Here is a 57,671-nt window from a genome sequence, read left to right on the forward strand (position 1 = left end):
TTGAGCGCATCGTTTCCCACCTGCCCCATCCGTCACCGGGCCGGAGGATATGGGCGTGTGCCCGCCTTTGAGCGACAACGCCGATTACGTCAACCTGTGGCGGCGCCGGCACCGACGCCCGATTCCCACTGCGCGCCTGGGCGGCTGACATAACGTCGCCTGTCGCTCAAAGGCGGGCACACATCACATCCCCCACGACGCCGCAAGACCGCCGCCGCGGGCCTCGAACTCAGCCCGCAGCGACACTCTCATCGCCGAACCGGATACCGATATCGCGCGCGGTCTGAATCGAATCGCAGTCCGGTGGAACGGTTTTCTGCCGACTGGTGGCCTCGGCCAACGGCACATAGTCCACCGTCGGCGGGTTGAGCGCCACCATCACCCCGCTGTGTCCCTCATCGAGGGCACGCACCGCGGCGGCCCCGAACCGCAGGCCCAGCAGCCGGTCCGCCGATGTCGGCGATCCGCCGCGCAGCAGGTGGCCGAGCACCACCGCACGCGATTCGCGCCCGGTCAGCGCCTCGAGTTCGGCGGCCACCTTGGCACCGATACCGCCCAGGCGTTCGGCCTGACCCACCGATGTGGCCGCCACCGTGCGCGTGCCGCCCACCGGCGTGGCACCCTCGGCGACGCACACGATCGAGTACGTCGAACCGCGTTGTGCGCGTTGGTTGATCAGCTCGGCGACCGGTTCCAGGCGGTAGGGAATCTCCGGGAGCAGGATGGCGTGCACGCCGGAGGCCATGCCGGCGTGCAGGGCGATCCAGCCGGAGTAGCGGCCCATCACCTCCACCACGATGATCCGGCTGTGCGAGGTTGCGGTGGAGAACAGCCGGTCAATGCACTCCGAGGCGAACCCGACGGCGCTGTCGAAACCGAACGTCGAGGCGGTGCGGTCCAGGTCGTTGTCGATGGTCTTGGGCACCCCGACCAGCCGCAGCCCGGCCCGGTGCAGGTGATTGCCGATCGTCAAAGAGCCGTCGCCGCCGACGGTGACCAGCGCATCGATCCCGTGTTCGGCGAAACGCCCGAGCAACTCCTCGGTGCGGTCGACCTCGACCCAGCTGCCGTCGGCCTGCTGCACCGGGTAGGCGATCGGGTTGCCCCGGTTGGTACTGCCCAGAATGGTTCCGCCCTGGTGGATGATGCCGCGCACCCGTTCACGGGTCAGGTCGATCAGCCCGCCGTCGGCGTAGCGGTCGCCCAGCAGCATCCCGTTGAAGCCGTCGCGGATCCCGACGACATCCCATCCGCGGTTGCGGGCGGCCAGAGTGGTGGCGTAAATGACCGCGTTGAGGCCGGGAGCATCGCCACCGCCGGTGCTGATCGCGATGCGTTTGATGCCGGACGTCACGAAACCTCCTGCACAGGGCTTTTCGGGTCGATCAGGATCTTGGCGTGCTGAGCCGGGTCGGCCAGCGCATCGAACGCCGCTGCTACCCCGCCCAGACCGACCGTCCCGGTGATCAACGGGGAGACGTCGACTTTACCGTCGGCGATCAGGTGCAAGGTGTCGCGGAATTCCATTGGCGTGTAACCGAACACAAACCGCAGGTCGGTTTCCTTGTTGATCGCGATCGCGGGCCGGATCGTGTCGGGGCTCATGCACACCCCGACCACCACGATCCGGGAGAACAGTGGGGCGCCGGCGATGATGCCGTCGATGACACCCGGGACCCCGACGCACTCGAAGATCACCGGGTGCTTGGGAGTGGCGGCGCCGACCGCTTCGGCGGCCCGCCAGACATGCCACCAGGGCAGTCGCGCCTTGTACAGCTTCTCCACGGTGCCGACCGCCAACCCGAACGCATCCGACGCCTTCTCCAGGTGGCCGTGGCCCGCGGCGGCGGCGTAGGGCGAGTCCTGCGCCGGGTCGACGACGATGTCGGCGCCGCATCGGGTGGCCAGCGCGCGGCGGCCGGGTGAGAAGTCGCTGGCGATCACCGTGCGCACGCCGCGGGCCTTGAGCACGCACACCACCGCCAGGCCGATCGGACCGCAGCCGATCACGATCGCCACGTCGCGCTTGCGCACCTCGCCGCGTCGTACCGCATGCCAGGCCACGGCCATCGGCTCGGTGAGCGCGGCCGCCTCCGTCGACAGTCCGTTGGGCACCGGCAGCGTCATGGACTGCTCGACAACCATCTGCTCGGCGTAGCCGCCCGGCGCTGCCTTCGACAGCCCGACCGGGTGGACGTCTTTGCCGCGGCGCAGCAGCGGCACCGCGACCACCCGGGTGCCGGCGCGCGGCGCGTTGCGGGTGCGGGGGCCATGGTCGAGCACCTCGCCGCAGAATTCGTGGCCGAACACCACCTGCTGATCCGAGCGCATGAACCCGTCGTAGCCGCTCTCGGCCGCGACGTCGGCGACCTCGTCGGCGTGCCGGCGGGCGTGCAGGTCGGAGCCGCAGATGCCGCAGCGCACCACCTCGAGCAGCAGTTGGCCCTTGGCCGGTGACGGGTTGGGCAGGTCGACGAGCTCGAGTTGCGCATTGCTGCAGCTGACCGCTTTCACGTGCACCAGCCTACGAGGCAGTCCCGTCGACGTCGGGGGTTTGTGGTGACCGCGCTGTCATCGGCCGAGCACGCAGCAGCGCACCCAGCGCGACAACGGCCGACACCGCCAGCCACGGCCACGCGCCCTGCTGGTGCACCCACCCGACGAGCGTGCCCTGCACCCGCCCGGCCGCCGCCAGCACCCGATCGCCCCCGCCGGCGCCCAGCTCGAACAACCGCACCTCATAGAAGCCGTAGTAGCCGACGTAGAGCCCGACGGCCACCAGCAGTGCACCGCTGATCCGACTGGCATAGCGCGTGATTCGGCGTAACCGGTCGATCAGCGCCGAACGAGCCAGCGCCACCGACATCGCCAACACCCCGACCAGCAACCCGAACCCGGCCGCATACGCCAGAAAGGCCGTCACCCCGCCCAGGCCACCGCGCAGGGCCGCCCCGGTGACCGCGAGAAACGGGCCGATCGTGCAGCCCAACGACGCGCACGCATAACCCACCCCGTAGCCGAGCATCGAACCGATCCGGGCGGTCGGCCCCCACCGCCCGCCGAATGCGGCGACCGCGAGCCGGCGGCCGGCCAGCAGCCAAACACCAAGCGCCACCAGCACGATGCCGATCACCACCGTGGCATACGGCAGGAAACGCTGCACCCGCGCCGCCACCGTCACGGTCAGCAACCCGAAGGCACCGAACACGGCCAGAAAACCAAGGGTCATCGCGGCGGTGGCCCCCAGCGCACGCCCCACCGCGCTCAACCCGCCGCCGCGCTCACCGCGCACCACCAACGCCAGATAGGCGGGCAGCAACGCGAACCCGCATGGATTCAGCGCCGCCACCAACCCCGCGGCGAACGCCAGTCCGGGCAGGTTGTGGTTCACCTACGTCAGCGCCGCGACCCGGTCGGACAGCTCCTGCTGTGACATCGCCGCAGTCGGGTTGTTCACGAATGTCGAGGTGCCATCGGAGCGCTCGAACACGTAGGCCGGCTGCCAGGGCACCCCGAATCGCGCCCAGATCGAGCCGTCGGCGTCGTTGAGGTTGGTGAAGTTCAGGTGGTACTTGGCCACGAAGTCCCGCATGGCCGCCACATCGGCGCGCCCCGCCACCCCGACGAAGGCCACCCGCGGGTTGGCGGCCGCGACCTGGCTCACCGACGGCGCCTCGGCGTTGCAGAACGGGCAGCTCGGCCTCCAGAACCACAGCACGGCGGGTTTGCCCTGCAGGCTCGCACCGTTGAACGGGGTCCCGTCGATGGTGGTGGTGGTGAACTGCAGCCGCTCGTCGGCGGCCGTGGCGGCCGGTGGGCCGGCCAGCCCGACAACCAGTGCGGCGATAGCGCCCAGTACCAGGGTGTAGATCCTCATGACAGGCACCACGAACCCGACCGGCCGATGGTTCAGCCGGAGCCCGCCGTACCCGCGGGCTCGGCGCCCTCGTCGGGGGCGCGGTTTATGGTGGCCGCGATGGGACTGCACCTGCACCGCGCCGAGCGCACCGACGTCCTCGCCGACGGCCTGGGCGCGCTGTTGGCGACGCCGCCGGCGGATCCGTTCGCGCAGGAGCTGGTGCTGGTGCCGGCGCGCGGGGTGGAACGCTGGCTCTCCCAGCGGCTGGCCCATGTGCTCGGGGCCGGGTCCGGAGGCGACGGGGTCTGCGCCGGGGTCCAGTTTCGCAACCCGGCGTCGCTGATCGCCGAGATCACCGGCGCAGCCGACGACGATCCGTGGTCGCCGGATGCGATGAGCTGGCCGTTGCTGGCGGTGATCGACGCCAGCCTGGATGAGCCCTGGTGTGCCACGCTGGCAACGCATTTGGGCCATTTCCACACCGGTGACGACGCGCAGGTGCGGTGCGGGCGCCGCTATGCCGTGGCCCGGCGGCTGGCCGGGTTGTTCGCCTCCTACGCCCGCCAGCGCCCGCAGCTGCTGGCCGACTGGCTCGACGAGGCGCCGGGCGATCTGGACGCCGATTTGGCCTGGCAGCCGCCGCTGTGGCGGGCCCTGGTCGCCGCCATGGGCATCGCCCCGCCGCACGTCCGCCACCAGCAGACCCTGGCCCGGCTGCGCCAGGCGCCCGCCGAGACGCTGCCACCGCGGCTGTCGCTGTTCGGCCATACCCGATTGGCGTGCACCGACATCGAACTGCTCGGTGCGCTGGCCACCTACCACGAGCTGCACTTGTGGCTGCCGCACCCCTCGGATCGGTTGTGGCAGGCGCTGAGCGGTGTGCACGGGGTGGTTCCGCGCAGCGAGGACACCAGCCGCACGGCGGCCGAGCACCCGCTGCTGCGCACGCTCGGACGTGATCTGCGCGAGCTGCAACGCGGGCTTCCGCAGCCGGATACCGACGAATACCTGCGCAGCTCAACGAATTCCGACACGCTGCTGGGTTGGCTGCAGTCGGATCTGGCCGGCAACGCGATCCGGCCCGAGGGGCGGGTGCTCGCCGAAACCGACCGGTCGGTGCAGGTGCACTCCTGCCACGGCCCGGCCCGGCAGGTCGACGTGCTGCGCGAAGTGCTGCTGGGCCTGCTGGCCGACGACCCGACGCTGCAGCCGCGCGACATCATCGTGATGTGCCCGGACATCGAGACCTACGCGCCGCTGATCGTCGCCGGCTTCGGGCTCGGCGAGCTGGCCGGGGAGAACCACCCGGCGCATCTGCTGCGGGTCCAGTTGGCCGACCGCGCACCGGTGCAGACCAACCCGCTGCTGGGCGTGGCCGCCGCGCTGCTGGACGTCACCGACAGCCGGGTGACCGCCAGTGCCGTGCTCAACCTCGCGCAGGCAGCGCCGGTGCGGGCCCGGTTCGCGTTCACCGACGACGACCTGGAGGTCATCACCGGCTGGGTGCGCAGCGCCAACATCCGGTGGAGCTTCGATGCGGCGCACCGGGAACCATACGGCCTGGCCAAAATTCAGCACAACACTTGGCGGTTCGGGCTGGATCGGATTTTGACCGGTGTCGCGATGTCCGATGACTCGCGGGCCTGGCTGGACACCGCGCTGCCGCTCGATGACGTGGGCAGCAACCAGGTGGAGCTGGCCGGGCGGCTGGCTGAGTTCGTCGACCGATTGCAGACCGCCGCTGACGCGCTCACCGGGGCAGCGCCGCTCAGCGAGTGGATCACCGCCCTGCTCGACGGGGTGGCCGCGATGACCCGGGTCTCCGCCGACGACGGCTGGCAGGCCGGCCAGCTGCACCGGGAATTCACCGACGTGCTGGCCCAGGCCGACACGCGCGCTGAGACCGAGCTGCGGTTGCCCGATGTGCGCGCGCTGCTCGCCGGGCGGCTGGCCGGCCGCCCGACCCGGGCGAACTTCCGCACCGGCGGGCTGACGGTGTGCACCCTGGTTCCGATGCGCTCGGTGCCGCACCGGGTGGTGTGCCTGATCGGGCTGGACGACGGGGTGTTTCCCCGGGTCGCGCACGTCAACGGCGACGACGCCCTGGCCCGGCGGCCGCACACCGGCGAACGCGACCCGCGCGCGCAAGACCGGCAGCTGCTGCTGGATGCGGTGGGTGCGGCTACCGAGACACTGGTCATCACCTACACCGGCGCCGACGAACACTCCGGCAAGGCCCAGCCGCCGGCGGTGCCGCTGGCCGAACTGCTCGACGCGTTGGACGCCACCACCGGCGAGCCGGTGCGGGACCGCATCGTCGTCGAACAACCGTTGCAGCCGTTCGACATTCGCAACGTCACGCCCGGGGCGCTGGGCCGGCCCGGCCCGTTCACCTTCGATCCGACCGCGCGCACCGCCGCCGAAGCCGCCGCCGGCAAACGCAGCGAACCCCCGGAGCAGTTCACCGCGATCCTGACGCCGCCGGCCGGCGATGTGGAACTGGCCGAGTTGCTGGCCTTCTTCAAAGACCCGGTCAAAGGTTTCTTCCGCGCGCTGGACTACACGCTGCCGTGGGAGGTCGAGGGGGTCGACGACGCCATGCCCGTCGAGATCGACGGCTTGGCCACCTGGGGCGTCGGCGACCGGATGCTCACCGACATGCTCAGCGGTATGCACCCCGACGAGGCGGCCAACGCCGAGTGGCGCCGCGGCACGCTGCCACCGGGCCGGCTCGGGATGCGAACCGCCTGCGAGATCCGCGATCTGGCCCGCACCCTGGCCGAGGCCGCGATCGGCCACCGCCGCGGCGACCCGGCCGCCCACGACGTCGACATCGATCTGGGCGGCGGGCGGCGGCTGTCCGGGACCGTCCCGGGGGTGTACGGCACCCGCACGGTGTCGGTCACCTATTCCAAACTGGCGGCCAAACACGTGCTGCAGGACTGGATTACGCTGCAGGCGTTGGCCGCCCAGCATCCCGACCGGGGGTGGTCGGCGCTGTGCATCGGCCGCGGCGGGCGCAGCCCGATCAGCCAGCGGTTGTTCGGCCCGGGGTCGGATCCGCGGGCGGTGCTGAGCCAGCTGGTGGCGATCTACGACGCGGGCCGCCGCGAACCGATCCCGCTGCCGCTGGCGACGTCATGCGCCTGGGCGGAGGCTCGGCGCGACGGCGATGATCCGCTGTGGAAGACCCGCTTCATCTGGGGCGGCACCTACGGCGATTGCACCGACAAGGCGGTCGCCAAGGTGTGGGGTGCTAATGCCCCGCTGAGCCGGCTGCTCGGTCCCCCGCGGCCCGGTGAGGAGATCGACGGGGAGAGCACCCGTTTGGGTGCACTGGCGGTGCGGCTGTGGGCGCCGCTGCTGGCCGCGGAGGGACAGCTATGACGCGCAGCTTCGACCTTTCGGGGCCGCTGCCGGAAGCCGGCTCGACGGTGGTGCTGGAGGCCAGCGCGGGCACCGGCAAAACCTTTGCCCTGGCCGGTCTGACCACCCGCTATCTCGCCGACGGGCTGGCCCGCCCGGACGAGCTGCTGCTGATCACCTTCGGCCGGCTGGCCAGCCGCGAGCTGCGGGACCGGGTGCGCACCCTGGTCGCCGGGGCGCTGGCGGTGCTCGGCGGGGCGCGGGCCGCCGACAATGACCTGGAGCGCTACCTGCTCGACGGCCCCGCCGACCTGCGCAGCGCCCGGCACGACCGGTTGCGCGACGCGCTGGCCGATTTCGACGCCGCCACCATCGTCACCATCCACCAGTTCTGTTCGCTGGTACTGAAATCCCTCGGGGTGGCCGGTGACACCGACGAGACCCTGACGCTGCTGGAGAGCCTGGCCGATCTGGTCGGTGAGATCGTCGACGACCGCTACCTGGCGCACTTCGGTCACGCCGAGGGTCCCCCACCGTTCAGCCGTGACGAGGCGCTGGCGCTGGCCTCCAAGGTGGTCGAGGAGCCCGCCGCACAGCTGCGCCCGGCGAACCCCGACCCCGGCTCGGCGGCCGCCGCACGACTGGACTTCGCCGCGGATGTGCTGGCCGAACTGGCGCACCGCAAACGCCGCCACGGCATCCTCGGCTACACCGACCTGCTTACCCTGCTGCGAGATGCGCTGCGGCGCAGTGATTCCGATGCGGCCGAGCGGATGCGGCGGCGCTGGCCGATCGTGATGGTCGATGAATTCCAGGACACCGACCCGGTGCAGTGGGAGGTAATCGACGCCGGCTTCCGCGGGCATTCGACGCTGGTGTTGATCGGCGATCCCAAGCAGGCCATCTACGGTTTCCGCGGCGGCGACATCTACACCTACCTGGCTGCCGCCCGCAACGCCGACGACCATCGCACCCTCGACACCAACTGGCGCAGCGACTCCGACCTGGTCGACGCCCTGCAGGTGGTGCTGGGCGGGGTGCAGCTGGGCCATCCGGAGATCGTGGTGCCCGCCGTGCAGGCCCACCATCGCGGGCAGCGGCTGGCCGGGGCGCCGCACAACGCGCCGTTTCGGCTTCGGGTGGTCGACCGGCCCACCGTGGGCTGCTCGGCCGTCAAGGATATCCCGATACCCATACTGCGCGAATACATCCCCGGTGATCTGGCCGCCGACGTCGCCGCCCTGCTCGGTTCGGCGGCGACATACGACGGGCGACCGATCACCGCCGGGGATGTCGCGATCCTGGTCGAGCGGCACGAGGACGCCGCGCTGTGCCGGGATGCGTTGACCGCGCTGGACATTCCGGTGGTCTACACCGGCGATGCGGACGTGTTCGTCTCCGGTGCGGCCGGGGACTGGCTGTGCCTGCTGGAGGCGTTCGACGCCCCGCACCGCAGCGGCCTGGTGCGGGCCGCGGCGTGCACGATGTTCTTCGGCGAGACCGCCGAGACCCTGGCCGCCGGCGGGGACGACCTCACCGACCGGGTGGCGCAGACGCTGCGCGAGTGGATCGACCACGCCCGGCTGCGCGGCATCGCCGCGGTGTTCGAGGCGGCCAAACTGGCCGGGATGGGCCGGCGGGTGCTCAGTCAGCGCGGTGGCGAGCGGCAACTGACCGACTGCGCCCACATCGGGCAGCTGTTGCACGAGACCGCGCACGCCGACCGGCTCGGGCTGCCCGGCCTGCGCGATTGGCTGCGCAAGCAGTGCGAGGACCGCACCAGTCGCGCCACCGAACGCAGTCGCCGGCTGGACAGCGATGCCGGGGCCGTGCAGATCATGACGGTGTTCGCCGCCAAGGGGCTGCAATTCCCGGTGGTGTACCTGCCGTTCTTGTTCAACCGGTTCATCGGCGATAAGGGCGACCTGCTCTATCACGAGCCCGCTGTCGACGGCTCCGAGACGCGCTGCCTCTACATCGGCGGCGACGACGGACCCGACCGGTACCTGGCCGCAGATCTGCACCAGACCGAGGAGGCCCTGGATCACCTGCGCAACACCTACGTCGCCCTGACCCGGGCGCAATCGCAGGTGGTGGCGTGGTGGGGGCCCAGCCGCGACGAGGCCAACAGCGGGCTGTCCCGGCTGCTGCGTGGCCGCTCGTTCGGCGAGGTGCAGGTGCCGATCTCGTGCCGGCCGCGGATCAGCGACGCCGAGGCGTGGGCGGTGTTCGAGAGCTGGCAGGCCGCCGGCGGACCGGTGGCCGAGCACTCCGAGGTGGTGCAACCGACGCCGCTGCCGAGGCCGGTGACCCCGAAAGACTTGGCGGTACGGCACTTTCACCGAACCATCGACACCGGCTGGCGGCGCACCTCCTATTCGGCGCTGATCCGCGGCGCCCAGGCCGAAGCCGAAAGCGGGGTGCACAGCGAGCCGGAGACCCACGCCCGCGACGACGAGTCCGAGGACGTCACCGTCACCGAGGCGGCCCCGCCCACCGGCGCGGAGGTGCGCTCCCCCATGGCGGATCTGCCCGGCGGCACGACGTTCGGGTCGCTGGTGCACGCGGTGCTGGAGACCGCCGACCCGTTCGCGGCGGATCTGGCGGCCGAGCTGGCTGCGCAGGTGCGCGACCACGAGCCGTGGTGGCCGATCGGTGTCGAGGCCGACGAGCTCGCCGCGGCCCTGGTGCCGATGCACGACACCTGGCTGGGGCCGCTGGCCGAAGGGGTGACGTTGCGCCAGATCGGGCTGGGGGACCGGTTGCGGGAGTTGGAGTTCGAGATCCCGCTGGCCGGCGGCGATGTCCCCGGCGCGGCGCCGCAGGTCCGGGTCGCCGACGTGGGCGCGCTGCTGCGCGAACACCTGGCCCCCGAGGACCCGTTCGCGGTCTACGCCGACCGGCTGCTCTCCGACACACTGGGTGGCCAGTCGCTGCGCGGCTACCTGTCCGGTTCGCTGGATGTGGTGCTGCGCCTGCCCGATCAGCGCTATCTGGTGGTCGACTACAAGACCAATCAGCTCGGTGAGACCGCCGCCGACTACAGCTTCGGCCGGATGACCGAGGCCATGCTGCACTCGGACTATCCGCTGCAGGCGCTGCTGTATACCGCGGTGCTGCACCGGTTCTTGCGGTGGCGCCAGCCGGGTTACGACCCGGAGCAGCACCTGGGTGGGGTGCTGTATCTGTTCGTGCGCGGCATGTGCGGGCCGGACACCCCGATTCTCGACGGGCATCCGGCCGGGGTGTTCAGCTGGCGCCCGCCGGCCGCACTGGTGATCGCCTTGTCGGATCTGCTGCACCAGGGGGTGACCGCGTGAGCATCGATGACCCGCTGTCGTGGCGGGTGGCGCAGTCGGCCACCGGAATCCTGCGGGAGTTCAACGACGCCGGCGTGCTGGAGGCGGCGGACGTGCATACCGCCCAACGGATCTGCGCGCTGGGCGGCGAAGCCGACGAATCGGTGGCGCTGGCAGTCGCTTTGGCGGTGCGGGCGCTGCGCACCGGGTCGGTCTGCGTGGAGCTGGCCACCGTGGCGGCCAGCACCGAGCTGCCGGAGTTGGCCTGGCCGGAACCGGAGGCGTGGCTGGCCGCGGTGCGCGCCAGTGCACTGGTCACCAAGCAGGTGTTGCGCCTGTACGCCGATCGACTGCTCTACCTGGACCGCTACTGGCGCGAGGAGGAGCAGGTCTGCGCCGATCTGCTGGCACTGTCCACCCCGCACGCCGGGGCGGCCGAGCCGGCGGCGCTCGAGCGGCTGTTCCCGCCGGACTACCACGAGCAGCGCAGCGCCGCCGAGATCGCGCTGACCCAGGCCGTCACTGTGCTCACCGGCGGGCCGGGCACCGGCAAGACCACCACGGTCGCCCGGCTGCTGGCGCTGCTGGCCGAGCAGGCCGAGGGGTCGGGCCGCCCGGGTCTGCGGATCGCGCTGGCCGCACCGACCGGCAAGGCCGCGGCCCGGCTGACCGAGGCGGTCGCCGGTCAGGTCGCGGATTTGGATCCGGTGGATCAGACCCGGCTGGCCGGGTTGCAGGCCCGCACGCTGCACGCGCTGCTGGGGTCACGGCCGGGGAATTCGTCGCGGTTCAAGCACAATCGGGCCAACCGGCTGCCGCACGACGTGATCGTGGTCGATGAGACGTCGATGGTGTCGCTGACGTTGATGGCCCGGCTGCTCGAGGCGGTGCGGCCGACCGCCCGGCTGATCCTGGTGGGTGATTCCGACCAGTTGGCGTCGGTGGAGGCTGGGGCGGTGCTGGCCGACCTGGTGGAGGGGTTGGCGGCGCGGCCGGGCACCCGCGTGGCGACGTTGCGGACCGCGCACCGCTACAAGAAGCCGATCGGTGAGCTGGCCGCGGCGATCCGCGAGGGCGACGGTGACACCGTGATCGCGCTGCTGGGCTCCGATGATGAGCACCGGGAATGGATCGACGTGGCCGGCCCGGCCGCCCTGGCCGACAAGTTGGCGCAGATCGCGGTGCCGCACGCGCTGCGGGTGCGCCAGGCGGCGTTGTTGGGTGACGCCGGTGAGGCGTTGCGCAATCTCGACGAGCACCGGCTGCTGTGTGCGCACCGCGACGGCCGGCACGGGGCGAACCACTGGAACCGTCAGGTGCGGCGCTGGGTGTCGGAGCAGACCGGGGACCCGGCGTGGGCGGACTGGTATGCCGGGCGGCCGCTGCTGATCACCGCCAATGACTACGGGCTGGGGGTGCGCAACGGCGACACCGGGGTGGTCACGGCACGCGCCGACGGGCTGCGCGCCGTGATCGCCACCGCGGCGGGCCCGGTGGATTTCGCCACCGGCCGGCTCTCCGATGTGGAGAGCATGTATGCGATGACCATCCACAAGAGCCAGGGCAGCGAGGCCGACGTGGTGACGGTGCTGATGCCGCCGGTCGAGTCGCGCCTTTTGACCCGGGAGCTGTTCTATACCGCGGTGACCCGCGCCAAGCACAAGGTGCGGGTGGTCGGTTCCGAGGAGGAGATCCGTGCCGCGCTGGATCGGCGGGCGGTGCGGGCGTCGGGGCTGGCGTTGCGGCTGCGCGAGGCATGATTTCCGTCGTGTACTACAAATTGGTAGTACGATACGAGGATGTCTCAGGTGCCCGTCCGTGAGCTGAACCAGAACACCGCCGGTGTACTGGCTCGGGTCAAGCGTGGCGAGCATCTCGAGATCACCGAGCGGGGCACGGTTGTCGCCCGGCTCGTCCCAGCCCAGGACAGTCCACTAGCCGACATGATCAATGCTGGGCTACTTCAGCCGGCGACCGTCAGCGGGCCGGTGCCTCGCCCAACGGGTCCTATTCGTACCGATCACGAGGCCGGGGAACTGCTCCGCGAGATGCGGGACGACGAGCGCTACTGATGCTGTACCTGGACACGTCGGCTCTGGTAAAGCTCATCCGTCGTGAACCGGAAAGTGATGCACTCGCCGATTGGCTTGGCACGCAAGAATCCACACCATGGGTGTCCTCAACATTGATCGAGGTGGAACTACCTCGCGCTATCCGACGGGCGGAGCCATCATTGCTTGCCGATGTCCCAGCCATGGTGGCACGGGTCTCCCGCTATGAGGTGAACGATGTGGTTCGAGCCGCCGCCGCGGCATATCCCGATCCGACATTACGGTCCTTGGATGCCATTCATCTGGCTACCGGCCACGCGGTTTTCGGCGCCAGGTTGACGGCGTTTGTTGGCTATGACCAACGCTTGCTCGACGCCGCCGGCGCCCTCGGCCTGCCGACCGCTTCCCCGGGCCGGTAGACGACCAAGACCTGTCACACCCCCGGATTACCGTCGTGACCATGGGAAAGCGCAAGCAGTCGAGCAGCGACGGAACGGGCTTCGCCATCCTGGTGTTCATCGGGCTGCTGTGGTGGCTGCGCTGGGTCATTCTGGCCGCAGTGGTGATCGCCCTGGCGGTGATCGTCACCCGATGGCTGACCCGCCGCTACGCCGCGCACCGCGCCGCCGAACAAGCCCGCCTCCGCGAGATCCGGCAGCGCGCCGAATTGCAGAACGCCCAGGTCCTGCGGGGTGATCCGCACGGGTTCTACGGGCAGTACCCGCTGCCGGATCGGGAGTTGATCCCGCGGTGGTACCGGCCCGGGTAGGCACGTCGCCGACGGCCGACCACAGGGATAGTTGCCCGCCTTTGAGCGACAAGCCGCCACGGCCGAGAGCGGTGTGCGTGCCACACTGGCATCCATGACGGACTCCGGCGATACCCGGGTCGCGGTGTACCTCGACTTCGACAACATCGTGATCTCGCGCTACGACCAGGTCAACGGACGCAGCTCCTTTCAGAAGGACAAGGCCAAGGGCCTGACCAAGCATCCGGATCGGCTCGCGCGTGCCACAGTCGACGTCGGGGCGATCATCGACTTCGCGTCGTCGTTCGGCACGCTGGTGCTCACCCGCGCCTACGCCGACTGGTCGGCCGAGGTCAACACCGGCTACCGGGCGCAACTGGTGGGGCGCGCCGTCGATCTGGTGCAGTTGTTCCCGGCGGCCGCCTACGGCAAGAACGGCGCAGATATCCGGTTGGCCGTCGACGCGGTCGAGGACATGTTCCGGCTGCCGGATCTGACCCACGTGGTGATCGTGGCCGGCGACTCCGACTACATCCCGCTGGCACAGCGCTGTAAACGCCTGGGCCGCTACGTCGTCGGGATCGGGGTGGCCGGATCAACCAGCCGTGCACTGGCCGCGGCCTGCGACGACTTCGTCAGCTACGACGCACTGCCCGGGGTGCCGGTGTTCGAGCCCGCCCCGGCCGAACCCGAGGCGGAACCGAAACGGCGCACCCGGCAGGCCACGAAGGAGCCCGACGAGCCGCCGGCGCCGGATCCGGTGGACACCGCCACCGCGCTGCTCACCCGCGCGTTGCAGATCGGCTTGGAGAAGGACGACGTCGAGTGGCTGCACAACTCGGCGGTCAAGGCGCAGATGAAGCGGATGGACCCGTCGTTCAGCGAGAAAGAGTTGGGCTATAAGTCATTCAGCGATTTCCTGCGGTCCTACTCGGACCTGGTGGAGCTCGACGAGAGTTCGACGACGCGGATGGTGCGGCTGCGCGAGTGAGGACCGCTACCCTTCTGCGGCCACCAAGGACCGCAGCTGCACGTCGGGGTTGTCGCGCTGGAAACCCTGCAGCCGCCAGCTGTTGGAGAACAAGGCCAGGTGCACGCCGTCGGTGCGGGTCATGACTTCGGCCAACGACTGCCTGCCGACGAAATCGACGTCGCCGGGCTCCACAATCCGCGCGACCTGATACGGCAGCGGCTCCAGTGCGATCGGCGCACCGATCTCGGTGGCCATCCGGTGCGCCGCGACCTCGAACTGCATCGGGCCGACGGCGGCGAGCACCGGAGCCTGATCGCCGCGGCGATCCGAGCGCAGCACCTGCACGACGCCCTCCTGATCCAACTGCTCGATACCGCGGCGGAACTGCTTGTGCTTGCTGGGATCGACGTTGCGGGCCACCGAGAAGTGCTCGGGTGAGAAACTCGGGATCGGCGGATATTGCACGGGCACATCGCAATACAGTGTGTCGCCGGGGCGCAGTGCGGCGGCGTTGGCCAGCCCGATCACATCCCCGGGCCAGGCGGCGTCCAGCGTGGAGCGCTGCTGGCCGAACACCGACTGCGCGTACTTGGTGACAAAGGGCTTGCCGGTAGCGGCGTGCGTGAGCACATCGCCGCGTTCGAAGGTTCCCGAGTACACCCGCGCGAACGCGATGCGATCGCGATGCGCGGAGTCCATGCCGGCCTGCACCTTGAACACGAAGGCGCTGAACGGCGCGTCGGTGGGGCGCCGATTGCCGTCGACGTCGAGCGCGCCGCTGGGCGGCGGCGCCAGCTCGGTGAGCACGTCGAGCAGCTGATTCACCCCGAAGTTCAGCGCCGCCGAGGTGAACAGCACCGGGGACGACGTGCAGTCCAGGAACGCCTCGCGGTCGAAGTCGGAGCCGTCGGCGCTCAGCAGCTCGCACTCTTCGACCGCGGTATCCCAGTCCGCGCCGGCCGCCTCATGCGCAGCGTCCGCGGCGATGTGCTCTTCGGGTGCCGCGGTGGCGCCCCCGGCCGTGCGGGTGAACCGGATGAAGTTTCCCGAGCGGCGATCCAGCACCCCGTGGAAGTCGCCGGCGATGCCGACCGGCCAGGTCAGCGGGGTGGGGCGCAGCCCGATCCGGGTCTGGATCTCGTCCATCAGTTCCAGGGCGTGCCGGCCGGGGCGGTCCCACTTGTTGATGACGGTGATGATCGGGATCCGGCGGTGGCGGCATACCTGGAACAGTTTGAGGGTTTGCGGCTCAAGGCCTTTCGCGGCATCGATGAGCATGACCGCGGAGTCGACGGCGGTCAGCACCCGGTAGGTGTCTTCGGAGAAGTCGGCGTGGCCGGGAGTGTCGAGCAGGTTGATGACGCAGTCCTGCCCCCGGGCGGTGCGGTAGGGGAACTGCAGGGCGGTCGAGGTGATGGAGATGCCCCGGGCTTTCTCCATCTCCATCCAGTCCGACACGGTGGCGCGACGACCGGATTTGCCGTGCACCGCGCCGGCTTCGGTGATCGCCTTGGCATGCAGCACCAGCGCCTCGGTCAAGGTCGATTTGCCGGCGTCGGGATGGCTGATCACGGCGAAGGTTCTGCGGCGGCCCGCTTCGGAATCCAGGGCGTTGTCGGTCATGGCGCCCGCGAGTGTATTGGGGGTTGGTGCACGCTCAATACAGCGGCCCGCCGCCGAACAGGTTGCGGTGTGAGTCGGGCTGGTTGCCTTCGACGTCGGTGACGCCGTAATCCAGGGCGGTCTCGGCGGTGATCAGGGTGCGTCCGCTGCGGGCCGCGATGTCCGGGTCGTCGGCCAGCGCGGCGATGACACGGCCGATGAACTCCGGCGTTTCGGCGTTGGCCAGCGGAAAGCCCTGGAAGTTGTCCAGGCCGCGATCCATGAAGCCCTGCATCACTTCGTTTCTCACCAGCCCCGGCCATAGTGACAGCGCGCTCACGCCAGTGCCGCCCAGCTCGACGGCCATGTCGGCGGCCATCTTGTCCAGCCCGGCCTTGGACATGCCGTAGAGCACCGAGTGCAGATGCCCGCGGGTGCCGAACGAGGAGATGTTGGCGATCAGGCCCGACCCCCGAGCCACCATCAGCTGCGCGGCGTGCACCGAGGCGACGTAGTGGGCGCGCAGCCCCACCCCGATCAGGGTGTCCCAGTCGGTCAGCGGGCGCTGCCAGAACTTCTCGGTGAACCCGGCGAACCCCTTCGGCGCTGCCCACACGTTGTTGACCAGCAGATCCAGCCGCCCGCCCTGCTCGTCGGCGATGCGGGCGAACAGCGCGGCGATCTGGTCGTCGTCGCCGTGATCGCACGGTACCGCGATGCCGCACCCGCCCCGCTCGGTGACGCTTCGGGCGGTCTCCTCCAGCGGGCCCTGGTGCCGCGCGGTGACGTAGACCGTCCAGCCGTGCGAGCCCAGCGCCAGCGCGATGCCCTTGCCGACGCTGCGGCTGGCGCCGGTGACCAGGGCGATGCGTGCGTCACTCATCTGGAGGCCTCCACCACGGCGTCGCCGAGTGGGCGCACCATCGACCACAGCTGGCGGAAGTGGGAGCGTGACATCTTCCAGTCCCCGCCCTCGATGACGTACTCGTCGTCGTACTCGCCGCTGAGCAGTCGCTCGGTGCGCTCAATCAGGTTGAGCTGACGGAACTTCAGGGTCCAGCGTCCGGTTGCCCGGCCGGGGCCGGTGATGGTGATGTCGGGGTGCATCGCGTGGTGCATGTCCAAGATGACGTGTTTGCCGTCCACGGTGTGCAGCGCGATGCGGCGGAAGACCGCGGCCATCTGGTCGGCGTCGGTGAAACCGCCCAGCGGGCCGTAGTCGAGGTCGGCGCCCTTGGCGATGAAGCAGGCGCGGAAGGTGTCGGGATCCTTGGCGTCGCAGGCCCGGAGATAGCGGTGCTTGAGAGCCTTGATCGCCTCGACCTGTTCGAGGGCGGCCAGCCGGTCTTCGATGCTCACCGCTCGACCCTACGGTTTTGTCGGTCGGCGGTGCGATGGTGGGCGTAACCGAGCAGAAGGAGCCCTCGATGCGCACGATCTTGCTGGTGGCGTTCAGTCTGGGTCTGGCTGTTCCGGGGGTCGCCGCCGCCGAGGTTCCGAGGCCGCCGTGCGCGGCGTTCGACACCTGCCGCTATATGCCCAATCCCTGGTACGACGGTCCGCTGATGCCGACCTGGAATCTGCCGGGTGTCTACGGTGGCCGCACCACCCTGCCGGTGATGTGCGACCCGCAGACGTATTCGTGCCGGACGTATGTGCCGGGGACTTAGGTAGCGGCGGAGTCAGATCGCGACGAAGCCGAGCAGTTCGGCGACCCGACGTTGCGCCGGGTCGCGTGAGGCGAACCCCTTCTGCTCGCCGGGCTCCAGCAGCGGCGGGACCACGAGCGCGGCGACGGCCAAGTGCCACGCGTCCATCGCACGCAGTGCGTGCTGTCGCACCAGTTTGAGGGCGTCTTCCTCCACCTGCTCCTGCCGCGCCCCCAGCACGGCCACCTTCTCGACAAGGTCGGCATCTAGCGCGGCAAGCAGACCCTTTTCGTCGGCACGGCCGGACCGTGCGGCGCGAACCAGCGCACCGGAGACTTCAATGCGGGTCCAGGTACCGGTCACGGTGGCGATCTCGGGATCGGCGAGCAAGTCAGTCGCCGGCTCATGACCGTCCTCGTCGGCAAGGTAGGCCCGCGCCAGAACCGACGAGTCCAGGTAGGCGATCACGGCCGGTCGCGCTCATCGGCGAGTAGGCGGTCGAGCTGTTCTCCCAGGCCGCGGGTCGAGGCGATCGCGCGCTGCCGGCGGGCGGCGCTCATCGGCCGGGCAGGCATCGTTCGCAGTGCGCCCGAAGCCGCGGCGGCCGCCCGGAGTTTCGCTCGCCGGTCACCGGAGTCCGCCTCGGCAGCGGCGTCGAGGATCCCGGTGGCCAGCGCATTGAGGCTGCGGCCCTCGCGCGCAGCACGGGCCAACAGTCGTCGGTGCAGTTCCTCGGGTACCCGAAGAAGAAGCTGCTTCACATCCCTGATGATAGCAATAACCATGCTTTGATATCACTATCATCGATTCACGCTGCGCCTGCCGCGCCTCGCTAGGCGATCCCCAGCTTGCGCGCCAGATCCGGCCCGCCCACATGGGCGATGAAATCCGGGTCGCCGCAGACCACGAGTTGATCCCGGGCCCGCGACATTCCGACGTAGAGCCGTTCTCTGGCCCGCTCGACCGGCCCGGCGGCATCGACCACCAGCACGACGGCCCGTCGCTCTAACCCCTTGAATCCCAGCACATGTCCGTAGAAGACCTGATCGGCGTCCCAGAAACTGTCCCAGTAGGCCGCGTTGCCCTGTTCCTGGCGGGCGACCTGCTCGGGGTGGCGGCTGCCGGTGGTCAGCAAGGCCACGTCTTCGGGACGCCAGCCGTCATCGAGCAGCTTCTCGACCTGATCGTCGCCGGTCTCCGCCGCATCAGCCCGATGGCACGGCACGAAGTGGACCTCGGGCCCGTCGGCGCCCAGGTAGCGGATCGGGTGATCCACCAGCGGCTGGAACGTGGTGGCGATCTGGCGGGTATTGCGCAGGTTGCGGTCCAGCACGAGCGGGACCAGCGGCACCGGCGGGGTGCCCTGTCGGTCGAAGACCCGCTGACCCTCATCGCTGAACACGAACAGCCCGCCCTCTTCGTCGTCGCGCAGTGACGCCAGCACCGGATCCCACCAGGCATCGGCGAAGTCCTGGGCCTCATCGACCACCACCGCGTCGAACCGTTGCCCGTCGTCGAGGTTCTGCGCCAATTCGAGCATCTGCTGCGGCAGCTGCTCCTCCCAGAAGCGCACCGACTCCTCCGGGTGCGTCGGGCCGTCGGGTGCGCCCCATTCCACACCCAGGGAATGGAATTCGCCGACGTAGGCGGGCTTCTGGCGGCGCTGCCAGGTCTCGGTGATCCGCTTGAGGTAGGACGCCAGGCCGTGCGAATAGCACAGCAGTGCAACGCGTTTCCCCTCGGATGCCAACCGGCGCGCCTGCTCGACCGCCAAATAGGTTTTGCCGCTGCCGGCGCTGCCGCGCACTTGCACCCGGTTGAGCAGCCGGATGGCCTCCAGGATCACGGCCTGCTGCTCGGTGAGGGCGTCGGCGGCGCCGTCGTTGGCCAGCGCGCGGGCAACCACGTCGCGCTGCGGCAGGCCCCGTCCGCCCAGAACGCTGCGGAACTGGTCGATGCCTTCGGCGCCCAGCAGCGGTCTGTCCAGTTCTTGACGGATCAGCACGTGACGCAGCCGGGATGCCAGCCGCGACAGATCGTTTCGGTCGATCACCTTCCAGCGGGGACAGTCGGCCAGCTCGAAGTCGTCGGGCAGCTCGGTGTGCGGCAAGGCCACGACGTGGTCCCAGCGCAGCCGGCCCTGCGTCCAGCGGGGATCGTGCTCGATGTAGTCCCGCAGCGCATAACAGGCCTCGCGGGCCTGGCGCACGGGTTCGATCCGGCACTTCTTGCCGCCGCGTATCTGACGCCACCCGGACCCGTCGTGCCAGACTTCGCCGCCTTTGACCTCGATGCAGATGATGCCGGCGCCCTCGATCGCGACGACGAAATCGATCTCGTGGTCTTTGAGGTGGTCGGTGACGCGCTGGCCCGCGACCACGACGTCACCGTCCTGGAGTTGCGCGATCAGCGCCTGGTAGACGTGGCGCTCGGAGGAGCTGGCGAACCTCGGGTTTTCCGGCAGTGAAACGGGCACGCCGATGAGCGTGCCACGTTCGGCGACTAGGGCTGCTGCAGTTGGGGCGAATCAGCAGACGCGGCCGGCGAAGAATGCCGCCGATACCAGACCGACGCACAACGCGACCGTCGTCTGCCCCATCAGGCTGGCTCCGACAGTGGCGGTGGCAGCGGTTACGCCCAGGCCGCTCAAGAAAGTCGTCATGGCGATCATCTCCTGTGGTCTAGATCACAACCATTATTTCATCGTGGTCTACACCACATCATACCTCTAAGGAAAATGCCAGTCGTGTCGCATTCACCGAAAAGCCGCCGAAATTTGATGCGGCTCTCCGACCTGCACGGTCAAGCCGGGGCGGGGCTGTAGGGCCGCGTACCCGCCGGCGCGTATCCGCTGGTCAAGAAGGTGCAGCCGCGTTCTGGTCAGGAGCCGGGCCAACATGACCGTCAGCTCGGCGGTGGCGAATGCGGACCCGATGCAGCGATGCGTGCCGCCGCCGAACGGCAGGAACTCGTACGGGGCGGGCCGGCGATACCCGGGGGAGGCGGGGTTCCAGCGGCGCGGCTCGAAGCGCAGCGGATCGGCCCACAGCTCGGGCAGCCGGTGGGTGACGTACGGGCTGAAGACCAGCGTGCGCCCAGCGCGGATGCGCCGGCCGTGAAACGACAGCTCGTGGGTGACCTTGCGCGCCGAGATCACCGCCGGCGGATAGAGCCGCAGCGTCTCGTGCACGACGCCGTTGAGGTAGGTCAGGTTCTTCAGGTCGGCAGCATCGGGGGTACGGCCGCCGGTGACGTCGCGGACTTCGGCGGCGGCGGTCTGCCACACCCCGGGCGTGCTCAGCAACGCATAAACCGCCCACCCCATTGCCGCACTGGTGGTTTCGTAGCCGGCGGCGATCAACGAGACGATCTGGTCGCGGATCTCGTCGTCTCGCAACGCGTCGCCGGCCTCGGTGCGCCCGGCGATCAAGGTAGTCAGCACGTTGTCGTCGGCGCTGGGATGGGTTCGGGCGCGGGCGATCTCGGTGTAGATCAGCTCGTCGACGCGGGTTCGGGCGGCCATCGCGCACCGCCAGGCCGGCATCTTCAGCCGGGCTTCGGCCTTGAGCACTTGGGGCAGCCGGCGGGTGAGGTCCATCAGCGGCTGCAACTGTTCGCCGAGGAAGTCGGCGTGGCCGGCCATCGCCTGGCCGAACAGTGTTTCGATGGCGCTGCGCCGGATCGCCGAGCGCAGCTGCGCGAAGATGTCGATCGTGTCGCCGGGTCGCCAGGTCTCGATGACGGTGTCGGCGTTGGCGGCCATGATCTGTAGGTAGCTGCTGACGTGCCGCTGGTGGAATGCCGGTTGGACCAGGCTGCGGCGGCGACGGTGATCGGCCCCGTCGCTGACGATCAGGGCGGTGGGGCCGTCGACGGGCACCAGCACCTGGAAGGCGTCCCACCAGTTGAAGGCATCGGAGTTGGCGAAGACGAACTTGTTGGCCTCGGCGCCGAACAGATAGACGTAGCCGTGGCGGCCGAGGCCGGCGTCGACCATCGGGCCGCGACGCCGATGCAGCGCGGCCAGCGCGTCACCGGGTCGATAGCGCACGAGGTGGGTCATGTGCGCCTCAGGGTAGTGGGCTATTCGTTGGCGGCGGACTGGATTCCGGTGTGCCCGAAGTCGTCGCCCTTCCACAGCAGCGGTTCACGAAGGTCAGTCGCCAGGGCGTAGGAGAGGCAGTCCCCGTAGTTCAAACCCGCTGGATGCCCGCTGCCCTTTCCGAAGTCCATGTAGGCCTGTCGGGCCAGCCGAGCCTGCCGCTCGGTGACCGGCTCGACCACAAAGCCGGCCTCGTCAAGGAATTCGTCCAGCGCTCTGCTGATGACGGGATCGCGTTGGGAGTCCAAGACGATCCCGCATTCGAGATAGGACGCCGCGGACAGCCGACGGGTCTCCGCCCTGGCGATCGCCCGGGCATAGCGATCCGCGTCGTCTTCATCTCGGAGGATCGCGATGATTGCCGAGGTGTCGGCGATCATGCGGGCAGGCCGCGCTCGTCGTAAAGCAGCGCGCCGTGGTCGACTCGCTTCGCCTCCGGGCTCATCCGGACCGCGGTCCGGCGACCGATAGCAAGCAGCCGGTCAGTGACGTCATCTGCCTGCAGGCGTGCCAGCCGGTCCCGCACCGCCGCCGCGACGGCCTGCGCCTGGGATTCACCGGTGATCCTGGCGATCTCCTTGACCGCTTCATGAACGGACGGGTCTTTGATGTTCAACGCCATGGTTGGTACCTTTCTACCGTATTGATGGTACCAGCGTGTTGCGCCGTCCGCGCCGGACCGAACGATGTGGGTGGTTCCCAATGGGATAGCGCCAGCGCTATCGCCCGTCACCGGATCTGCAGGTAGTTCTCGGGCTGGATCCGGCGCTCCCCCGACCAGCGGTAGGCGGTCATCGCCCCGCCGTTGACAGCACTGAAGTCCACGCACGCGGTGCGGTCGGTGAAGTCGTGGTCAGGTTCGGGCTCACCTTGTCGCCAGTAGTGGCCGTAGAACACCGGGACGTCGCCGGTGTAGACGAACGACTGGGTGCCGTCGGGCAGCAGCAGCTCCGGCAGCGGCGGGTAAGGCTCGCCCTCCGTGGTGGTGAAGCGGCTACTCATTTCGGCGATGTCGCGCAGGGCGTGCGCGCCGCTGTTCCACCAGCGCATCCGGGCGCTACCCCGGGGGTGGCCGTCCTTGTCGAGGTATTTGGGCTGGCGGTGTTCGACCAGGCTGATCTCGGGGCCCTTGAGCAGGATCTCGATCGCGTCGTAGAGCTCGTGTGCCTTGTCGTGTGCCGCCGCCAGATGACGCTCATCTGCAAAGGGAGCGCTGGACCCGCAGTGCTCTTGCACCACCGCCATCGACTTTTCATGCCAGCAGGCATGCACGACGCGCAGCTCGCCCAGGTCCAGCCACAGCGGCAGGGTGGCGAACCAGTCCAGGTAGTGGCGCTGTTGGTCGTCGGTGAGCTGGTCCAGGTACGCCGCGTGTTGCCCAGTGTGCTTCGCGTTGCGGTCTCGCAGGTATTGTCCGCTGCGCGCCGGGTGCTCGTGGTGGTAGCCCAGCGCGTTGAATTCGTGGTTGCCCATGACGATCTGGGCGCTGCTCGCGTCGACCATGGCCTTGGCCACTTCCAGCACCCGCAGTTGCCCCGGGCCGCGGTCGATGAGATCGCCGACGAACACCACTTGCCGGTCCGGGTGGAGGTATTCCGCTGCACCACTGGTGGTTTCGTAGCCGAGCTTGGCCAGCAACGCCTCCAGTTGGTCGGCGCAGCCGTGGACGTCGCCGATTATGTCGTAGCCGTGAACCGCGGACTCTGCCATCGGGGCCCCTCCTATCTCCTGGTAGTTCGATTGTTTCAGTGGGCTCCGACATCGATGATCGCTGCGCCGCCGGCCCGCCGACCCTAAGGTGTCAACCGTGACCGAACCCTCCGACGCGGTGCCGACACTTGCGGCGATCCTGACCGACCACGGACCGGCTTCCAAAGACGACATCGCCGACCGGTTGCGCGAGGCCGGGCTCGCCGACCCGGACGCCGTCATCGACGAGTTGCTCAATGAGTTCAGCTGCCCGGCCCGCCCGCTGCCCGATGGCCGGTGGGTGTGGTTACCGGCGGTGCTGGCCGGGCGGGTCTTTACCCACCGGCTCACCGCAGAGGAGCTCACTCACGACTTGCTGACGGTCAGCCCGGACCTGGCTCCGCTCGCCGAACTGTGCGATGACGACTATCCCGACCTCGCCGACGGCTCACCGGTGTCGGTGGTAGTGCCCGGTTACGACGACGAGCTGTTGGAGGAGCGCGGCATCCCGCTCGAGCTGGTCGACGAGCCCGGCGCTCTGCTGCTGAGTCCGGGCACGCTGGCCGGCCTGGGGGTGGCCGCCGGCGATCTGCTCGGAATGCGGTTGACCGACAAGGGAATCGGTTTGGAGCCGGTCACCGCGGCCACGGATACGACGCTCGGCGATCGGTTGACTGCTCTGCTCGACGCGGATGAGTCCCCGTCGCATTTCGCCTCCGTGGTATGGGCGGCCTGCGCGGCGGACCCCGCACTGTTCACCAGTCCGCTGGCCCCGCTGGGTGAGATCGCCGACGCGCACGGGCTGGCTCGCAGCGGTAGCTGGCTGGCGCCGGCGGGGTTCGACTTTCCGCGGTGGCGCTTCGAGGGCAGGTGTGCGCTGCTGGCCGACCGGTATGGCCTGGATGCCGAGGATGCGTTCGCGGTGGTCACGTTGCTCGAGTTCTACCGTCGGATAGGCGGGCTGCTCGGCCTCGTCGACGGCGAGGGGCCCGCCGAGGGCCAAGGGCGCGTCGATGACAATGTGGCCGCCGTGATCGGCGAAGTCGGTGCGGCCCTTGTCGATCCGCTGCTGGCGGAGGTCTTCGTGGCAGAGACCGAGGCCGACGGCGCGTGGGGTGGTGCCGCGCTGGGTCTGTTCGCCGAGACGCTGGAGCCGAAGGTGCCGCGCTCGGCGCGGGTGGCGACGCGCTGGCTGCAGGCGGTGGCGTGTGAGCGGCTCGGCGACATCGCCGGTGGCGAAGACGCGCTGCTGGCCGCCGAATCGTTGGACCCGCACTGGCCGCTGCCGCTGTTCGACCTGGCGCGACTCGCCTCCGACCGCGGCGACGCCGAAGCCGGCCTGGAGCTGCTGCGTCGGGCCGGCGCCGGCTCCGAGCATCCGCTGGTGCACCTGCTCGAACAGCACCGGGCGGCGCCGCGCAATGACGTCGGCCGCAATGAGCCGTGCTGGTGCGGCTCGGGCCGCAAGTACAAGAAGTGTCACCTCGGAGGTGAGCAGCTGTCGCTGGCCGAGCGGGTGGGCTGGCTCTACGCCAAGGCCCACCAGCAGCTGCGCGGTGGCGAGTGGGGCGAACTGTTGGCAGCGGTGGGCTATGAACGCGTCCGCCACCTCGAGGACGAGCTCGACGATCTGTTGACGGAGGCGCGGGCCGATCCACTGGCGATCGACACGGTGTTGTTCGAGGGCGGGGCGTTCGCCGAATTCCTGGAATTACGCGGCGAATTGCTGCCCGACGACGAGCGGCAGCTGGCCCAACAGTGGCTGGGGGTGCCGCGCTCGGTGTTCGAGGTCGAGCAGGTGCAGCCCGGCCACGGCGTCACCGTGCGCGACGTGCGCACCGGCGAAGTTATCGAGGTCACCGAGCGGGGCCGCGCGCTGCAGCCCGGGCAGCTGATCTGTTCACGGGCGCTGCCGACCGGCGAGGGTTTCGCGTTCTTCGGCGGGATCGACCCGGTGCCGCCGCACGAGCGCGATGAGCTGCTCGCGCTGCTTGACGACGAGCCCGATCCGGTTGAGCTGGTGGGGTTTCTGAGTCGGTGGCTCGCCGAGCCGGGCCTGGACGACGATCAGTAGCCGTAGAACTCGGCGGACTTGATGGCGTCGTCATCGACGCCCAGGTCCTGCAGCAGGTCGAGCATCGCCAGCGCCATCGGCGGTGGCCCGGCCACGTAGTAGACCGGGCTGGTGAGGTCCGGCAGGTGCTGTTTGAGCAGCTCGGCATCGATGACTCCGGTCTGGCCCGACCACGGCTGAGCTGAGGCGTCCGGGTCAGTCATCGTGGCGATCAACCGGTATTGCGGATTGGACCGCTGCAGCTCGTGCAGCTCCGGCAGGAACGGCGCCAGTTCGGGCCGCCAGTTGGAGTAGAAGAGATACAGCGGATGTTGCAGGGCTTCGCGCGCGGCATGCCGGGCTATCGACAGGAACGGCGTGATCCCGATACCGCCGGCGATCAGCACTGCCGGCCGGGCTGAGCATCTCGACCTGGCTCACCACCGTGGACATCTGGTCCACAAGTTCAACAGATGCTGCCCCAGCTGAAAATCGGTGTGAATGCGCGGGCCTCGGTGCGCGGCGTCGCCGAGTTGTTGATCGCGCATGCGTGCTTGCAGTGCCGCGTATCGCTGTACCAGCACCGACACAAAGACCGCGTAACGCCAGCAGGACGGTCGTTCGGTCAACAGGGCGTCCAGTCCCTCGGGGGTGTAGGCGACCTCGGCGATCTGCGGCTCTTCGTCGCCGTCGCCGGAGGGGTCGTCGGCCAGCTAGGACCCGCGCCGGAACGCAGCGCCGCACGAGCCCTCGCGGTCAACGCGTTCATGGCCGGCACGCTACGAGCGGGGTCTGACAGCTCAGGGTGAGCGGCGCTTGCCAGGCAGCCGGATCTGGATGTTTTCGGGTTCGATCGACGGGGCATCCAGGTCGTCGGTGACGCGAACCCCGATCCGGCGCTGGGTGCCGGCGGCGACGAGTTCCAGCGGCGGGCCACCGTCCTGCAGGTACTTGTCACCCCATTGCACCAGCGCCACCAGGACCGGGAGCAGATCCTCCCCCGCCGGGGTCAGCCGGTATTCGTCGCGGACCCGCTTGCCGCATTCCTGATAGGGCACCCGGGTGATGATCCGGGCGGCTTCGAGCTGCTTGAGCGCCCGGGACACGGCCGGCGCGGAGGCCCCGATCCGCTCGGTGAAGTCCTCGAACCGGGTAGTGCCGTAGAAGCATTCGCGCAGCGCCAAAAACGCCGTTTTGGTGCTCAGCACGTTGAGCAGCTTCGCCATCGAGCAAGCCTCACCGATCGACCATCGGGTGCGGTCGCGCAGGCGGGGTTCGAACTCCATGCCGACATACTACGTGACTAACGATTGCATTATCCAGCGATTCGTGGTTTTATCTGACTAACGTATTCGTTATCTAGCCGGAAGAGGGTGTTGGAGATGGTTGCAGTAAACGGAAAGGTGGTTGTCGTCACCGGGGGACGCCGGGGGCTGGGCGCGGCACTGGTCGATGAGGTGCTGGCCCGCGGGGCGGCGAAGGTGTACTCGACCGGTCGATCGGCGTTCAGCGATGGCCGGCCCCAGGTGGTGCCCCATGCCCTCGATGTGCGCTCGGCCGAGTCGGTGGCCGCGCTGGCGCGTGCCGCCACGGACGCCGATATCGTGTTCAACAACGCTGGCATCCTGCACCCTGGCTCGCTGCTGGACGGCGGGTTCGACGACCTGACAGACACATTCGACATCAACGTGTTCGGACCGCTGCGCGTCGCACGCGCCTTCGCCCCGATCCTGGCGGCCAACGGCGGCGGAGCGTTGGTCAACATGCATTCGGTGTTGTCGTGGCTGGGCGGTGCCGGGGCCTACGGGGCGTCCAAAGCCGCCATCTGGTCGGCGACCAACTCGCTGCGCTCCGAGCTGGCGACGCAGCACACGCAGGTGGTCGGCGTGCACGCCGGGTTCATCGACACCGACATGGTCTCGGAGATCGCCGCGGACAAGACCAGCGCGGCCGAGGTGGCCCGGCGCATCGTCGACGGCGTAGAGGACGGGGCTCTCGAGGTGCTCGCCGACGACATCAGCCTCGACGTCAAGGCCGCCCTGTCGGGCCCGGTCGAAAACCTGTCCGTCACCCTGCCGGTCTGAACGCCGGCCTGTCGAGAACGGAACCGCCATGCCGCTGTGGACGATTCACCACACCCCCGGGATCTTCAGTGCCGCCGACAAGCGCGAGCTGGCCGCGCGCATCACCGATCACTACGAGCGGGTCGGGCTGCCGCGTTTCTACGTGGTCGCCTTGTTCCAGGAGACGGCTCCCGAGGATCTGTATGTCGGTGGTGAGCCGACCCCGGCCGGGGTGCGCATCGTCATCGATCACATCGCCCGGCGCGCCGGCGACAAGGAGACCCGGCAGCGGATTGCCGTGGGGATCAAGAAGATTCTGGCGCCGTTTTTGGAGCGACATCCGGACGTGCACTGGGAGTTCCACGTCGACGAGACCAGCGAAGACCTGTGGATGATCAACGGGCTGATCCCGCCGCCAGGCGGATCGGAGGCCGAGAAGCGTTGGGCGAAGGAGAATGTGGTGTCGGGGTATTGAGGGGTATTGAGGGGTATTGAGGGGACCGCCTTATTGCTACCGCTCCGCGACGTGGCCGTTCTCGACCTGCCAGGAGCGGTCCAACCGGACGTTCTGCAACATCCGCCGGTCGTGGGTGACCAGCAACAACGCACCGTCATAGCTGTCGAGCGCCTGCTCAAGTTGCTCGATGGCGGGCAGGTCGAGATGGTTCGTCGGTTCGTCGAGGACCAGCACGTTGGTGCCGCAGGCCTGCAGCAACGCCAGGCCGGCACGGGTGCGCTCCCCGGGCGAGAGGTCATCGACCGCGCGTTCCACGTGGTCGGCGGCCAGCCCGAACTTGGCCAGCAGGGTTCGCACGTCGGCGGTCGACCAGGACGGCACTCGCTGCTCGAAGCGATCGATCAGCCGGGCGGGGCCGGTGAAATCGGCACGCGCCTGATCGATCTCACCGATAGCGACGTTGGCGCCCAGACTTGCCCGGCCCGCGTCGGGCTGTTGACGACCGAGCAGTAACCGCAGCAACGTCGATTTTCCTGCCCCGTTGGGGCCGATGATGCCGATCCGCTCGCCGGCATCGACCTGCAGCGACACCGGGCCGAGGACGAATTCACCTTGCCGCACAACAGCGTTGTCGAGGGTTGCGACGACCGAACTCGACCGGGGCGCGGCGCCGATGCTGAATTGCAGGGTCCATTCCTTGCGGGGTTCGACAACCTCTTCGAGACGGGCGATCCGGCTCTCCATCTGACGGACCTTCTGCGCCTGCTTCTCACTGGACTCGGTGGCCGCGCGGCGTCGGATCTTGTCGTTGTCCGGTGTCTTGCGCATCGCGTTGCGCACTCCCTGACTCGACCATTCCCGCTGCGTGCGGGCGCGGGCCACCAGGTCCGCTTTCCTCTCGGCGAACTCCTCGTACTGCTCGCGCCGGTGTCGGCGAACGACCTCGCGCTCTTCGAGATAGCTATCGTATCCGCCGCCGAAGACGGTGGTGGTGTTCTGGGCCAGGTCCAATTCGAGGACCCGGGTGACGCTGCGGGACAGGAATTCCCGGTCGTGGCTGACCAGCACCACCCCGCCACGAAGGTCACCGACGAACTGCTCCAGGCGGGCCAGCCCGTCGAGGTCGAGATCGTTGGTCGGTTCATCGAGTAGGACGATGTCGAATCGCGACAGCAGCAATGCCGCCAGGCCCACCCGTGCCGCCTGCCCACCCGACAAGGCGCTCATCGGCGTGGACTCGGGCCGCACCGTTTGCGAGTCCAGGCCCAGGTCGGCCAGCACGGCGGGCAACCGGTCGTCGAGGTCGGCCGCACCGGTGGCCAGCCAGTGATCCAATGCCGTGGAGTAGGCCTCAGCCGGATCGGTGGGCGCGGCAGGCTGATCCGGATTTGCCAGGACCGCGGCCGCGGCATCCATGGCGTGCGCGGCCTGAGCGCATCCGGTGCGGCGCGCGATATAGGCGGCTACGGTCTCCCCCGGCACCCGCTCGTGCTCCTGCGGCAGCCAACCCACGAACGCATCGGCCGGGGCGATGGTGACCGCACCGTGCGGCGGCTCGAGATCGCCTGCCAGGATCCGCAGCAGGGTGCTCTTGCCGGCGCCGTTGGCGCCCACCACGCCGATGACGTCGCCCGGTGCGACGGTCAGATCCAGGCCCTCGAACAGGGTGCGGTGGGCGAAGCCGCCGGCCACATTCTTGGCGACGAGCGTTGCGGTCATCGCTACATGGTCGCACCGGCCGGCGGCGGCCCGACGGGATGGCGGTGTGCGGGACATTTCCACACCGTCCGATCTGGTGAAGTGCGGGTAGACGGCCTCGCCCCTAGCCTGACCGCCATGGCCGAGGCGCTCGATTTCGTCGGGCCACTGTCGACGATTCTCACCGACGCGGCCCGTTGTATGAAGACCTCAGCGCGCGACTGAGAGAAGCCGGCGTGGCCGACTCCGCCCGCGTCCTGCGGCGCCTCCGCGCCTTGGAATCGACGTCCCTGCAGGGCGATTGATCGACGGACACTGGGCATGGCTGCCCGCCGTGCTGGCCGGCCGGGTGTTCACCCGTCGGGTCACCGCGCCCGAGGCGAGTTTCGATCTGCCCACCATCAGCCCGGATCTCGCCCCTATCGCCGCGCTCTGCGACAGCACGCCCTATCAACGGCTGGCCGACGGGTCCGCAGTGCACCTCGTTTTTCCCGGCGATGAACAACTGCTGGACCAGTCGGACATTCCGAAGGACGCTCGACGAAGGGGGTGCGCTCGCGCTGGCCGTGGGCACGTTCGAGGCACTCGGGGTCGACGTCGGTGATGTGGTCGGCCTGCGCCTGGGCGAGGCGGGCCTGGTGGTCCAACCGGTCACCACAGCGGCCACGAGCCCGGCGGGCGCCGGCTGGCCGCGTTGCTCGGTGCGCAGCCGGAGCCGATGTTGCCGCAGTCGGTTACCGTACGCCGTTCGCGCTCCAGCGCGCACCACGACGGCACCTTGCCGTGGATCGCCGACGTCACTAGGACCCCGCCATCTTCGACCACTTGCTGACTTGCGGCTCGTGGGCGTTCATGCGGTCGAAACGCTCGTTGTCGGCCCGCAGCTTTTCCAGATGCTCGTCGTCCGTCGTGGCCGGCCAGTAGCCCCAATTCGGCTGCGACGGCGCGCAACTTGGCGATGTCGAGCTCAGCCATGTGTTGTCCTGCGCGGACGTCCGCCGGCATATCGGTCAGCCAATCGCAGCGGCGGGATGTGGCTGAAGTCCATGGCGCGTATTACGGCGTTCCTGGCCTCCTGCTCGGCCCAGATGGTCTGCGTATCGCGCGGGCCAGGGGGCATCGGAGCTTGGCACTCCTTCCGTCGGTCGAGTTTCGCCAGATGGAGGTGCGTCTGCTGCCGATGAAGACCGCGGCGGGGACGGCGAGCAAAGACCAGCTCGGCTTCCACTCGGCCATGCCGCCGAAACGCTCTAGCGCACTGCGCAACAACGCGGGGTCATGATTCCAGCGCACCAGCGAGACACCGTCACCCTCGACGTGCACCAGCCCGTCGTCGTCGACCGATGCGGTGACGGGAATGACACTGCCCGGTGTTTTCATGGAGCCATTGAACTGGTGCCATTCAATATGGTGGCCCGGCGCATACACGCCGCAAGCCGCATCGTCACCCGGAAGTGCCCACACATACCCGGACATTGGAGATCTCCATCATTTCCGAGCCCCCGCTCGGGAGGCGCTCTTGCCGACACCGGTTGGCGATCGGCCGCTTCGTCATCCGAGCCACCCACGAGCGTGGGGTTGGCGCGCCATCCAGTCGGAGCTTGTCGACGGCGTCTCATGAAGCAGGATCAGTTTAACCGGGGCGGCCGACAGATCGCCCGTACGAGCACCGACGAGCTACCCGCGAGCCGCCGGCTGTTCTGCTCGGCATCGCTGTATGGCTGTTCAGGGGCTAGCGGGCCCGTCGACCTCCGGCTCACCGTCGGGCACCGGAGCATCGCGGCGGTGGTGGTAGGGCGGTTACGGCTGGCAGATTTCGTGGCTCGGATCGTCGCCACAGCGACTCAGCGGGACGGTCAAGCCGACCAATAGTGCGTCAACCACTATGGCGCCTACCGTGTTTCAGATCCGCTTCCCCAAGGTCCGTAGCCGGGAATACCCTTGCGAGCAGCTCGGCGCGCTTCGCTTCGAGCTCTTCTTGCCGACGCCGCTCGAAGGCAACCCCGAGATGGGCATACCTGGCCTCGACCCGCCACATCTGTTTCGCCACGGCTAGCGGCATGTAGGGATTTCCGTGCCGGTGTCGGTAGCGGGCCAGTAACTGATTATCGGTCAACGAGTTGCGGTGCGCTCGCGTCAGCTGTCGGGCCAGCCACCAGGGTTCACCTGCTGCGGGCTCAGGGGTGTCGGCCACTTCGCATCCCTACTCGTCGCGGCTCGTCGCCGTGTCGTCCGCAAGCTCTGCACGCTGCTCGGCGGTGAACTCGGGCATCACAGCCGCCGTGTTACGCAGCTTGGCGTCGCGGTAGCCGCGGACGCTGCTCGACGCGGCCAGCATCGCCTCACGGGACTTGCCCCGGGCGTAGGTGATGGCTTGGCCGTCTTTGACCCCGAGGCCCCTGCCCACCTCGACGGCGTCCTGGTCGGCGCCCATGTAGAGGAACTCCCAGCCGTGATCCTTGGTCTGTTGCTCCACAAGGGCTTTGATGTCGGGGCGACGCCACTCGCGGCTGGCGTTCTCCAGCCCGTCGGTCATGATCGCCACGACGACGGTGCCGGGCCGGTCGGCCTCGTCCAACGCACCGATCTCGGCGGCCGTGTCGGTGATGAGCTTGCCCATCGAGTCGAGCAGCGCCGTGCTGTTGCGCGGTTGCAAATTCAGCGGCGGCACGTCGTCGAGGTCGATGCCGTGGTAGACGACTTGGTACTCGTCGTCGAACTGCGCCAGGGTTACCGCGCAGCGCCCTTCGCCCTGGTGTTGCTCAGCAATGAACGCCTCGAATCCGCCGATGACATCGGACTTGATCGATTGCATCGAGCCGGAGCGGTCGAGCAGAAACACGAGCCAGGTGAGATTCTGGTTGGACATGGTCGGTCCTTTCGGGGTTATTGGGACGGTTTGGCACTTCGGCGCGGTTTGAACCGCATCGGTTCGGGAGGGGCTGCCGGCGGCAGCGGCTTGCGGGCGTATTTGTCTTGGCGGGCACGCTTGACGTCTTCGGCGGTGATTCGGGCCGCCCCCGCCGTCACGTACGGAGACAGGCGGGCCGTGTTGGCCAGTCGTGGCCCCACGGCATTTTCGGTGAGACCGGCGCTTTTTCCGGCCGCCGCGAGCGATAGTTCGTCATCGACGACGGCGCTGGCTAGCTGCTCGTCGAGTAACTGACCGACCTCCGTCAGAACGGACCGAAGGTGTTGCAGCGTTTGGGCTGCGGAGTCGGCCGACTCCGCATGGTCAAGGTGGCTGCGAATCAGCTTGTATCGGTTGGACATGCCCCATCGTACCGCAGTTTGTGCGGGTAACGCAATAACTGCGGATTAACCGGCCCCGAGGACCGCGCCGTCACGCCACCGCGGGTGCCATCGCGGTCCTCCGCAACGAGGCTCCGGCCGTCGGCTCCTTCGCGAACGTCGCGCCGCCACCGGGGGTCAGCATGCCCCGGGGATAACTCGGCTCGCGCCTGCTGAACGCCGCTGTAGAAGCCCACCTTGACGGGCTCTGACAAACCACCGAAACCTGTCGGAGCCCTGGCATATAACTACACCAGCGGCACGGCGGGAAAGGCCTACACCTTGACAGACATCGGAATGCAGATGTTGGACCACCTCTACGACAAGCTGATGATTGACGAGCAGTGGTCGGTCCGGCGGGAGCGAGGCTTCACCTGGTGGGGTTACCGGCTGGCGCAGCATATCGAGGTCAGTCCACCAATCCGATCCCACGATCTCGATGTTTGCATCGTGCGGATCTGGACCGAGGTCGCCCGCGACGTCGACCCGGCGACTGACCCGGCGGAGTTGCTAGCCGCGGTGAATATGCAGTCGACGATGAGCGCCCTGGTCTGGGATCCCAAGACCGCCACCATCACCGAATGCTGCACGGCGGTGGTACATGCGGAAAATGCCGCCTGGTTGTGGAAGATCTTGATGACGGCTGCGGTGCTGCAAAACACCGCGGCGCATTCACGCGCCCATGCGATCGCCGACGCCTGCGGCGGCACACCCGCAGCATCGAATCACCCCACCAGCGGGGAGCGACCGGAACTCGACGACATGCTTAATTCGCCGGAGCATGTGATTGCTCCTGTCGGCGCGGAGGAGTCTCGCTTCACCGGGGCACTCGCCGAAGGGCTGGGGAAGTTCGCCTGGGAAATGGGTTGGTACGGGAGTTCTGATGAGACGGGGATCGTCTGCGAGGTGCCCTACACCGGCAACCGGCCGCTCATCCTGCAGGATGCGCACGCGCCGGATACCGCCCGTGAGACCGCACTGGTTCGGATCTTCACCGATCAACCGCACCCCGAATTCGGCAACGGTGCACTCGTGTTGATGCAGCTTCCGGTTAACCCGGGAGCGGAGGAATCGACCAAGCTGGCCAACAGACTCAATATCATTGAGTCGCACGGTGATTTGAGCACACCGCTATTGGGAGCATGGTGTCCCGACATGAGCCGAGAAGATCACGATGGCCTCGCTTTCTGTAGCTTCCTACCGAACGTCCTGGCCCGGCCCGGCCTTCTCGAGAACCAGATTGTGTATCAGGCGGCGCGGGCACAGTTCGCGCTGCGACAGCTACAGAACTGACCGGAACAGGTCGTGATCGACTTACTGTTGACCAGCATCATCGTCCCGTTGACCCCGTGCGGCGGCAACGGGTACTACGACCCACGGCACGAGATCTGCCAGCCGTACCTGCCGTCCGACCCGCGGCCCGGCTACGACCAGACCTGCTCTGGCGGCTACTACGACCCCACTCACGGGGTGTGCGCACCCTACGAGCCGGCATATCCGCCGCCGTTCTATCACCGTCACGACAACGCGCCAGGAGGATCACCCGGTGAGTGACCCGATACCCACTGAACATCTGCTGACGCCGTCCAAGATCACGGCATGGCTGGATTGCGCGCACTACCTGACGTTGCGTAACCAGGTCGACGCCGGAACCTTGCCAAAACCGAAGTCGACGTTCGGTGAGTTCGCGCAGCTGCTCCTCAAAAAGGGGTTGCAGCATGAGGAGCAGTGCCTAGCCGAGTACGAGGCCAACGGAAAGTCTGTTCTGCGAGTGCCCGATCGGCCCAAGGGCGAGACGTTCGAGTCCTGGGTAGCCCGCATCGGTAGCCCGTTCGACGAAGGGTGGGACGTCATCTATCAGATGCCCTTCATCCACGACGGCGTGCGCGGGATCGCCGATTTCCTGGTGCGAACCGACTCCGGCAACTACGAGCCGGTCGACGCCAAGCTCGCTCGCGCCGAGGCTAAGCCCGGGCATGTGCTGCAGCTGTGCTTCTACGCCGACGCGTTGGAGGCACTCACCGGGGTGCGGCCCAAGCACATGCACCTGTGGTTGGGGTCGGGGAAGTCCGAGACGCTGCGGGTCGCTGATTTCAGCCCGTACTGGCGCCGGTTGCGCGGGCAGCTGACCGAAACGCTGGCGGCCGGCCCCGAATCCGGCACCGCTCCGCGTCCGTGTGCACACTGCGAATTTTGCGAGTTCAGAACCCTCTGCGACAAGCAGTGGCACGACGAAGGCGCGCTGAGCCTGATCGCGGGGATTCGCCAGCCAGAGACCGCGACATTGGAGTCGGCCGGCATCGCGAATATGACCACGCTGGCGCAGCTGGAGACATCCGTGGCAGGGATCGGCCCGCGACGGTTGGATCGGCTGGCTGAGCAGGCACGGCTGCAGATCCAGGCAACGCTGCTATCGGACGTCGACGCGCCCCCGTTCCGCCTGATCGAACCCGGCGAGGATCCGGTGTGGGGACACGGGTTTGAGGAACTGCCCCGCCCGGACGACGGTGATGTGTTTCTTGACTTCGAAGGCCACCCGTTCTGGCGGGTCGAGACCGGACTGTTCTTCCTGTTCGGTCTCCTGGAACGCGACCCCGAAGGGCAGTGGCGCTACCGCGAGTGGTGGGCGCATGACGTCGACGCGGAAGCCGCAGCTGTATCGGAGCTAATCGACTACCTCGTGCAGCGGCGGGCGGCCTTCCACGAGATGCACGTCTACCACTACAACCACACGGAGCGATCGTCGCTGGTGACGCTCACCGAGACGCACAACGTCGCGCAGCGCGCGTTGGCCGACCTTGTCGAGACCGGCCTATTCGTGGATCTTCTCCTGCTGGCCCGCAACAGCATCCAGGTGGGAACTGACTCCTACGGCCTCAAGGCCCTGGAGCGGCTCACCGACTTTCACCGCGGCCACGACATCGACAAGGGTGCCGGGGCGGTACTCCAGTACGAAGAATTCATGGAGCACGGCGGCCAAGCCCGCTTGGACAGCATTGCCGTCTACAACGAAGACGATGTGCGGGCGACGATGGCGCTGCGGGATTGGCTGGTACAACACCGACCGGTGGAGTTGGCATGGCGGGACAGCGTTTTGGAACCACCTCCCGGGTTGCCGGAGCTCGACGAGCACGTGGAGCGGTTACACGCGTTTCCTTCCGATACTCCTCAGTTTCTGCTTGGTGATCTGCTCGGTTACTGGCGCCGGGAATGGTTCGCCTATATCGGCCCGAAGATGGCCAAGCTGCAGGGCGACACCACCGCTCTGCACGACGACCCGGAGGCCCTGACGGAGCTACGGTGCCTCGGCGAGTTCGAGCGACTCGGCAAAAAGGGCACACCGATCACCCCGGCGATGCGCTTCACCTTCCCGCCGCAATCGCTTGAGCGGTTCCCGTACAACGGCGGCAGTGTCATGTTCGTCGACGCCGAAGGCCAACGGTTCTATCCGAGTTTCGAAAACCTCAACCGCAGTTCCCGCACGCTGGACCTGGTGTGGAATATGGCATTGAAAGAGGCCGGCGCACTCCCCAGCGTGGTGCTGTTGCACGACTGGGTCGAGCCCAAACCGAAACCCCAGACACTTTCGGCATTCGCCGCCCAACCCCTTGGGGGTGGGGATACCAACCCGGTGACGATGGCACTGCTGCGCCGAGACCTACCGCGCTTCACCGCCGGCGGAGGTCCTGCCGATGGCGTGTTCACCGACGATCTCGCCGATATGACCCGCTGGGTCACCAACCTCGACAACAGCTACACCGCGATCCAAGGCCCTCCCGGTGCGGGAAAGACTTACAGCGCAGCGCGTCTCATTCGCGCTCTGATACTGGCGGGACGACGCGTCGGAGTCACCGCGACGACGCACCACGCTGTCGACAACGTCCTGGAGAAGGTGGTGCAGCTGTTCCGGGACAACGGCGACGCCGAGAAGCTCACCGCGGTGAAGAAGCCGAAGTCTGGTCCACCATCGGTTCCTGATGGCACCAGAGCCGGTAGCAACAAGGACTGCGCCCAGCCCCACATCAACCTTGTCGCCGGCACGACGTGGTTGTTCGCCTCGAAGGAAATGTGCGATTCCCCCGTCGACGTGTTGTTGGTCGATGAGGCCGGGCAGCTCTCGCTGGCCGATGCCCTCGCGGCATCAGTGGCCGCGCACAACGTCGTGCTGTTGGGCGATCCGCTGCAACTGCCGCACGTTGCCCAGGCCAGCCATCCCAACAACAGCGGACGCAGCGTGCTCGAGCACATCCTCGGTACGGAAGAAACGATGCCCCGCGACCGCGGTGTCTTCCTGTCGAAGACCTTCCGCATGCATCCCGACGTCTGCCGGTTCATCTCCGATGAGATCTACTCCGGCCGGCTCACCCACGATGTCAGCTGCGAGCAGCAGCGCACGGTGGCCGGGACAGGTCTGCGTTGGATGCGGGCCGAACACCGTGGCAACAGCACGTCCTCAATGGAGGAGGCCGAGTTGATCGCGACCGAAATCGCGCGGCTCGTCGGCACTACCTGGACCGACGAGGAGGCCGACGAAAAGTCCCTGACGGTCGATGATTTTATGGTGGTTGCCCCCTTCAATGATCAGGTCCGTATGATCCGGGAACGGCTCAATGCCGACGCATCCACCCACGGCGTGGCGGTGGGCACCGTGGACAAGTTCCAGGGCCGCGAGGCGGCGGTGGTGTTCTTCTCCATGACCACCTCCACCGGGGATGACATATCCCGAGGCGCCGACTTCTTGTTCTCCCGCAACCGGCTCAACGTCGCGATCAGCCGGGCTCGGTGCCTGGCATATCTGGTGTGCACCGAAGATCTGCTCAATACCCGAGCACGCAATGTGGAGGAGATGCGGTTGATCGCGACGCTGAATGCGGTGGTTGAATATGTCCGGGAGCGATGAGCCCAGGGGCCGACGTCAGCGGTCGCGTCTCTGGGATGCCCGCTGCACTATGTCCCGTAAGTTGACACCCCGGATAATTGCAGCGATGTCCAGGCACCCTTCCTCGTCATGCGGGTAGCCTTCGAACTGCTGCTCGTCGGGGTGCGCGCCGTAGAAGTCTTTACCGCGCAACGAGACCCCGTCGGGTAGGGCCGCGCCGACCGCATCCCGGTAGACGCGAGAAATCCAGACCACGTCCCGATCGTCGAAGTTGTCTTCAAGCGAGTTGCGAACCTGATCTTCAACTGCCGGCCAGACTGTGTCCGCACAGCTCGACCACGTGCCGTAGTTGAATTTCGAACTCTTGCTCACCTGACAACCGTAGCCTGCGGGCGCTACCGTGACCCCGACTTCGGCCGCCGATTCGCAGCAGCCTCCCCGTCGGCTATCCCAGCTTCTCCTTTGGCAGTGAACCCATATGCGACGAAGCCTCCTGCACCGCGGCGCACAACACCCGAACCTCCTGCACCGTCGGCGCAAGCTGGTAGGCGTGTTGGTGGCAGAAGCCGGTCAGCTGGTGCCAGCTGTCGATGAGGACTTCCCCAGCAGGCGTGAAATCCAGCGATTTGAGCACGGCGAGTCTTGCCTTCGCCGTCCCGACCACCACGGGGAAATCGCACAGCATCGCGCAGCGGGCATCGATTAGCTCCTCCACCGCCTGACGTGCGAGAAATGCCGCGAGACGCGCCGAGTTGCCCACAGCCGCGCCATCGGGAGCGTCGAGGAGTGCTTCTGCTCGCGCAAGAAGGCGTTCGGCGGCGGTGCTCAATGCCCCTCCACGATGTCGCGCACAGTCTTTCGGAGGTCCGCGATACAGCCACGGCCCAGGACGGCACCTTCGTGAACGCCCGAGCCGCAAATGGCCATAGTCGGGATGCGATGTCCCCGAAACGATTTCCATCCGGACACATCTCCTGAGGCATCGCCCGTGAGCGCTAACGCCACGCGCTTCTGGGTGGTCATCGCCTGCTCCCATTCGGCATCGGACTCGTGGTAGGGCACACCAGCCTTGGCCCGGTTGCTGAAGAATCGCTGATGCGCGGCGGCCTCGATTGCCATCCGGAACAATCCGGGCGCCGCCTTCCGCTTGATCAGATCGTCCAAGTCATCGTCGAAGATCAACGCCTCCGCATCGCGGACGTACCGGCCAGCCGGAAGATCGTTCTCCTTAACCACGACTACGGACCCCTGCTCTCGTGTGACGTCGAGCAGCTGCGCGGGCACCGAACGGGCGCGGATAGCTGCTGGAAGCCTGTCGTCATGGGAGAAGACAATCACCTGACGGGTCTTCGCGAGTTCGATCAGCACATCGAGGAATCCACCGATTTTGGCGGGGTCCATCGCCTGGATCGGATCGTCGAGCACGAGGAATCGGAACGGGCTCGCGGGGGTGGTCGCTCGTGGGATAAACAACGCCAACGCCAGGGCGTGCAACTCGCCCTGGCTCATCACCGACAGGGCTCCCGTCGCCACGCCGTCGACGGTCCCGTCGATAACTGCGCGGCGCCGAGTAGCGGACCCTTCGAGCGTGATGTTCCCGAGGTCAACATTGCTTTCATGGCGCATCCGACCCCAAATATTTTTGGCCTGATCGACCATCGGGGCCAAGCGCCGTTCCCGTAGTTTCTCGGCGTTGGCGCGCAACCACTTCAGCGCTGCCTTCACCTGGTCGAGCTTGTCGTCATCCTTGCGGGCCGCCGTCTCCAGCTCAACCCACGCCGCAATCTCACGGGCGACCGGTGCCCAGGCGTCCTCCAATTGCTCGGCCCTTTGCGCTGCTTCATCGCGCAGCGCGGATGCGGCTTCAGTCAATTCCAGCGCCGCCACCTCGACGTGGGTTGGAAGGTCGGAGAGGTTGTCGGGCACGGCTCGCGCACGCGTCAGGGCATCGTTAAAGGCCGACAGCGACGCAAGTTCGGCTCCCCCGATCGCGGGCACGGCCACAACGGCACCGAAGAAGCCGTCGGCTGCCGACCGCGCCCCCATTAGCCGCTGAGTCATCGCCTGATGCTTGGCGGTGCTCGCTTCGGCTTCCACCAAGCGTTCCTCGGCCGCCACCCGCCACGCGGCGTCGAACGACCCGGTCTCACAGACCGGACAAGTCCCGTCACCGATGTCGGCGTGCAGATGCAATGCCTCGCGTAGCAGCGTTGCCCGCGCAGTGATCGCCTTCACCGCGGAATCGGCCCCCAGTGAATAGGCGTCGACCGCGGCCCGAAGCTCATTCGCTACTCCAGCGGCCGTGGCCGCGTCCGGAACAACCAGCGCGGCGAGTGACCGCAGCCGCGCGATGGTGGCCGCCTCGTCCGTCTTAGTGCCGAGAGTCGTTGCGGTCACGGCATCGAGGTCGTACGGCGTGCGAGCGATCAACTTTCTCACCTGCGCCGCACGCGAATCCGAGGCACTCCCTAAGGTCTGACGCAGTTGGGTTCGGCCCTCGTTAGCGTTCTTACGTGGCCCACTCAGCTGCTTCTCGGCGTCCTTGAGCCGGCCATCGGCGTCGGCGATCATGTCCAATCCGAGCAGCCGGTTGAGGGAGTCGTACAACGCCGAAGGGGGGTCCTCCAGGCGCCCTCCGAGCTCGTCGTAGGACATCAGCGGTCGGTGGGTCTCCAGTCCCTGTTCCCAGCCCAGCGCACTGACCGGTTCGCGTTTCTTTCCTTTGACCTGCGACCAGCGGCGAGCAGCGTCCAGCTCGGTACCCGTCAACCAGTCGACGCCGACGGTGGCGGTGGAACCGCTGCGGTCATCGTCGAGTTCCATGGCGAATTCAACACTGATCGCTGCCGGTTCGCCCGTGTGAAGGTTTCGCCAGGAGGTTTCCCATTGCTGACTCTTCTTGTTGGCCCACCGGTAGCTCGAACCAGTCAGCGCATACTCCAGCGCCTCGGCGAAGCTGGACTTCCCGGAGCCGTTGCGGCCGCTGATCACGGTGATTCCGTAGTACGGGTTGAGTTCCAGGGTTGCGCGAGGGCCGATGCCGCGGAATCCCGACACCGTGATCGAGCGGAGAAACGCCCGCAGTGGCGCCGGCCCTTCGGAAGCCTGAGCATCGGGACGCTCGGGTACCGGGGCGTCACCGCCGAGCTGCTCGGCAAGTTCGTCGTCACCGCGTAGTGCCGCGGCAACGACGTAGGCGGTTTCTTCCGCGACCGCCTCGTCTGCGTCGAGCAGCTCCCAGACCTCAGCCTCGACCGAACCGCCAAGTTCCGCGCCATCCACAGTCACGTCCTTTCCCCGAGATACCTGCAGCTTGGCACACGGGTCCGACGGACCGCCGGTGCTCAGCCGGTAGCCTCGCGCATCCGGGCCCCAATGTCGGTGCTCATCGGTAGCCTTTGCACGTCTCGGCTCACTGATTGCAGACGAGAAGTTGATCATCCGACTGATCTGAATTTGGGGAGGTCCATGGGCGCCACGGTGGTTTACGAAATTGCCAGCTACGACGGACCGCACAATGACGCACGCCTGCTGGAACGGGTGCAGTTGGTTTCGACCGATGCCGGACTGCTGCTCCGGGCGGCCGACGGCAGTGAAACACCTTGTGCGGGCAGCGACGTCGTCGCAGTGGTCGCTGCCACACCGTCGCTGCGGGAGATTCGGGCAGGGGATAACCTTCGAATCACCTGCACGCCCGAAGTCGCCGCTCAGTTGCCATTCGCGCTAAACCCGAAATCGGATGGCGAGGACCCCTACGTGGAGGTCAACGGTGACGAATGGATGGCGTATCCCACCATCGCCGGGGGCGATGTCATGCTGCCGACGGTCGATGATCTTGAGCCACTCATGACCCCCTGCTGGGCCAGTTACCGGATCGAAGACGGCTATGACAACCCCCTTCTTGGCGAAACATCAATCGGGCTCGCCACGCCCGGCGCCGTCGTCGAGTACGGCTGGCATGACTATGGCGGAATCAGCTACGCGCGAGCGGTCCAGATCAGACGATTCGACGACTTCGCCACCCGCTTCATCCATTGGCTTACGAGCGCGGAGGTCCTCTGTGCCCTCTGGCAGGACGACTCGTTCCCCACCCTCCCAGCTTGGCTATTCGCCGCTGCGGTCGCTGACACAGACCACAAAGGCTCCCGGCACATCGGACCAGACAATGACGCGGACGACGGCACCGTTCGCTGGGAGACGAGCTCTCTGTCACTCGACCTGTCTGACGACCTCATCGAGCTGGTTCTCGCTCGGCTCAGCACCGACCCGAAATACGTTCAAATCGTGAAATCGCAAACACAGGCGGACTGAAACCGAGTGGGGTGACTTACATGCGACGCCAGGAACCCACCTGGCTTGACCAGCTCCCCTACGCCACCGCCACGCTCGACGCTTGGAACACCTCCGCCGGCATTGGCTGTCGGAGTCGCCAGGTGATCGCCATGGGCTTCTCACCCTCGTGCGAGACATAGTCGGCCGGGCCGAGGAACACGTACGGCGTGGCGCCGAGCGCGTCGGTTTTGGCGGCGCGGACGAATAGCAGGATGTGCGAACCGTTTTCGCGGTGGTGGATATAGCGCTGCCCGGTCGGTGAGGCCGCCGAGGTGGTGGATTGCGACTCCCAGTGGAACAGCCGGTCACTGAGGGCGAAGTCGCGGTACATAGTGGTCGGCGAGTAGTCGGTCTCGGATTTCTTCAGCGTGATCAAGAATGCATCGGTCTGCAGCTCCGGCCGCCACACGACACCCTCGCGCATGGTGTTGGGGGTGCGGTTCTGGGCGGCGTAATCCAGGGCAGCCAGGATCTCTTCGCGCGAGTAGGTGGCGTGCACCTGCAGCGGAACCTCAGCCAGTGACGGGACCATGCCGCCCAGGTCGTAGGTGGTGCGCCGGGCCGTATCAAAGGCGATATCGATGACCTGGCGCATCTCGTCGATCACAGGCTCGCCGACCAGGGCATCGAGTCCGGTTGTGACATCGGTGAATCCGCCGCCGTTGGGGAACAGCGAGTAGAACAGCATGGCCGCCAGCCGTCGCTCGGCCGTGCTGCTCAGGTCGACGGTCCCGTCGAGGATTGCCCGATAGGCGTGCCAGCGCAGTCGGTCATCGGCGTGCGCCAGGGCCCGGACACGTTTAACCAGATCGGCTTCACGGGGGCCGGGGTCGCCGGCCAGCTTCCCGGCCTCGCGGCATAGCGTGGTCCAGGACCGGTTGTTCTTCAGAATCTCGGGAAGGCCCCGGCCGTAGGAGTCGAGGTAGCCGGCCAGTCGGTCGTCCGGGTGCGCCCGGACTTCGGAAACCAGGGCCGCCCAACGAGGCGCCACCTGTTGTTTGATGTTGTCCAGCACCAGTCTCTGCGCGACCTGGTCGAGCACAATCTGGCTGCCCGAGGGCAGGAACGGAAAGCCCTGCTCCACCTGATGCTGCAGTGCCTTGCCGCCCGTGCCGGTCAGGGCCCGGAAGCGTTGGTCGAAGCGGAACTCGCGACGCTGGTGCCCGACGAAGTCCAGCGCGGTCAGCACGGTCTTGCCGTGGGTAAGTCGCAATCCGCGGCCCAGCTGCTGCAGGAAGACGGTGGCGCTTTCGGTGGGTCGCAAGAACAGCACGGTGTCGACCTCGGGGATGTCGAGGCCCTCGTTGAACAGATCGACGGCAAAGATGATGTTGATGTCACGGTTGCGCAGCGCGGCCAGGGCGGCGCGGCGCTCATCGGCGGCTGTCTCGCCCGAGACGGCCAGGGCGGGGATGCCGGCGTCGTTGAAGCACAGGGCCATGTAGCGGGCGTGGTCGACGCTCACACAGAATCCCAACGCGCGCATGGCTGCGACGTCGCCGACCTTGTCGTGCAGTTGCTTCAACACTATGCGGGTGCGGGCGTCGTTGCCGGTGTAGACCCCGCTGAGTGCGGCCAAGTCGTAGCCGCCGCGTTTCCACTGAACGTCTTCCAGGTCGGTGCCGTCGTGAATGCCGAAATAGTGGAACGGGCACAGCAAGTTTTGCTCGAGGGCTTCCCAAAGTCGCAGTTCGGCGGCGATGCGGCCGTCGAAGAAAACGCGCACGTCGACGCCGTCGGCACGCTCCGGGGTGGCGGTGAGCCCGAGCAGCTCTATCGGTCGCACATGATCGAGCAGTCGTCGATAGGAGGAGGCTTCAGCGTGGTGGAACTCGTCGACCACGACGACGTCGAAGTGGTCGGGGGTGATGTCGTCCAGCCTGCTCGCTGACAGTGACTGAATGCTGGCAAACACGTGGCGCCACTTGGCCGGCTGCTGGCCGTCGACGAGGAGCTCGCCGAAGGTGGCGTCGGTGAGGACTTCCCGGTACATGCGTTGAGCCTGGCCGATGATTTCCTTGCGGTGCGCCACGAACAGCACGGTGAGGTCGCGGCCGTGAACGTCGCGGGCCAGCCGGCGGTAGTCCAGCGCGGCCATGACGGTCTTGCCGGTGCCGGTGGCAGCGACGATCAGGTTGCGGTGGCGATCGTGCAGGGTGCGTTCGGCGTCGAGTTGTTCGAGTATCTCGGCTTGAAAGGGTTTGGGCCGCACTTCCAGGCCGGACAGGGTGACCGCCAGCGGGTCGCGCCTGCGGTCCCCGGATGCGGTTTGCAGGGCTTGGCGAAGCCGTTCCCCGTCCTGGTTGGGACGATAGGGCTCAAAATCACGGTTCTCCCAGTAAGAATCGAAGGTGGCCCGGAATTTCTCCAGCAAGTGCGGGGTGGCGATTGCCGACAGCCGCACGTTCCACTCCAGTCCATCGACCAGCGCGGCGTGCGAGAGATTGCTGGAGCCGACGTAGGCAGTGTGGAAACCAGTGTTGCGCCGCAGCAGCCATGCCTTGGCGTGCAGGCGGGTGATGGTGGTGTCGTAGTTGACCCGGACCTCGGCACCAAACTCGTTGACCAGGGCATCCAGGGCGCGAGCATCGGTCGCCCCGAGGTACGTGGTGGTGATGACACGCAGCGGAATACTGCGCTGTCGCAGCTCGGTGAGCTCCTTCTCCAGCAGCCGCAAGCCCTGCCACTTAACGAACGCGCACAGTAGATCTACCCGGTCCGCGCTGGCAAGCTCGGCACGCAACTCAGCAGCTAGGGTCGGCTCGCCACGGCCATTGGTCATCAGGGCGGCATCGGAGAACGGGGTGGCCGGACGGGCCAGGCGGTGATTGCCCAAGGCGGCAGCCTTGCGAACTTCATCGAGCCGAGTGACGTTGCCGGGCACGTTCGTATGCAGGGCGGCGCCGTCGGTGAAGGTATCCGGTAGCAACTCCAGGATGCGGTGGGCCAAGTCGACGCGGTCCTCAACGGTGCGCGCTGCACCCAGCGACCGCTCGATGATCGGCGCCAAGTACCGGGTGATGGTCAGCGCGTGCTCAGCGTCGTCCACGGTGCCGTAATCGGGATGCAGGTCCGAGTGGTGTGCGAGTTGGGCGGCCAGGTGCTCGGTGAGCAGCGATTCGTAGACCCCGATCTCCATGGCCGGCAGGCTAGCGGAGGTGGCAGACACCCTTACACCCGCTCAGCAGCCCCGGTTCAAACCACAACGCCCCAGCACCGTTGACGCGCGCAATGACGGCCGCCATGGCCTACCAGGCTGACATTCAACCTCATCTTTGGCTGCGTCACCTGTGGTCCCAGCAGACCCGGCGGCTGAGTGCAATGCTCCACCAGATACGACCGCTTCAGCCCAGACCGTTCCTACTTGTCGGTCACGCGGAATAAGGTGTCTTTCCGTGACGAGGGAATATCTCAATGACTGATCAGGACAAAACGGCCCGGCCGGTGTGGATGCTGGCGACACAAGACGTCGCAGTGCCACCGATTACCGGAGATGCTGCCATGACCCCCGAGCGGCTTGGTGAACTACGGACGGTTCTCGCGGCTCTCGCCGACGCCCCGGTCGCCACCCTGGAAGCCCACCCCGTCCCAGCGAAGCTCGACCGCAGGCAAGGAATGCACCTCGAATCGGCAAGTCCACTGGCCGCGCATTTATCGCAGTTGATCAGCCAAACGTCGAAGGCTGCCCCCGGTGCGGCCGTCGGCGCTACCGGCGAAACGCTGTACCGCATGGTCGTTCCGGCCAAGGTTGCCGCGCAGGTCGGCGGCGGCATGGTCAAGTCGATGGCGTCCAAAGCCGTTCCCGGTGGCGTGCACAGCGCCGTGATGGGGTCGTCGGGCATCGCTGCGCAGGCAACGTTCGTGCCAGTCGCGGGGAAGGCGGCGGCTGCCGCCGGCGGGTCCGCAGCCACGGCAGGGATCGCCGCCGCCGGTGCCGGAGCGCTGACGATCGCCGCTCCCCTGGTGCTGATGGCTGTTGCTGTCGGAGTCAGTGCGCATGCCGAACAAAAACGGCGACAGGCTATCGAGAACATCACCGCGATGCTGACACAGCTGCATGACGCCGCCCTCGACCGTGAGCGAGTCGCGCTCAGCGGGTGCCGCGCCGCGATCGACAAGGCCACCGCCATCCTGCTGGACGAGGGGCAGATCGGCGTCGGTCTCGGGTTGGACAGCGCTGTCTACGCCATCGAGACCGCAGTAGCCCAAGCAAACCAGCGCCTCGAGAAATGGCAACGTGCCCTCGACGGGCTTGGCGACCGCCCCGTCGAGCTTGCACAGCTGGCAAAGCACTTCGATGGAATCGACCAGCGCCAAGGCGGTGACTTCCGTGCTCATCTGGAGCTCGCCGAGCTGGCGATCGCATTGAAGAAGCGCGTCATCGTCCTGCAAGCCGTCGAGCACGCCCAGCTGAATCCGGCGAACCTCTTCGAGAACTTCATCGGTGCGCTCAAACGCGATCAGAAGGCCGTCTTGGAACTGGAAGCAGGTATCGCCCGGGTGTTGCGGCAATTGTCGACACTCCAGCTCGACCGTTCGCACGGCGTGCGCGATATCCTGTTCTCCCGCAGCGAGGTCGACGACCTCCTCCGCGCTGCCTACCGGCTTCGCGAGTTAGGCGACGGCGTCGACGCCGCCGAGCGCGCCTCCGATGTCGCGATCGAGATGGTGCGCGCCAGCGACGGCTCAGTCGTCGTTCTACCCGCGCATCGGGTGCTTGCCGCGTAGCCGGCGCGACGTGCTATACCAACCGCATCGCCTGTAGCGCATCGAAATCTGACAATTTAGAAAGGAACCTAAGATGCGATCCGATAAGGCGATAAAGAATGCGTTTAGAAGACTCCAACTACCGATGTCCGATGATCCGAAAAATATTGCCGCAGCCCTCGTTACGGCGATACCGCCCGACATCAATCGCGCCTGGGCTGAGCTCGAAAACGACAATGACGCTCGCATCCAATTCGCCTACAGCAATCCGACGTACGCCCACCTACTCACTTGCGGGATCACGCTTCCAACCTTCCGAGAAGAACTCGAGTGGATCCTTGCCCGCTTTGACGAATGCCCCCCTGGGGGAATCGTAGACATCGGGGCAGGAGCCGGCGTGGCAGCCGCCATTGTGGGCCTGGCAACGAAACGAAATGTGATCGCGTGTGACCCGGCATGGGGGGCCGCCTCGTCCATCGCACACGTCTCCGACCTCGTTGGTGCACCGGTTCGCGGCATCGAAGCGACGGCGGCAACACTGCCCGACATTGAATTCGCTGCAGTTGCCATAGCCCAGTCCATCCTTGCCGACACTGGCTTCGGTGTCGAAAACGGACAGGAAGGGCAGGACGAGGAGCGGCGCTCGCTCGTTTCAGCCCTGTCGAAAGTGGGAGATGCCCTGGTGATCGAGCATGCGACGAACATGCAGAACGCGAGTGACGGCAGCGCTACATGGACTTCTTTTGCGGCAGCGATGTCAGAGTCTGGAATGTATCCTATATGGGAGAGCGCGTCATTTGTCAGCGGCTACAACGTCTTGATCCCGGATGTACCAGCCCACGAACGCCCGCTGTATGCGCGACCGAAACTCTGCTTACGCTTTTCCCTGTCGGGAGATCCTCACAACGTCACGACCCGGCTGAATGAGCTATTGGCGGAACACCCGATCGGTGCAGCTTGGGACTACTAATCTCGCCGCTGCTCGCGCAAGATGGGACGAAACCTGTACGACAGCGGAATGATGAGTGGTTCCCGCTGAGTTCGCTTGCAACCGAAGGGGCAACATTGGCCGAGGTCGACGAGATCCGACAGGAAGCACGGCGCAATACCCGTGCGAGGTTCGAGCAATGGGCAAAGAACCCGACCTGCGATGCCAACACGTTGTCAGCCGTCCACAACATCCGCCTCGACAAGGCCGCCGAGGCAGCCGGCATCAAGGCCAGCTTCGGTCAATCTCCATTCGCGATTGCTCGAGGTAACCGTTTCGAGGCTGGCCTGTTCGTCGACGATGCGGAGAAGCTGCGTACCTCACTAGTGCTTAAGGGCTGTCTGCCCGAGCGTTCCAATGGGTTTCTCGATCTTCGACTCAAGCTCAACGGCGGGACACGAATCAACTCCGTTGATCAAGCGGTCTCGGAAACCGAGGAGTGGCTGAGCAGGATCGCATCAGACCCAGCATCAGCAGAGGCGATCGTCGCTGCACCAATGATTAAAATCCCCAAGGGCGTAATCCTGCCCGAAGCTTTACTCATTATCGACGTTGTCACTGTGACGGTCAGAGTGGGCACCCGCGTACGCCTCACGGTCGGCGAGATCAAGGTCTTCCCTGACCGCGGCGGCCACACCGATCCTCAGCAACTGGCCTCCGCTCGTGCGCAAGCCGGGCTCTATGCGCATGCTTTGCGTCTCGCGGTCTCCTCGCTCGGCCTTGCGGACAACATCGAGACTGCACCCCATGGCTTCCTCGTCTTCACTTGGCCCGGCTCGAACTCACCGTCAATTCGCCCGAACGAGGATCTCACTTACCAGGCCATCCGCGCCGAGCGTGGCTTCGACAGGCTCGAGGAAATCGCCCTCGAGGTTGTCCGCGACGATGACTTCTCAGCTGACAATCCGGCGCTGATCCAGCGAGTGCTCGGTGCACCAACTGACTATTCCGAGGCATGCCTATCGTTCTGCGACCTCGCACCCCGCTGCCACGCACGCGCACTCGCTGCCGACGACCCGATCATCCTTGGTGGTGAAGTGTCGCGGCTGCTCGGTGATACAGCCATCTCGCGTGCCCTCGAACTCATGGCAGGAGCCGAACCTGTGAATGACCGCGAGTCGGATCTTCAAAGGCAGCTGGTGGGCTAATGGCATCAGTACACACCATCTCTCGCAAGCTTGAGGCGTGGCAAGCAGGCCATCCGCTGCCGAAATATGACACCATCCACCACGCGGTCATGCCGCGTGAGCAGGTGATGATCGTCGCCTTCATCCGCATGGCAGGCGAGTCGCGGCCGTGGGGTATCGCCTGGGGCACAGCGGCCTCGGAACCTCGGATCGAGTCGGTGCCCGACGGCCGTGTCCGTGATGACGTCGCCATGTTGTGCGTTGCATTCGCTGAAGACCTACTGGAGCACCTGCGGGTTCACAACTGGACGTTCGACCCGGTCCCTGAAAAGCCGGAACTCGGCGACCTCCGCCAGGTCTGGCTACCAAATGGCCAGCATGTCGCAATGCTGCACCAACTCAGCTACACGTACTCGCAAACGAGGTTCGGCGGAGTGAATCAGGACGTCCTTCGTGCACTTGGCCGGGTCGCAGGCTGGATGTTCCGTGACACTTCCCGTGTGGGGAACCAACACGTCGTCAGTGCTAGTCAATTACTCAGTGACTCTTACGTCTTCCCAGCACAGGACGCCCGCACCGCCCACCTTGGCTTCCAGCTGGCATGGCTCACCAACGATGGCGATCGCGACGCCCGGCTCTCTGCAGCTGCAGAAGCTGAAGGACTGACTGTGTCACCGACGATGGACCCCTCAGTTGAGCGCGACGATCTTGGCGAGCTTGTGAGCAATTGGCAAGAGAGCCGCGGCGGAGGCAAGGACCCGAGCGACACCGCGAACACCATCAACGCGACCCTCTATGAGGAGTTGCTCCGCCGCTGGACCCTGACAGCGCAGGCATACGAACTAATGGCGAGCGATGATCGCCCGGTCAACGCGGGAGTGGCCGAGCTGGTCGCTCAAGCACATTCCGAGTTCTGGTACCAGCACCAACGAATTGAACTGCGTCTCCACGACCCCAGCCAAGGGCCAGCGTTTGTGGCCCACCCAGAGACCGACTTTCATGGGTCCGCTGCGGCATCTCGTTATCTGATCCACGCGGCCGCAGATGAGGCGTATTTCGGCTACCTCGTACACGACGACCCCGCGTTATTCCGCGAAGCAATTAGCGACGGTCGCGCGTTCGAGTCACGCGTCGTGCGGGTGAGCGACGTGGGCATCGGCCGGTCGACCATCCCACGTTGGGTGCTCCGACTCGATCCAGCACTCCCCCACCGCCTCCGGGAGAACGCGAGGGTCACTCCACTCGGCTCGCGTGGTCATGAGGCCACTATCGTCGAGACCCGCGCGACCGAGACCGACCTGTTCATAACGGTCGACTGGACAGGAAGAAAAACCAGGCCACTGCTCGGCCCGATCATGGCTAAGCCCGGGGATGATTCATGGGTGGGGCTAGACATCGCATTCGTGCAATCCGATGCAGCCTCGTTGACACTGCGACGCAGCCAACGCGTCTGGTCTGCAGCTAAGGGCCCCGGAGCGTGGCTCACTCACGGGAAACCACCGGCGCCTCTTGAGATCGCTGGTGATGACGGCACCACCGACCTCGTCTTCGATGACGTAACCCAGATCGAGAACGGGGTGGACGTGTGAGCAGCGAAGCGATCGACGCGGAGTTCGTCACACTTCGAGAAAACCTGATTGAATACCTTCACTCCGGGGGTCGTCTCGCCGTCGTGAAAGCACCGCCGGGGTCAGGCAAGACGTACACGCTAATCGAGGTGCTCTCCGCGCTGGCTGCCGACAAGATGCAGATTGCCGTTGCAGCACAAACCAATAGCCAGGCCGACGACATCTGCCGGCGCTGGGTTAAGAATCACCCCGAGGTCCGCGTAGTCCGGTTCTCGGGCAAGGGTCTCAGCGCACCGAATGATTTCCCGGATGCCGCGATCTGGGTCACCGACAGCAAGCAGTTGCCCTCCGGGCCTGGTGTCACAGTCGCGACGACGGCGAAATGGTCGGTCACCGACCTCCAAACGCCATACGACCTACTCGCAATCGATGAGGCGTGGCAAATGGGCTGGGCAGACCTCATGCAATGCGCCGTGGTCAGCGACAAATTCTTGATGATCGGCGACCCCGGCCAGATCCCGCCCGTGGTGACGATCGACGTGCGCCGCTGGGAGACGTCGCCTCGTGCACCCCACGAGGCTGCTCCGGAGGTCATCCTCACGGAGCCGATGCTGGAATCTGTTCGGTTTGTCGGATCCTTGCCCGCGTGTCGACGGCTGCCACACGAATCCATCGCCTTCGTGAAGCCGTTCTACGACTTCGACTTTGAAGCCTACGTTCCTGTAGGTGCGCGGGGAATCGAGGTCTCCAATGCTTGGGCCGGCGATTTATCCTCCGGGCGACCGCTCGCCCTCACAATCCCCACGCCCGATCATGGGCCACCCATCGAGGTAGACCACGAAATCGCTAGCGCCGCTGCCCAGGTACTTGGCGAACTGCTCGACGCCGGGGCGATACTTCGCCTCGGCACCGAGAAGCGCCCCATCGCCCCCAATGACATCGGCGTGACGAGTAGTCACCGCGTCATGAATGCTGCTCTCGCATCGGCACTCGGAACGCGGGCAAACGAGATCCGGGTAGACACCCCGGAACGGTGGCAGGGGCTGGAGCGACCGCTGATGGTCGCCGTCCACCCGCTATCTGGAGTAACAGAACCGTCAGCGTTCGACTTGGAAACAGGCCGTCTGTGCGTGATGGCCTCTCGGCACCAGGCGGGGCTAATCATGCTGGCTCGCGACCACATTGGCGAAACCCTGCGCAACTACGTACCTACTGCCGAGCAGGCGCCAGGTCGGCCCGACCTCGTTGGGCGCGGACACGACGCCCATCTGAAGTTCTGGACACAGCTGGAAACGGCCGGCAGCGTCATGCCGCTTATTTGAGCGTCGCTGCGCCGCACACCGTTCGAACATCGCACGACAAACACTTGCTTTTTTCTGGGTGAGGAGTGAAATCTCGCTTCTTCAATAGCTCAGCAGCCGCGACGACCTGGCGTTCGGCGGCCTTCACGGAGTCGTCACTGATGTCGACACTGTGTCGCGTCATTGTGCTCATGTCATGGATGAAAGCCGCACCGACGGTGAGCCCTTCGCGGCGTCCGGCGTCCGCGTAAACCTGCAGCTGAAGTGGATGGATTTCGCCACTGGTGGCTGTCTTGTAGTCAACGATGGCGAGGGTGTCGATCACCCCGTCATGTTCGTCGTAGATCACGTCGGCACGACCACTGACGACGACACCGTCAAGGTAGAGCTCGAAGGGCCGCTCGGTCGCCCACGTGCGCATGATGTCGTCCTGGTGCTCGCTGACGTATTTGAAGATCAGCTGGCGGGCCTTCTCTCGCATCTCTTTGTGTGCCGGCTTGTTGGCGAAGGGAAGAAAGAAATCGGAGTTGAGGAGATCGTTGATGGCTTTAGGTGTGGGCAGCTTGCCGGTGGCGCGGGCGTGCTCCGCGATAACCCGCATCACGTGATGGACGGCGTTTCCATACCCAATCTCAGCCTTAACTGGCGGCATGAATCCCATCTCGTTACGCAGCAGGTAAGACCGCGGACAGGTGAGATATGTGTCCAGTTCGCTGTAGGTGACGGCGAGATCGGGGGACTCGATCCCTCGTCGTTCGATGCCGGTCGGCAGGCCTGCGCTTGCCGCTAACGCCTGAGCCTCGGTGATGTACGGCGACGGTTTGACCGCATTGGTTGTCACCCGTGAATGCGAGGACAGCGAGACCCCGTCTCGTGCGCGCGTGAGTGCGACGTAGAAGAGCCGGCGTTCCTCTGCGTCCGAGCCTTCGTATCGGGCCGCGTCAAACATTTCGCGGGGCAGCAACCAGTTGCGGGGTCGGCCTGCCCGGCTGGACGGGAATCTGTTCTCGGTTAGGGAAGGCAGAAACACGACTGGCCACTCCAGGCCTTTTGCGCCGTGGACAGTACCGAGAGCGACGCCATCGGCAAGCAGGTCCTGCTCACCGTCGAAGCCGTCATAGTTGCCGTTTGCGTAGTTGACCAGGAGCAGCGCGAAATTGCGGTAGAACCACTCATCACCGGTTGAACCGCCCACCTGCTCGCCTAGGTTCTCCGGATCGCGGCGTGATCGGCGGGTCACCGATTCATAGTCGGCCAGGACGTTGGTGAACCGTGCCACTGTGCCGAGTCGGTTGCGCTGATGGATGTCACCCAAATCCCATTCGGAGATCCGCAGCAGCGCTGTCAGTTCGTAAAACTCACCAACCAGGCTCGGATCGAAGTCAGGTTCGCTGCGCGACTTCCCGTGCCATTGGATGAGGTGGGCGCGCAGCTTGTCGATGTCGTCGTCAGTGAGTTCGAACGCCGATCGGTAGTCCTCCAGCAGATCGGCAATGAGAATCTTCTCCCGCTTAATGAAACGGCCAGCAGCCCAGTCGATGTCGGCCAACCAGGCAAATGTCGCACCGAAAACCGCGGCCTCGGGCTGCTCAAACAGGCCGGTACGGCCACCCGGTTGCACAGGGATACCGGAGACCTCCAACGCATCGAGGATCTTGGCATACGCGCTGCGCCCCCGCACCAGGATCGCGATGTCTTGGTAGCGCACACCCTGGCCATGCAGTTGCTCGATGTCGAGGGCGATCGCGTCGGCCTCGTTCTGCTCGTTCTCGTGTCCGATCGCGATGGACACCGCCGGACCGGACTCGGAGCGAAACGTCCCCATCTCCTTGGCGAGGCGCTCCGGGATGGTCTGCGCGAACCCGTTGGCGAGCTGCACTATGCCGGGTCGGGAGCGCCGGTTGACCAGCAAACTGAACTTCGCCACGCCCTCGTACCGTTCGGCGAAGGTGACGATGTTGCTGACGCTAGATCCGCGCCACTGGTAGATCGCCTGGTCATCGTCGCCGACCACGACGACGTCCGCGGTGCCAAGTGGCTTGACAAGCAGCTTAATGAGCTGCTCCTGCGCCGGGTTCACGTCCTGATACTCATCGACGATCAGATGCTTTAGGTCAGCGGTAACGGCGGCGTGGATCTTGGGATCCTCTAGCGCGCGCACGGCTTCGACGATCTGGGTACCGAACGACATGAAGCGGTACCCGTCAAGCATCGCGTAGTACGCCTCGGACGAGTCCCGAAAATCACCCTCGGGGAGGTCCGTAATCCCGAGCAGCTCATTCTCAACGACGTCGATGCTCTCCTGGAACAGCTTGATCCCCTTAAACAACTTGTCCTTGGGATCGAGGCAGCGAAGGCGCAGTCGATTCTTTTCGCGGTAGAGCAGGTTCGTGAGCTGGTTCGGGTCCAGCGGGGTGTATGTCTCGTACTTTGGCATATACGTCTGGAGCAGCCGGAAACAGTAGCCATGAATGGTGCCGACGTAGAGCCGTCCAAGCTGGTCGGTCGCCGCTGGGCCGAGCTTCGCCTCCGCCCGATGCCTGATGCGTTCTTTCAACTCGGCCGCGGCCTTCTCCGTGAAGGTGAATGCAACGATGGATTCGGCGGGCTCCCCCTCGGCGAGCAGTGCAGCGACCCGCTGGGAGACCACTTCCGTCTTGCCGGAGCCGGCCGCTGCGATGATCTGCACATGTCCGCCCCGGTGGGCGACCGCAGCCGCTGCCTCATCCTCGAGGATGGGAATCTCAGGCATGAACCCAACGTCCTGCATGGCCGCCAATCTAATACGGGGAGTGTCACACGTCTTCGAGACACCTGCCTGAGCCACCTACTAACATTCCTGACCCAAGGCATTCGACACAGAGGGGCGCAACGCACGATGACCAGTGAGCCATGCAAGGTTGAGTTACATACTGCAGACCTAGCAGCTGCAAATCGGGCGGCCCTTGAAGAGCTGTTCCCCGGAGTCCTCGAGGACGGGGTGCTGGATGCAGGCCGTCTGGGTGCGCTGCTGGACTTGGATGTCGCTGCGGTGACAGATGGCCGAGAGCGATTCGGCCTGATGTGGGCCGGCAAGAATGCCACGGTCAAATCACTTTTTTCGCCAAGCACTGGCTCACTTATTCCCGATGACGAAAGTTCGATAAACTTTGACGCAGCTCATAATATATTCATTGAGGGAGATAATCTAGAAGTTTTGAAACTATTGCAGAAGCCGTACAATGATCAAATTAAGTTGATTTACATCGATCCGCCGTACAACACGGGCAATGATTTCATTTATGCAGATGACTACACCGACCCATTGACCACGTACCTCAAGGACTCGGGTCAATTAGATGGGGGGGGAAATCATCTATCAGCTAAAGTTGAGACTGACGGACGAAAGCACAGTCGATGGCTCTCCATGATGTATCCTCGCCTAATCCTGGCGCGCAACCTTTTAGCGCAAGACGGGATTTTTCTCTGCTCTATCGATGACACGGAACTGGCGAACCTAACGGAGATCCTCAAGGAAATTTACGGAGAAAATAATCACTTAGCAACTTTCGTATGGGTTAATGAAGGCCACATCGAACAACAAAGTCGCATAAAAGTAAATCACGAATATATAATCGCATTTGCGCGCAATGAAGCACTCGTTGGCAAACCGTCGGTCATTGACTTGAACATGACGGAAGATAGCAAATTATTTAATGAACAGATCGAGAACTCGATTACAAAGAACGGCCCTGCAAACCCCCCAAGCACCGTTCTCCTTCCAGTGGGCTTCCCCGCTTCTGCAGACGAATTTAGCGTCCCCACCCGCACGGACAGATACCCCCACATTCTAGACGTTATTACCGTTAAGAACGGCCGGCTCGCGCAACCCGCCAGGCTTTATAGCGGATGGAGTTCAAGACGCCTGCTAGATCTGTTCATCGCGAATGATTTCGATGCAATCGAAGACTCAGAAGGGAAGAATACCAAATTTGTAATGACCCACACAGGTGCCATCTATATACAGAAAACTCGCGCAACCAATCAGAGTCACATGCTCACCATTCTCCGAAATATGGGCACGACCCAGACAGCCAGTTCGCGCCTTAAGCGCGACTTGGGTATTGTTTTCGATTTCCCAAAGCCGGAAACCTTGATTCAGTACCTAATTTCGGCATTTACCCAAGAAGATGACATCATCCTTGACTTCTTCGCAGGATCCGGAACAACCGCGCACGCCGCGGCACTCCAAAACGCTGTCGACGGCGGGAGGAGGAGTGTTATATCCGTAAACATACCCGAAGCGGTGGACCCTGGATCCTCAGCAGGATCAGCCGGCTTTCGTACGGTCTCCGAAATATGCCTGAAACGCATCAAGGGTGTTGCCGACGCAGTCCAGGGAGCAAACGAACTCGGACTTCGAGTCCTACGGCTTGGCCAGAGCAACTTCCGTCAAGCCGCGAAACAGCAGGAGGGGTTCCTCACGTTAGAGGAGTCAACTCTCGTAGAGAAGATCCCCAACTGGAATGCAGTCGCCTTTGAAGTTCTCTTGAAGGAGGGCGTTCGCGCAGATACCCCTTGGGGTAGAACATCGGCAAAAAATTATGAGATCGTGACCGCCGGCGACGTTAGTGTGGTTCTTTCAACACAAGTCGATAATCAAACCGTCGAGACTGCATTTGAGCTGGGATCGAATGTCGTCATCTTCCTTGAAGACGGATTTATAGAGGCGGATGCAGTGAAGACTAATGCATCCGGGAAAGCAAAGGATGTCGGAATCACAATGAAGACGGTCTGACATGGGTGTGGCGATCAAGTTCAACGCGAACCAGCAATACCAGCTCGATGCCATCAACAGCGTCACGGAGCTCTTCGCCGGGCAAGAAGCACTGGACCAGGGGTTCGCCTCCGCCGAGCTGCGTACCGACGGGGCGCTGGAAGGGTTTGAAGAACTCGTCTTCGGTAACACCCTGTCCCTCGACGCATCCACCCTGTTGTTGAATCTGCGGCGGGTTCAGGACCGTGCGATCGCACTCGAGGATGGCTCGGCTAGGCCGGCGATCCCCGAGGATCTACGGCTCGCGGTGGAGCCCGGAACATTCAGCCTCGACTTCAGCGTGGAGATGGAGACCGGAACCGGTAAGACCTACGTCTACCTCCGCACGATCGCCGACCTCAACAAGAAATACGGCTACACCAAATTCGTCATCGTGGTGCCAAGCGTCGCGATCCGCGAGGGTGTCCTATCCAGCCTCCGGCTGCTACAAGAGCACATCCGCGAGCTGTATTCGGGACTCCAGTACGACGCATACGTCTACGACAGCAACACGCTGACGCGGGTGCGCCAGTTCGCCACCGCTTCGTATCTGCAGATCATGGTGATCAACATCGACTCGTTCACCAAGGACACCAACGTCATCAACCGCACCACCGACCTGATGAACGGCTACAAGCCGATCGAGTTCCTTCGCGCCTGTCATCCCATCGTGATCATGGACGAACCGCAGAACATGGAGACCCCGACTCGGCAGGAGGCTATCCGCTCACTCTCACCACTGTTCCGCCTGAGATATTCGGCGACGCACCGCGATCTGAAGCACCTCGTCTACCGGCTGACTCCCGTGGATGCCTACGATCTGCGCCTGGTCAAGCGCATCGGCGTCCTGTCGGTCACCAAGGATGAGGACCTCAATGACGCCTACGTCGAGGTCACCAAGATCAACGCCACGCCGGCCGGTGTCACCGCGACAGCGAAGATCCACAAAGCAACCCGGCAAGGCACCAAACTCACCCAGGTCACCTTGCGGAAGGACATGGATCTCTACCAGCAGAGCGGCCAGCGCTCGGTCTACCAGGGCTGGATGATTGAAGATATTCACGCCAGCCGAGA

At 65.9% G+C, this 57,671-nt stretch carries 49 protein-coding genes, 1 pseudogene and 1 riboswitch (1 of these 51 running past the window's edge); of the genes and pseudogenes, 23 read left to right on the forward strand and 27 right to left on the reverse strand.

Features of this window, described 5'->3' with window-relative positions; genetic code table 11:
* Window positions 1-229 precede the first annotated feature (229 nt).
* The 4 genes from A5648_RS14050 to A5648_RS14065 are packed head-to-tail and all read right to left on the reverse strand — an operon-like array spanning window position 230 to window position 3,877.
* On the reverse strand, window positions 230-1,354 hold the full coding sequence (locus A5648_RS14050; protein ID WP_065025139.1) for a 6-phosphofructokinase: 1,125 nt from the start codon (window positions 1,352-1,354) through the stop codon (window positions 230-232).
* A complete protein-coding gene (locus tag A5648_RS14055; protein ID WP_065025140.1) occupies window positions 1,351-2,514 on the reverse strand; it encodes a zinc-binding dehydrogenase in 1,164 nt (387 codons plus the stop codon). The genes A5648_RS14050 and A5648_RS14055 overlap by 4 nt, the downstream gene beginning before the upstream one ends.
* A gap of 10 nt (window positions 2,515-2,524) precedes the next feature.
* A complete protein-coding gene (locus A5648_RS14060) occupies window positions 2,525-3,391 on the reverse strand; it encodes a cytochrome c biogenesis CcdA family protein (RefSeq protein ID WP_065025141.1) in 867 nt (288 codons plus the stop codon).
* Window positions 3,392-3,877: a protein disulfide oxidoreductase gene (locus A5648_RS14065; protein WP_065025142.1), complete on the reverse strand. Its 486-nt coding sequence runs from the start codon at window positions 3,875-3,877 to the stop codon at window positions 3,392-3,394.
* A 99-nt stretch (window positions 3,878-3,976) separates the two neighbouring features.
* Here A5648_RS14065 and recC point away from each other — a divergent pair, with 99 nt between their 5' ends.
* The 7 genes from recC (at window position 3,977) to A5648_RS14100 (ending at window position 14,314) form a co-directional block, all read left to right on the forward strand.
* On the forward strand, window positions 3,977-7,246 hold the full coding sequence (gene recC, locus A5648_RS14070) for an exodeoxyribonuclease V subunit gamma (RefSeq protein ID WP_065025187.1): 3,270 nt from the start codon (window positions 3,977-3,979) through the stop codon (window positions 7,244-7,246).
* Window positions 7,243-10,545: an exodeoxyribonuclease V subunit beta gene (gene recB, locus A5648_RS14075; protein ID WP_065025143.1), complete on the forward strand. Its 3,303-nt coding sequence runs from the start codon at window positions 7,243-7,245 to the stop codon at window positions 10,543-10,545. Before recC ends, recB begins: the two co-directional genes overlap by 4 nt.
* Window positions 10,542-12,284: an exodeoxyribonuclease V subunit alpha gene (gene recD / locus A5648_RS14080; protein ID WP_065025144.1), complete on the forward strand. Its 1,743-nt coding sequence runs from the start codon at window positions 10,542-10,544 to the stop codon at window positions 12,282-12,284. Before recB ends, recD begins: the two co-directional genes overlap by 4 nt.
* A gap of 39 nt (window positions 12,285-12,323) precedes the next feature.
* Window positions 12,324-12,596 carry a type II toxin-antitoxin system Phd/YefM family antitoxin gene (locus tag A5648_RS14085; protein ID WP_065025145.1) on the forward strand — a complete coding sequence of 91 codons (273 nt, stop codon included), beginning with the start codon at window positions 12,324-12,326 and terminating at the stop codon, window positions 12,594-12,596.
* Window positions 12,596-12,994, forward strand: coding sequence for a type II toxin-antitoxin system VapC family toxin (locus A5648_RS14090; protein ID WP_065025146.1), 399 nt, complete (start codon window positions 12,596-12,598; stop codon window positions 12,992-12,994). The genes A5648_RS14085 and A5648_RS14090 overlap by 1 nt, the downstream gene beginning before the upstream one ends.
* 41 nt (window positions 12,995-13,035) lie before the next feature.
* Window positions 13,036-13,344 carry an ABC transporter ATP-binding protein gene (locus tag A5648_RS14095; RefSeq protein WP_065025188.1) on the forward strand — a complete coding sequence of 103 codons (309 nt, stop codon included), beginning with the start codon at window positions 13,036-13,038 and terminating at the stop codon, window positions 13,342-13,344.
* 94 nt (window positions 13,345-13,438) lie between these two features.
* Window positions 13,439-14,314 (forward strand): NYN domain-containing protein, encoded by an 876-nt coding sequence (locus A5648_RS14100; RefSeq protein ID WP_065025147.1) that lies wholly within the window; start codon window positions 13,439-13,441, stop codon window positions 14,312-14,314.
* Window positions 14,315-14,320: 6 nt separating this feature from the next.
* On the opposite strand, the gene A5648_RS14105 is transcribed toward A5648_RS14100, so the two are convergent.
* The 3 genes from A5648_RS14105 to A5648_RS14115 are packed head-to-tail and all read right to left on the reverse strand — an operon-like array spanning window position 14,321 to window position 17,257.
* Window positions 14,321-15,919, reverse strand: a complete 1,599-nt coding sequence (locus A5648_RS14105) for a peptide chain release factor 3 (RefSeq protein ID WP_065025148.1) — start codon at window positions 15,917-15,919, stop codon at window positions 14,321-14,323.
* Window positions 15,920-15,953: 34 nt separating this feature from the next.
* The gene (locus A5648_RS14110) at window positions 15,954-16,781 is read right to left on the reverse strand and encodes an SDR family NAD(P)-dependent oxidoreductase (protein WP_065025149.1); all 828 of its coding nucleotides are present in this window, start codon (window positions 16,779-16,781) and stop codon (window positions 15,954-15,956) included.
* The gene (locus A5648_RS14115) at window positions 16,778-17,257 is read right to left on the reverse strand and encodes a nuclear transport factor 2 family protein (protein WP_065025150.1); all 480 of its coding nucleotides are present in this window, start codon (window positions 17,255-17,257) and stop codon (window positions 16,778-16,780) included. The genes A5648_RS14110 and A5648_RS14115 overlap by 4 nt, the downstream gene beginning before the upstream one ends.
* Before the next feature lie 68 nt (window positions 17,258-17,325).
* Here A5648_RS14115 and A5648_RS14120 point away from each other — a divergent pair, with 68 nt between their 5' ends.
* Window positions 17,326-17,568: a hypothetical protein gene (locus A5648_RS14120; RefSeq protein WP_082966496.1), complete on the forward strand. Its 243-nt coding sequence runs from the start codon at window positions 17,326-17,328 to the stop codon at window positions 17,566-17,568.
* Window positions 17,569-17,580: 12 nt separating this feature from the next.
* Here A5648_RS14120 and A5648_RS14125 read toward each other — a convergent pair whose 3' ends face one another.
* The 8 genes from A5648_RS14125 to A5648_RS14155 form a co-directional block, all read right to left on the reverse strand.
* Window positions 17,581-18,015 (reverse strand): type II toxin-antitoxin system VapC family toxin, encoded by a 435-nt coding sequence (locus tag A5648_RS14125; RefSeq protein WP_065025151.1) that lies wholly within the window; start codon window positions 18,013-18,015, stop codon window positions 17,581-17,583.
* Window positions 18,012-18,308, reverse strand: a complete 297-nt coding sequence (locus A5648_RS14130) for a FitA-like ribbon-helix-helix domain-containing protein (protein ID WP_207511705.1) — start codon at window positions 18,306-18,308, stop codon at window positions 18,012-18,014. Before A5648_RS14130 ends, A5648_RS14125 begins: the two co-directional genes overlap by 4 nt.
* Before the next feature lie 71 nt (window positions 18,309-18,379).
* Window positions 18,380-20,023 carry an NERD domain-containing protein gene (locus A5648_RS14135; protein WP_065025153.1) on the reverse strand — a complete coding sequence of 548 codons (1,644 nt, stop codon included), beginning with the start codon at window positions 20,021-20,023 and terminating at the stop codon, window positions 18,380-18,382.
* Window positions 20,024-20,074: 51 nt separating this feature from the next.
* The gene (locus A5648_RS24930; protein ID WP_264079639.1) at window positions 20,075-20,209 is read right to left on the reverse strand and encodes a hypothetical protein; all 135 of its coding nucleotides are present in this window, start codon (window positions 20,207-20,209) and stop codon (window positions 20,075-20,077) included.
* Window positions 20,210-20,302: 93 nt separating this feature from the next.
* Window positions 20,303-21,610, reverse strand: coding sequence for a cytochrome P450 (locus tag A5648_RS14140; RefSeq protein WP_065025154.1), 1,308 nt, complete (start codon window positions 21,608-21,610; stop codon window positions 20,303-20,305).
* 20 nt (window positions 21,611-21,630) lie between these two features.
* Window positions 21,631-22,029: a type II toxin-antitoxin system VapC family toxin gene (locus A5648_RS14145; protein ID WP_065025155.1), complete on the reverse strand. Its 399-nt coding sequence runs from the start codon at window positions 22,027-22,029 to the stop codon at window positions 21,631-21,633.
* Window positions 22,026-22,271 carry a type II toxin-antitoxin system VapB family antitoxin gene (locus A5648_RS14150; RefSeq protein WP_065025156.1) on the reverse strand — a complete coding sequence of 82 codons (246 nt, stop codon included), beginning with the start codon at window positions 22,269-22,271 and terminating at the stop codon, window positions 22,026-22,028. Before A5648_RS14150 ends, A5648_RS14145 begins: the two co-directional genes overlap by 4 nt.
* A gap of 107 nt (window positions 22,272-22,378) precedes the next feature.
* Window positions 22,379-23,359, reverse strand: coding sequence for a metallophosphoesterase (locus A5648_RS14155; protein WP_065025157.1), 981 nt, complete (start codon window positions 23,357-23,359; stop codon window positions 22,379-22,381).
* Between the two features lie 97 nt (window positions 23,360-23,456).
* Here A5648_RS14155 and A5648_RS14160 point away from each other — a divergent pair.
* Window positions 23,457-25,397: pseudogene (locus A5648_RS14160) on the forward strand (SEC-C metal-binding domain-containing protein); the annotation flags it as partial.
* Window positions 25,398-25,405: 8 nt separating this feature from the next.
* On the opposite strand, the gene A5648_RS14165 reads toward A5648_RS14160, so the two are convergent.
* Window positions 25,406-25,798: a ferredoxin--NADP reductase gene (locus tag A5648_RS14165; protein ID WP_065025159.1), complete on the reverse strand. Its 393-nt coding sequence runs from the start codon at window positions 25,796-25,798 to the stop codon at window positions 25,406-25,408.
* A 66-nt stretch (window positions 25,799-25,864) separates the two neighbouring features.
* Here A5648_RS14165 and A5648_RS14170 point away from each other — a divergent pair, with 66 nt between their 5' ends.
* Window positions 25,865-26,200 (forward strand): hypothetical protein, encoded by a 336-nt coding sequence (locus A5648_RS14170; RefSeq protein ID WP_065025160.1) that lies wholly within the window; start codon window positions 25,865-25,867, stop codon window positions 26,198-26,200.
* On the opposite strand, the gene A5648_RS14175 is transcribed toward A5648_RS14170, so the two are convergent.
* A complete protein-coding gene (locus A5648_RS14175; RefSeq protein ID WP_065025161.1) occupies window positions 26,192-26,677 on the reverse strand; it encodes a winged helix-turn-helix transcriptional regulator in 486 nt (161 codons plus the stop codon). The two genes, A5648_RS14170 and A5648_RS14175, sit on opposite strands and share 9 nt — an antisense overlap.
* Before the next feature lie 96 nt (window positions 26,678-26,773).
* On the opposite strand from A5648_RS14175, the gene A5648_RS14180 reads away from it, so the two are divergent.
* Both A5648_RS14180 and A5648_RS14185 read left to right on the forward strand, forming a co-directional pair.
* Window positions 26,774-27,475 carry an SDR family oxidoreductase gene (locus A5648_RS14180; protein ID WP_065025190.1) on the forward strand — a complete coding sequence of 234 codons (702 nt, stop codon included), beginning with the start codon at window positions 26,774-26,776 and terminating at the stop codon, window positions 27,473-27,475.
* Between the two features lie 28 nt (window positions 27,476-27,503).
* Window positions 27,504-27,929, forward strand: coding sequence for a tautomerase family protein (locus A5648_RS14185; RefSeq protein WP_065025162.1), 426 nt, complete (start codon window positions 27,504-27,506; stop codon window positions 27,927-27,929).
* Window positions 27,930-27,965: 36 nt separating this feature from the next.
* Here the strand turns inward: A5648_RS14185 and A5648_RS14190 are convergent, their stop codons facing one another.
* The 5 genes from A5648_RS14190 to A5648_RS14210 form a co-directional block, all read right to left on the reverse strand.
* Window positions 27,966-29,630 (reverse strand): ABC-F family ATP-binding cassette domain-containing protein, encoded by a 1,665-nt coding sequence (locus tag A5648_RS14190; protein WP_065025163.1) that lies wholly within the window; start codon window positions 29,628-29,630, stop codon window positions 27,966-27,968.
* A 630-nt stretch (window positions 29,631-30,260) separates the two neighbouring features.
* The gene (locus tag A5648_RS23805; RefSeq protein WP_131810570.1) at window positions 30,261-30,584 is read right to left on the reverse strand and encodes a hypothetical protein; all 324 of its coding nucleotides are present in this window, start codon (window positions 30,582-30,584) and stop codon (window positions 30,261-30,263) included.
* A gap of 81 nt (window positions 30,585-30,665) precedes the next feature.
* A complete protein-coding gene (locus tag A5648_RS24080; RefSeq protein WP_165607346.1) occupies window positions 30,666-31,085 on the reverse strand; it encodes a hypothetical protein in 420 nt (139 codons plus the stop codon).
* 34 nt (window positions 31,086-31,119) lie between these two features.
* Window positions 31,120-31,232: riboswitch (SAM riboswitch) on the reverse strand.
* 580 nt (window positions 31,233-31,812) lie between these two features.
* Window positions 31,813-32,478 (reverse strand): VWA domain-containing protein, encoded by a 666-nt coding sequence (locus A5648_RS14205; RefSeq protein ID WP_065025166.1) that lies wholly within the window; start codon window positions 32,476-32,478, stop codon window positions 31,813-31,815.
* A gap of 17 nt (window positions 32,479-32,495) precedes the next feature.
* Window positions 32,496-32,882, reverse strand: a complete 387-nt coding sequence (locus A5648_RS14210; protein WP_065025167.1) for a hypothetical protein — start codon at window positions 32,880-32,882, stop codon at window positions 32,496-32,498.
* 216 nt (window positions 32,883-33,098) lie between these two features.
* On the opposite strand from A5648_RS14210, the gene A5648_RS14215 reads away from it, so the two are divergent.
* The 3 genes from A5648_RS14215 to A5648_RS14225 are packed head-to-tail and all read left to right on the forward strand — an operon-like array spanning window position 33,099 to window position 37,800.
* Window positions 33,099-34,193 (forward strand): hypothetical protein, encoded by a 1,095-nt coding sequence (locus tag A5648_RS14215; RefSeq protein ID WP_165607347.1) that lies wholly within the window; start codon window positions 33,099-33,101, stop codon window positions 34,191-34,193.
* A gap of 12 nt (window positions 34,194-34,205) precedes the next feature.
* Complete coding sequence (locus tag A5648_RS14220; protein WP_065025169.1) at window positions 34,206-34,454, forward strand: hypothetical protein; 249 nt, start codon at window positions 34,206-34,208, stop codon at window positions 34,452-34,454.
* The gene (locus A5648_RS14225) at window positions 34,447-37,800 is read left to right on the forward strand and encodes a TM0106 family RecB-like putative nuclease (RefSeq protein ID WP_207511708.1); all 3,354 of its coding nucleotides are present in this window, start codon (window positions 34,447-34,449) and stop codon (window positions 37,798-37,800) included. Before A5648_RS14220 ends, A5648_RS14225 begins: the two co-directional genes overlap by 8 nt.
* Window positions 37,801-37,815: 15 nt before the next feature.
* Here A5648_RS14225 and A5648_RS14230 read toward each other — a convergent pair whose 3' ends face one another.
* From A5648_RS14230 to A5648_RS14240, 3 genes are all read right to left on the reverse strand, one after another.
* Window positions 37,816-38,151 carry a hypothetical protein gene (locus A5648_RS14230; protein WP_065025170.1) on the reverse strand — a complete coding sequence of 112 codons (336 nt, stop codon included), beginning with the start codon at window positions 38,149-38,151 and terminating at the stop codon, window positions 37,816-37,818.
* Window positions 38,152-38,224: 73 nt separating this feature from the next.
* Window positions 38,225-38,608, reverse strand: coding sequence for a hypothetical protein (locus A5648_RS14235; RefSeq protein WP_065025171.1), 384 nt, complete (start codon window positions 38,606-38,608; stop codon window positions 38,225-38,227).
* A complete protein-coding gene (locus tag A5648_RS14240; RefSeq protein WP_065025172.1) occupies window positions 38,605-41,061 on the reverse strand; it encodes an AAA family ATPase in 2,457 nt (818 codons plus the stop codon). The genes A5648_RS14235 and A5648_RS14240 overlap by 4 nt, the downstream gene beginning before the upstream one ends.
* Window positions 41,062-41,247: 186 nt before the next feature.
* On the opposite strand from A5648_RS14240, the gene A5648_RS14245 reads away from it, so the two are divergent.
* Window positions 41,248-42,090, forward strand: a complete 843-nt coding sequence (locus tag A5648_RS14245; protein ID WP_065025173.1) for a hypothetical protein — start codon at window positions 41,248-41,250, stop codon at window positions 42,088-42,090.
* 58 nt (window positions 42,091-42,148) lie between these two features.
* On the opposite strand, the gene A5648_RS14250 is transcribed toward A5648_RS14245, so the two are convergent.
* Window positions 42,149-45,250: a DUF3427 domain-containing protein gene (locus A5648_RS14250; RefSeq protein WP_065025174.1), complete on the reverse strand. Its 3,102-nt coding sequence runs from the start codon at window positions 45,248-45,250 to the stop codon at window positions 42,149-42,151.
* Between the two features lie 275 nt (window positions 45,251-45,525).
* Between A5648_RS14250 and A5648_RS14255 the strand changes: the two genes are divergently transcribed.
* The 5 genes from A5648_RS14255 (at window position 45,526) to A5648_RS14270 (ending at window position 51,823) form a co-directional block, all read left to right on the forward strand.
* Window positions 45,526-46,839 carry a hypothetical protein gene (locus A5648_RS14255; protein ID WP_065025175.1) on the forward strand — a complete coding sequence of 438 codons (1,314 nt, stop codon included), beginning with the start codon at window positions 45,526-45,528 and terminating at the stop codon, window positions 46,837-46,839.
* A 73-nt stretch (window positions 46,840-46,912) separates the two neighbouring features.
* Window positions 46,913-47,788 carry a hypothetical protein gene (locus A5648_RS23815; RefSeq protein ID WP_131810573.1) on the forward strand — a complete coding sequence of 292 codons (876 nt, stop codon included), beginning with the start codon at window positions 46,913-46,915 and terminating at the stop codon, window positions 47,786-47,788.
* A gap of 95 nt (window positions 47,789-47,883) precedes the next feature.
* Window positions 47,884-48,954 carry a hypothetical protein gene (locus A5648_RS14260; protein WP_065025176.1) on the forward strand — a complete coding sequence of 357 codons (1,071 nt, stop codon included), beginning with the start codon at window positions 47,884-47,886 and terminating at the stop codon, window positions 48,952-48,954.
* Entirely contained in the window at window positions 48,954-50,522 is a 1,569-nt protein-coding gene (locus A5648_RS14265; RefSeq protein WP_065025177.1) for a hypothetical protein, read from the forward strand. The genes A5648_RS14260 and A5648_RS14265 overlap by 1 nt, the downstream gene beginning before the upstream one ends.
* Window positions 50,519-51,823 carry an AAA domain-containing protein gene (locus A5648_RS14270; RefSeq protein WP_065025178.1) on the forward strand — a complete coding sequence of 435 codons (1,305 nt, stop codon included), beginning with the start codon at window positions 50,519-50,521 and terminating at the stop codon, window positions 51,821-51,823. Before A5648_RS14265 ends, A5648_RS14270 begins: the two co-directional genes overlap by 4 nt.
* On the opposite strand, the gene A5648_RS14275 is transcribed toward A5648_RS14270, so the two are convergent.
* On the reverse strand, window positions 51,816-54,572 hold the full coding sequence (locus tag A5648_RS14275) for an ATP-dependent helicase (protein WP_234787431.1): 2,757 nt from the start codon (window positions 54,570-54,572) through the stop codon (window positions 51,816-51,818). The two genes, A5648_RS14270 and A5648_RS14275, sit on opposite strands and share 8 nt — an antisense overlap.
* 108 nt (window positions 54,573-54,680) lie before the next feature.
* Here A5648_RS14275 and A5648_RS22840 point away from each other — a divergent pair, with 108 nt between their 5' ends.
* A complete protein-coding gene (locus A5648_RS22840; protein WP_165607348.1) occupies window positions 54,681-56,579 on the forward strand; it encodes a site-specific DNA-methyltransferase in 1,899 nt (632 codons plus the stop codon).
* Window position 56,580: 1 nt separating this feature from the next.
* Window positions 56,581-57,671 carry the 5' portion of a DEAD/DEAH box helicase family protein gene (locus A5648_RS14280; RefSeq protein WP_082966494.1) on the forward strand. 1,675 nt of this gene lie beyond the right edge of the window, so 1,091 of the gene's 2,766 nt are visible here — the first part of the coding sequence; the start codon lies at window positions 56,581-56,583; the stop codon falls past the right edge of the window.

The organism is Mycolicibacter sinensis, from assembly GCF_001673565.1.
GTDB lineage: Bacteria > Actinomycetota > Actinomycetes > Mycobacteriales > Mycobacteriaceae > Mycobacterium > Mycobacterium sinense_C.

Bases quoted from the DNA above. Each gene is read 5' to 3' on its own strand.
- A5648_RS14205 (WP_065025166.1), bottom strand. From the start codon at position 32,478: ATGTCCAACCAGAATCTCACCTGGCTCGTGTTTCTGCTCGACCGCTCC.
- A5648_RS14175 (WP_065025161.1), bottom strand. From the start codon at position 26,677: ATGGAGTTCGAACCCCGCCTGCGCGACCGCACCCGATGGTCGATCGGT.
- A5648_RS23815 (WP_131810573.1), top strand. From the start codon at position 46,913: ATGCGATCCGATAAGGCGATAAAGAATGCGTTTAGAAGACTCCAACTA.
- A5648_RS14095 (WP_065025188.1), top strand. From the start codon at position 13,036: ATGGGAAAGCGCAAGCAGTCGAGCAGCGACGGAACGGGCTTCGCCATC.
- A5648_RS23805 (WP_131810570.1), bottom strand. From the start codon at position 30,584: ATGGCTGAGCTCGACATCGCCAAGTTGCGCGCCGTCGCAGCCGAATTG.
- A5648_RS14255 (WP_065025175.1), top strand. From the start codon at position 45,526: ATGACTGATCAGGACAAAACGGCCCGGCCGGTGTGGATGCTGGCGACA.
- A5648_RS14065 (WP_065025142.1), bottom strand. From the start codon at position 3,877: ATGAGGATCTACACCCTGGTACTGGGCGCTATCGCCGCACTGGTTGTC.
- A5648_RS14265 (WP_065025177.1), top strand. From the start codon at position 48,954: ATGGCATCAGTACACACCATCTCTCGCAAGCTTGAGGCGTGGCAAGCA.
- A5648_RS24930 (WP_264079639.1), bottom strand. From the start codon at position 20,209: ATGACGACTTTCTTGAGCGGCCTGGGCGTAACCGCTGCCACCGCCACT.
- A5648_RS14090 (WP_065025146.1), top strand. From the start codon at position 12,596: ATGCTGTACCTGGACACGTCGGCTCTGGTAAAGCTCATCCGTCGTGAA.
- A5648_RS14185 (WP_065025162.1), top strand. From the start codon at position 27,504: ATGCCGCTGTGGACGATTCACCACACCCCCGGGATCTTCAGTGCCGCC.
- A5648_RS14210 (WP_065025167.1), bottom strand. From the start codon at position 32,882: ATGTCCAACCGATACAAGCTGATTCGCAGCCACCTTGACCATGCGGAG.
- A5648_RS14085 (WP_065025145.1), top strand. From the start codon at position 12,324: ATGTCTCAGGTGCCCGTCCGTGAGCTGAACCAGAACACCGCCGGTGTA.
- A5648_RS14145 (WP_065025155.1), bottom strand. From the start codon at position 22,029: ATGATCGCCGACACCTCGGCAATCATCGCGATCCTCCGAGATGAAGAC.
- A5648_RS14105 (WP_065025148.1), bottom strand. From the start codon at position 15,919: ATGACCGACAACGCCCTGGATTCCGAAGCGGGCCGCCGCAGAACCTTC.
- A5648_RS14180 (WP_065025190.1), top strand. From the start codon at position 26,774: ATGGTTGCAGTAAACGGAAAGGTGGTTGTCGTCACCGGGGGACGCCGG.
- A5648_RS24080 (WP_165607346.1), bottom strand. From the start codon at position 31,085: ATGTCCGGGTATGTGTGGGCACTTCCGGGTGACGATGCGGCTTGCGGC.
- A5648_RS14100 (WP_065025147.1), top strand. From the start codon at position 13,439: ATGACGGACTCCGGCGATACCCGGGTCGCGGTGTACCTCGACTTCGAC.
- A5648_RS14110 (WP_065025149.1), bottom strand. From the start codon at position 16,781: ATGAGTGACGCACGCATCGCCCTGGTCACCGGCGCCAGCCGCAGCGTC.
- A5648_RS14170 (WP_065025160.1), top strand. From the start codon at position 25,865: ATGCTGCCCCAGCTGAAAATCGGTGTGAATGCGCGGGCCTCGGTGCGC.
- A5648_RS14120 (WP_082966496.1), top strand. From the start codon at position 17,326: ATGCGCACGATCTTGCTGGTGGCGTTCAGTCTGGGTCTGGCTGTTCCG.
- A5648_RS22840 (WP_165607348.1), top strand. From the start codon at position 54,681: ATGACCAGTGAGCCATGCAAGGTTGAGTTACATACTGCAGACCTAGCA.
- A5648_RS14150 (WP_065025156.1), bottom strand. From the start codon at position 22,271: ATGGCGTTGAACATCAAAGACCCGTCCGTTCATGAAGCGGTCAAGGAG.
- recC (WP_065025187.1), top strand. From the start codon at position 3,977: ATGGGACTGCACCTGCACCGCGCCGAGCGCACCGACGTCCTCGCCGAC.
- A5648_RS14190 (WP_065025163.1), bottom strand. From the start codon at position 29,630: ATGACCGCAACGCTCGTCGCCAAGAATGTGGCCGGCGGCTTCGCCCAC.
- recB (WP_065025143.1), top strand. From the start codon at position 7,243: ATGACGCGCAGCTTCGACCTTTCGGGGCCGCTGCCGGAAGCCGGCTCG.
- A5648_RS14140 (WP_065025154.1), bottom strand. From the start codon at position 21,610: ATGACCCACCTCGTGCGCTATCGACCCGGTGACGCGCTGGCCGCGCTG.
- A5648_RS14245 (WP_065025173.1), top strand. From the start codon at position 41,248: ATGGGCGCCACGGTGGTTTACGAAATTGCCAGCTACGACGGACCGCAC.
- A5648_RS14155 (WP_065025157.1), bottom strand. From the start codon at position 23,359: ATGGCAGAGTCCGCGGTTCACGGCTACGACATAATCGGCGACGTCCAC.
- A5648_RS14275 (WP_234787431.1), bottom strand. From the start codon at position 54,572: ATGCAGGACGTTGGGTTCATGCCTGAGATTCCCATCCTCGAGGATGAG.
- A5648_RS14250 (WP_065025174.1), bottom strand. From the start codon at position 45,250: ATGGAGATCGGGGTCTACGAATCGCTGCTCACCGAGCACCTGGCCGCC.